The sequence below is a fragment of the Paracoccus sp. 228 genome, assembly GCF_000967825.1.
In the GTDB taxonomy this organism is placed as follows: domain Bacteria; phylum Pseudomonadota; class Alphaproteobacteria; order Rhodobacterales; family Rhodobacteraceae; genus Paracoccus; species Paracoccus marcusii.
This window is the reverse complement of sequence record NZ_JYGY01000006.1, coordinates 171266-227017: the sequence shown is the minus strand read 5'-3', so window position 1 is coordinate 227017 and position 55752 is coordinate 171266. Positions and strand designations below refer to the sequence as shown.

General features: G+C 68.9%; 55 protein-coding genes, 1 pseudogene and 1 riboswitch (2 of these 57 only partly in view). Of the genes and pseudogenes, 23 read left to right on the top strand and 33 right to left on the bottom strand.

The annotated features are described in order from the left end of the window. Positions 1-491, bottom strand: partial view of a superoxide dismutase gene (locus tag SY26_RS17795; RefSeq protein WP_046001624.1) — the 5' portion only. Its footprint begins 196 nt before the window's first position; 491 of the gene's 687 nt are visible here — the first part of the coding sequence; its start codon is at positions 489-491; the stop codon falls past the left edge of the window. Positions 492-661: 170 nt separating this feature from the next. On the opposite strand from SY26_RS17795, the gene SY26_RS17790 reads away from it, so the two are divergent. Further along, complete coding sequence (locus SY26_RS17790) at positions 662-2026, top strand: amidase (protein ID WP_046001623.1); 1365 nt, start codon at positions 662-664, stop codon at positions 2024-2026. A 4-nt stretch (positions 2027-2030) separates the two neighbouring features. Here the strand turns inward: SY26_RS17790 and SY26_RS17785 are convergent, their stop codons facing one another. Continuing rightward, positions 2031-3557, bottom strand: a complete 1527-nt coding sequence (locus SY26_RS17785; RefSeq protein WP_046001622.1) for an argininosuccinate lyase — start codon at positions 3555-3557, stop codon at positions 2031-2033. A 282-nt stretch (positions 3558-3839) separates the two neighbouring features. On the opposite strand from SY26_RS17785, the gene SY26_RS17780 reads away from it, so the two are divergent. From SY26_RS17780 to SY26_RS17760, 5 genes are read left to right on the top strand one after another with little or no spacing between them, the layout of a single operon-like run. Next, the gene (locus SY26_RS17780; protein ID WP_045983479.1) at positions 3840-5045 is read left to right on the top strand and encodes an ABC transporter substrate-binding protein; all 1206 of its coding nucleotides are present in this window, start codon (positions 3840-3842) and stop codon (positions 5043-5045) included. A gap of 15 nt (positions 5046-5060) precedes the next feature. Beyond that, positions 5061-5837 carry an ABC transporter ATP-binding protein gene (locus tag SY26_RS17775; RefSeq protein ID WP_045983480.1) on the top strand — a complete coding sequence of 259 codons (777 nt, stop codon included), beginning with the start codon at positions 5061-5063 and terminating at the stop codon, positions 5835-5837. Then, positions 5834-6535, top strand: a complete 702-nt coding sequence (locus tag SY26_RS17770; RefSeq protein WP_045983481.1) for an ABC transporter ATP-binding protein — start codon at positions 5834-5836, stop codon at positions 6533-6535. Before SY26_RS17775 ends, SY26_RS17770 begins: the two co-directional genes overlap by 4 nt. A gap of 1 nt (position 6536) precedes the next feature. Beyond that, on the top strand, positions 6537-7424 hold the full coding sequence (locus SY26_RS17765; protein WP_045983482.1) for a branched-chain amino acid ABC transporter permease: 888 nt from the start codon (positions 6537-6539) through the stop codon (positions 7422-7424). Between the two features lies 1 nt (position 7425). Then, positions 7426-8421: a branched-chain amino acid ABC transporter permease gene (locus SY26_RS17760; protein WP_046001621.1), complete on the top strand. Its 996-nt coding sequence runs from the start codon at positions 7426-7428 to the stop codon at positions 8419-8421. 32 nt (positions 8422-8453) lie between these two features. Here the strand turns inward: SY26_RS17760 and SY26_RS17755 are convergent, their stop codons facing one another. Continuing rightward, a complete protein-coding gene (locus SY26_RS17755; protein WP_046001620.1) occupies positions 8454-9209 on the bottom strand; it encodes an IclR family transcriptional regulator in 756 nt (251 codons plus the stop codon). A gap of 226 nt (positions 9210-9435) precedes the next feature. Further along, a complete protein-coding gene (locus SY26_RS17750; RefSeq protein WP_046001619.1) occupies positions 9436-10329 on the bottom strand; it encodes a LysR family transcriptional regulator in 894 nt (297 codons plus the stop codon). A 225-nt stretch (positions 10330-10554) separates the two neighbouring features. Between SY26_RS17750 and SY26_RS17745 the strand changes: the two genes are divergently transcribed. Next, complete coding sequence (locus SY26_RS17745) at positions 10555-10983, top strand: heme-binding protein (protein WP_046001618.1); 429 nt, start codon at positions 10555-10557, stop codon at positions 10981-10983. 43 nt (positions 10984-11026) lie between these two features. Here SY26_RS17745 and bhcD read toward each other — a convergent pair whose 3' ends face one another. The 4 genes from bhcD to bhcA are packed head-to-tail and all read right to left on the bottom strand — an operon-like array spanning position 11027 to position 15325. After that, on the bottom strand, positions 11027-11992 hold the full coding sequence (gene bhcD / locus SY26_RS17740) for an iminosuccinate reductase BhcD (protein WP_046001675.1): 966 nt from the start codon (positions 11990-11992) through the stop codon (positions 11027-11029). Positions 11993-12009: 17 nt separating this feature from the next. After that, positions 12010-13173, bottom strand: coding sequence for a 3-hydroxy-D-aspartate aldolase BhcC (gene bhcC / locus SY26_RS17735; protein ID WP_046001617.1), 1164 nt, complete (start codon positions 13171-13173; stop codon positions 12010-12012). Beyond that, on the bottom strand, positions 13170-14135 hold the full coding sequence (gene bhcB / locus SY26_RS17730) for a beta-hydroxyaspartate dehydratase BhcB (protein ID WP_046001616.1): 966 nt from the start codon (positions 14133-14135) through the stop codon (positions 13170-13172). The genes bhcC and bhcB overlap by 4 nt, the downstream gene beginning before the upstream one ends. Further along, positions 14135-15325, bottom strand: coding sequence for an L-aspartate--glyoxylate aminotransferase BhcA (gene bhcA / locus SY26_RS17725; RefSeq protein WP_046001615.1), 1191 nt, complete (start codon positions 15323-15325; stop codon positions 14135-14137). The genes bhcB and bhcA overlap by 1 nt, the downstream gene beginning before the upstream one ends. A 197-nt stretch (positions 15326-15522) precedes the next feature. Here bhcA and bhcR point away from each other — a divergent pair, with 197 nt between their 5' ends. The 5 genes from bhcR to SY26_RS17700 all read left to right on the top strand — a co-directional run bounded on the left by bhcR (position 15523) and on the right by SY26_RS17700 (position 21145). Then, complete coding sequence (bhcR, locus tag SY26_RS17720) at positions 15523-16344, top strand: HTH-type transcriptional regulator BhcR (protein WP_046001614.1); 822 nt, start codon at positions 15523-15525, stop codon at positions 16342-16344. Between the two features lie 62 nt (positions 16345-16406). After that, positions 16407-16594: riboswitch (cobalamin riboswitch) on the top strand. 132 nt (positions 16595-16726) lie between these two features. Beyond that, the gene (locus SY26_RS17715) at positions 16727-18619 is read left to right on the top strand and encodes a TonB-dependent siderophore receptor (RefSeq protein ID WP_046001613.1); all 1893 of its coding nucleotides are present in this window, start codon (positions 16727-16729) and stop codon (positions 18617-18619) included. Beyond that, positions 18616-19419 carry an ABC transporter substrate-binding protein gene (locus SY26_RS17710; protein WP_232303387.1) on the top strand — a complete coding sequence of 268 codons (804 nt, stop codon included), beginning with the start codon at positions 18616-18618 and terminating at the stop codon, positions 19417-19419. Before SY26_RS17715 ends, SY26_RS17710 begins: the two co-directional genes overlap by 4 nt. After that, entirely contained in the window at positions 19416-20393 is a 978-nt protein-coding gene (locus SY26_RS17705; protein WP_046001612.1) for an iron ABC transporter permease, read from the top strand. The genes SY26_RS17710 and SY26_RS17705 overlap by 4 nt, the downstream gene beginning before the upstream one ends. Next, a complete protein-coding gene (locus SY26_RS17700) occupies positions 20390-21145 on the top strand; it encodes an ABC transporter ATP-binding protein (protein ID WP_046001611.1) in 756 nt (251 codons plus the stop codon). The genes SY26_RS17705 and SY26_RS17700 overlap by 4 nt, the downstream gene beginning before the upstream one ends. Here the strand turns inward: SY26_RS17700 and SY26_RS21955 are convergent. Next, positions 21115-21261, bottom strand: a complete 147-nt coding sequence (locus SY26_RS21955) for a hypothetical protein (RefSeq protein ID WP_217846362.1) — start codon at positions 21259-21261, stop codon at positions 21115-21117. The genes SY26_RS17700 and SY26_RS21955 overlap by 31 nt on opposite strands. Positions 21262-21286: 25 nt before the next feature. Between SY26_RS21955 and SY26_RS17695 the strand changes: the two genes are divergently transcribed. Further along, on the top strand, positions 21287-22486 hold the full coding sequence (locus tag SY26_RS17695; protein ID WP_232303386.1) for a DUF2254 domain-containing protein: 1200 nt from the start codon (positions 21287-21289) through the stop codon (positions 22484-22486). On the opposite strand, the gene tdh is transcribed toward SY26_RS17695, so the two are convergent. From tdh to SY26_RS17675, 4 genes are all read right to left on the bottom strand, one after another. Then, positions 22483-23514: an L-threonine 3-dehydrogenase gene (gene tdh, locus SY26_RS17690; RefSeq protein ID WP_046001609.1), complete on the bottom strand. Its 1032-nt coding sequence runs from the start codon at positions 23512-23514 to the stop codon at positions 22483-22485. The two genes, SY26_RS17695 and tdh, sit on opposite strands and share 4 nt — an antisense overlap. After that, positions 23511-24704, bottom strand: a complete 1194-nt coding sequence (locus tag SY26_RS17685) for a glycine C-acetyltransferase (protein WP_046001608.1) — start codon at positions 24702-24704, stop codon at positions 23511-23513. The genes tdh and SY26_RS17685 overlap by 4 nt, the downstream gene beginning before the upstream one ends. 83 nt (positions 24705-24787) lie before the next feature. After that, on the bottom strand, positions 24788-25348 hold the full coding sequence (locus SY26_RS17680) for a helix-turn-helix domain-containing protein (RefSeq protein WP_046001607.1): 561 nt from the start codon (positions 25346-25348) through the stop codon (positions 24788-24790). A gap of 15 nt (positions 25349-25363) precedes the next feature. Beyond that, positions 25364-25834 (bottom strand): Lrp/AsnC family transcriptional regulator, encoded by a 471-nt coding sequence (locus SY26_RS17675; protein ID WP_045982091.1) that lies wholly within the window; start codon positions 25832-25834, stop codon positions 25364-25366. A gap of 104 nt (positions 25835-25938) precedes the next feature. On the opposite strand from SY26_RS17675, the gene SY26_RS17670 reads away from it, so the two are divergent. The 4 genes and pseudogenes from SY26_RS17670 (at position 25939) to SY26_RS20610 (ending at position 28969) form a co-directional block, all read left to right on the top strand. Next, positions 25939-27402 carry an aminotransferase class V-fold PLP-dependent enzyme gene (locus tag SY26_RS17670; protein ID WP_046001606.1) on the top strand — a complete coding sequence of 488 codons (1464 nt, stop codon included), beginning with the start codon at positions 25939-25941 and terminating at the stop codon, positions 27400-27402. A gap of 62 nt (positions 27403-27464) precedes the next feature. Beyond that, on the top strand, positions 27465-27809 hold the full coding sequence (locus tag SY26_RS17665) for a hypothetical protein (RefSeq protein WP_046001605.1): 345 nt from the start codon (positions 27465-27467) through the stop codon (positions 27807-27809). After that, positions 27802-28140: a hypothetical protein gene (locus SY26_RS17660; RefSeq protein WP_046001604.1), complete on the top strand. Its 339-nt coding sequence runs from the start codon at positions 27802-27804 to the stop codon at positions 28138-28140. The genes SY26_RS17665 and SY26_RS17660 overlap by 8 nt, the downstream gene beginning before the upstream one ends. Before the next feature lie 72 nt (positions 28141-28212). Continuing rightward, positions 28213-28969 (top strand): annotated as a pseudogene (locus SY26_RS20610) (IS5 family transposase). 19 nt (positions 28970-28988) lie between these two features. On the opposite strand, the gene SY26_RS17645 reads toward SY26_RS20610, so the two are convergent. The 20 genes from SY26_RS17645 to chrA form a co-directional block, all read right to left on the bottom strand. After that, positions 28989-29453: a hypothetical protein gene (locus tag SY26_RS17645; protein WP_046001603.1), complete on the bottom strand. Its 465-nt coding sequence runs from the start codon at positions 29451-29453 to the stop codon at positions 28989-28991. Between the two features lie 65 nt (positions 29454-29518). Beyond that, positions 29519-31018, bottom strand: coding sequence for a sorbosone dehydrogenase family protein (locus SY26_RS17640; protein WP_232303385.1), 1500 nt, complete (start codon positions 31016-31018; stop codon positions 29519-29521). Positions 31019-31031: 13 nt separating this feature from the next. Beyond that, positions 31032-31472 (bottom strand): DUF2231 domain-containing protein, encoded by a 441-nt coding sequence (locus SY26_RS17635; protein WP_052715352.1) that lies wholly within the window; start codon positions 31470-31472, stop codon positions 31032-31034. A gap of 121 nt (positions 31473-31593) precedes the next feature. Then, positions 31594-32964 (bottom strand): PepSY domain-containing protein, encoded by a 1371-nt coding sequence (locus tag SY26_RS17630; RefSeq protein WP_046001602.1) that lies wholly within the window; start codon positions 32962-32964, stop codon positions 31594-31596. A 57-nt stretch (positions 32965-33021) separates the two neighbouring features. Continuing rightward, the gene (locus tag SY26_RS17625; RefSeq protein ID WP_046001601.1) at positions 33022-33627 is read right to left on the bottom strand and encodes an SCO family protein; all 606 of its coding nucleotides are present in this window, start codon (positions 33625-33627) and stop codon (positions 33022-33024) included. A gap of 2 nt (positions 33628-33629) precedes the next feature. Further along, positions 33630-34208: a copper chaperone PCu(A)C gene (locus SY26_RS17620; RefSeq protein ID WP_084693908.1), complete on the bottom strand. Its 579-nt coding sequence runs from the start codon at positions 34206-34208 to the stop codon at positions 33630-33632. A 95-nt stretch (positions 34209-34303) separates the two neighbouring features. Next, the gene (locus SY26_RS17615; protein ID WP_052715351.1) at positions 34304-34732 is read right to left on the bottom strand and encodes a DUF2946 family protein; all 429 of its coding nucleotides are present in this window, start codon (positions 34730-34732) and stop codon (positions 34304-34306) included. 81 nt (positions 34733-34813) lie between these two features. Next, complete coding sequence (locus SY26_RS17610; protein ID WP_046001600.1) at positions 34814-35506, bottom strand: response regulator; 693 nt, start codon at positions 35504-35506, stop codon at positions 34814-34816. Further along, positions 35503-38169 carry a sensor histidine kinase KdpD gene (locus SY26_RS17605; RefSeq protein ID WP_046001599.1) on the bottom strand — a complete coding sequence of 889 codons (2667 nt, stop codon included), beginning with the start codon at positions 38167-38169 and terminating at the stop codon, positions 35503-35505. Before SY26_RS17605 ends, SY26_RS17610 begins: the two co-directional genes overlap by 4 nt. Before the next feature lie 3 nt (positions 38170-38172). Continuing rightward, on the bottom strand, positions 38173-38763 hold the full coding sequence (gene kdpC / locus SY26_RS17600) for a potassium-transporting ATPase subunit KdpC (RefSeq protein WP_046001598.1): 591 nt from the start codon (positions 38761-38763) through the stop codon (positions 38173-38175). 10 nt (positions 38764-38773) lie between these two features. After that, complete coding sequence (kdpB, locus tag SY26_RS17595) at positions 38774-40813, bottom strand: potassium-transporting ATPase subunit KdpB (RefSeq protein WP_046001597.1); 2040 nt, start codon at positions 40811-40813, stop codon at positions 38774-38776. 11 nt (positions 40814-40824) lie between these two features. Next, positions 40825-42525: a potassium-transporting ATPase subunit KdpA gene (gene kdpA / locus SY26_RS17590; protein WP_046001596.1), complete on the bottom strand. Its 1701-nt coding sequence runs from the start codon at positions 42523-42525 to the stop codon at positions 40825-40827. A gap of 13 nt (positions 42526-42538) precedes the next feature. Continuing rightward, positions 42539-42625, bottom strand: a complete 87-nt coding sequence (gene kdpF, locus SY26_RS22240) for a K(+)-transporting ATPase subunit F (protein WP_045982103.1) — start codon at positions 42623-42625, stop codon at positions 42539-42541. Positions 42626-42815: 190 nt separating this feature from the next. Further along, positions 42816-45188 carry a DNA ligase D gene (gene ligD, locus SY26_RS17580; RefSeq protein ID WP_046001595.1) on the bottom strand — a complete coding sequence of 791 codons (2373 nt, stop codon included), beginning with the start codon at positions 45186-45188 and terminating at the stop codon, positions 42816-42818. Between the two features lies 1 nt (position 45189). Beyond that, on the bottom strand, positions 45190-46056 hold the full coding sequence (locus SY26_RS17575) for a Ku protein (protein WP_045982105.1): 867 nt from the start codon (positions 46054-46056) through the stop codon (positions 45190-45192). A 290-nt stretch (positions 46057-46346) separates the two neighbouring features. After that, positions 46347-46910 (bottom strand): DUF2076 family protein, encoded by a 564-nt coding sequence (locus tag SY26_RS17570; RefSeq protein ID WP_046001594.1) that lies wholly within the window; start codon positions 46908-46910, stop codon positions 46347-46349. 22 nt (positions 46911-46932) lie between these two features. After that, a complete protein-coding gene (locus SY26_RS17565; RefSeq protein WP_045982107.1) occupies positions 46933-47649 on the bottom strand; it encodes a Bax inhibitor-1/YccA family protein in 717 nt (238 codons plus the stop codon). A 22-nt stretch (positions 47650-47671) separates the two neighbouring features. Beyond that, positions 47672-48442, bottom strand: coding sequence for an anti-sigma factor (locus SY26_RS17560; RefSeq protein WP_046001593.1), 771 nt, complete (start codon positions 48440-48442; stop codon positions 47672-47674). Then, complete coding sequence (locus tag SY26_RS17555; RefSeq protein ID WP_046001667.1) at positions 48429-48959, bottom strand: sigma-70 family RNA polymerase sigma factor; 531 nt, start codon at positions 48957-48959, stop codon at positions 48429-48431. The genes SY26_RS17560 and SY26_RS17555 overlap by 14 nt, the downstream gene beginning before the upstream one ends. Positions 48960-49025: 66 nt before the next feature. Beyond that, on the bottom strand, positions 49026-50393 hold the full coding sequence (gene chrA / locus SY26_RS17550) for a chromate efflux transporter (protein ID WP_052715350.1): 1368 nt from the start codon (positions 50391-50393) through the stop codon (positions 49026-49028). A 167-nt stretch (positions 50394-50560) separates the two neighbouring features. Between chrA and SY26_RS17545 the strand changes: the two genes are divergently transcribed. From SY26_RS17545 to SY26_RS17520, 6 genes are all read left to right on the top strand, one after another. Further along, positions 50561-51991 carry a fused MFS/spermidine synthase gene (locus tag SY26_RS17545; RefSeq protein WP_046001592.1) on the top strand — a complete coding sequence of 477 codons (1431 nt, stop codon included), beginning with the start codon at positions 50561-50563 and terminating at the stop codon, positions 51989-51991. 60 nt (positions 51992-52051) lie between these two features. Next, entirely contained in the window at positions 52052-52732 is a 681-nt protein-coding gene (locus tag SY26_RS17540; RefSeq protein ID WP_046001591.1) for a Crp/Fnr family transcriptional regulator, read from the top strand. Between the two features lie 79 nt (positions 52733-52811). Continuing rightward, complete coding sequence (locus SY26_RS17535) at positions 52812-53024, top strand: DUF2892 domain-containing protein (RefSeq protein ID WP_046001665.1); 213 nt, start codon at positions 52812-52814, stop codon at positions 53022-53024. A gap of 29 nt (positions 53025-53053) precedes the next feature. Further along, positions 53054-53938, top strand: a complete 885-nt coding sequence (locus tag SY26_RS17530) for an MBL fold metallo-hydrolase (protein ID WP_046001590.1) — start codon at positions 53054-53056, stop codon at positions 53936-53938. Positions 53939-53971: 33 nt separating this feature from the next. Continuing rightward, positions 53972-55645 carry a bifunctional protein tyrosine phosphatase family protein/NAD(P)/FAD-dependent oxidoreductase gene (locus SY26_RS17525; protein WP_046001589.1) on the top strand — a complete coding sequence of 558 codons (1674 nt, stop codon included), beginning with the start codon at positions 53972-53974 and terminating at the stop codon, positions 55643-55645. A gap of 16 nt (positions 55646-55661) precedes the next feature. Next, positions 55662-55752, top strand: partial view of a SulP family inorganic anion transporter gene (locus tag SY26_RS17520; RefSeq protein WP_046001588.1) — the start only. 1655 nt of this gene lie beyond the right edge of the window; 91 of the gene's 1746 nt are visible here — the first part of the coding sequence; it begins with the start codon at positions 55662-55664; its stop codon lies off the right edge, out of view.

Genomic DNA, 55752 nt, shown 5'->3' with positions numbered 1-55752 from the left:
GTGATCTCCAGCTCGTCCTGATCGTTCACGATCAGCCAGACCCAGCCCGATCCGAACTGGCCTGCACCGGCCTCTTGAAATGCGGTGCGGAACTCCTCGTCGGAACCGAATGCCGCCTCGATCGCCTCGGTCAGTTCGGGCGACATCTCTCCGGTCTGGTCGGCCGGGGCCATCGATTCCCAGAAGAACGTGTGGTTCCAGTGACCGCCGGCGTTGTTGCGGACGCGGTCGGGATAGGTGCCGGCATTGGCCACCAGATCCTCCAGCGCGGTACCGGCGGGGGCGTCGCCCTCGGCGATGGCGGTGTTGAGGTTGGTCACATAGCTCTGGTGGTGCTTGTCGTGATGCAGGCCCATCGTCTCGGCGCTGATGACCGGGTCCAGCGCGTCCGCGGCATAGGGCAGGTCGGGCAGCGAGAACTCTCCCTCGGCTTGGGCAAGGGCTGCGACGGGCGTGGCGCAGATGGCAAGGATCGCAAGTGTCTGTTTCATCGGGTTCTCCTGTTGGTGTCGGGGCACAACCGCAGCATGCGCCCGATGTTCCGTTCCAACGCCGATGTCATGGATGCACACGGTTCCGTGATCGACACGGGCGGCAGGGGTTGTGGGGCGCGCGGTTTCGCCCCACGGTGACGGCGAGATCAGGAAAAGGGGCACATCGGATGATCACCGGGGATGCGACAAGCCAGCTGAAGGCCCTGCGCGCGGGCAGCATCGATGCGGTCGGGCTGATGGCGCTGACGCTGGACCGGATCGCGGCGACAAACCCGTCCATCAACGCCGTCGTCGCGCTGCGCGACCGCGACACCCTCTTGGCCGAGGCCGCGCAGGCCCCTGCGGGGCCGCTGCAGGGATTGCCGATGGCGGTCAAGGATCTGGCGGACACGGCGGGGATCGCCACGACCTATGGCTCGCCCGCGTTCCGCGACCACGTGCCGGTGGCGGATAGCCCGATGGTCGCGCGCCTGCGCCGGGCCGGGGCGGTGATCATCGGCAAGACGAACACGCCCGAATTCGGGCTGGGGTCGCACAGCTACAACCCGGTCTATGGCGTCACGCGCAACCCCTATGACCTGTCGCGGTCGGCGGGCGGGTCCAGCGGCGGCGCGGGGGCGGCGCTGGCCGCGCGCATGGTGGCGCTGGCGGACGGGTCGGACATGATGGGGTCGCTGCGCAACCCGGCCGGGTGGAACAACGTCTTCGGATTCCGGCCCAGCTATGGCCTGGTCGCGCCGTCGAACCCGGGCGACCTGTTCCTGTCCCAGCTGTCGACCGAAGGCCCGATGGCGCGGTCGATCCGTGACCTCGAGCTGTTGCTGGCGGTCCAGTCCGCCCCCGATCCGATGCACCCGCATTCCAGCGGCCCCTATCGCCCCGCGCCGCCCAAGGGCATGCTGCGCATCGGCTGGCTGGGCGATTGGGGCGGGGCCTATGCGATGGAGCCGGGCGTGCTGGACCTGTGCGGGGCCGCCGTGCAGGTGCTGGCCGATCTGGGCCATGACGTGGTTCCCATGGCGCCACCCTTTTCGGCCGCCGCCCTGTGGGAGGCCTGGACGACGCTGCGCAGCTGGACCATCGCGGGCAGCCTTGGCCCGCTGCTGCACAGCGCCCCGGATCAGGTGAAGCCCGAACTGCGGTGGGAGATCGAGCGCGGCCTGGCCCTGTCCGCCGCCGACCTGCGCCGTGCCAGCACGATCCGGTCGGACTGGTTCCGCCACACGGCGGGGATGGACGTGGACATCCTGGCGCTGCCGTCGGCGCAGCTGTTCGCGTTCGACGCGGACTGGACCTGGCCGCGCCAGATCGCGGGACAACAGATGGACAGCTATCACCGTTGGATGGAGGTGGTCGTGCCGGCATCGCTGACCGGGTTGCCGGCGCTGTGCGTGCCGGCGGGGTTCGGACCGTCCGGCACGCCGATGGGGCTGCAGCTGATCGGCCATCGCGGGCGCGATGCCTGCGTGCTGAACCTGGGCCGCGCCTACGAGGCCGCGACATCCTGGATCGACTACCAGCCCGCGCCCTGAAGGGTCAGTCCCGCGTCAGGCCGTCGAAATCGGCGTCCAGCCGGTCCAGCGCCGCATCGACATGGCCGCGCCGGGCGGCGATCCATCCGGCGTGATCGTCCAGCCGCGCGCGGGCGGTGCCGATCATGCGCGTCATCTCCTGCGGTTGCGGCCCGCCGGAGGTGGCGCGCGCGGCGACGATCGCGGCCGGGTCCAGGGCCTGGCGGAACTCCTCCTGGGTCAGGGGCAGGTCTGCCGGGGCGTCGGTGCCTGCGACGGCATCCGCATAGATGCGCTGCGCCTCGGCATAGGGAAAGTCCAGCGGGCCCATCCCGTTCCGGCGTGCATGTGTCACGATCTCGGAGGCGACGTGATGGCCTTCGCGGAAGGGCAGGCCGTGGTCGCGCATCAGCCGGTCGGCGATCTCCTGCGAGGCGGTCCAGTCGCTGTTCAGCTCCTCCAGCGCGCGATCCTGGTCGATGACCAGCGCCTGAAGGACCGCGTCCAGCCGCGACAGGGTGGCGATGCCCGCATCGACCATCGCGGCATTGTCGGCGACATCCTTGGGGTCGGGCATGCCGGGGGTGATGTTGTGCGTCTGCAGGACCGGCCCCATCGCCAGCGCGATGGCCTGCGACGCATCGCTGCGCGTGTTGTTCAGCAGGCCCGGATTGCGCTTTTGCGGCATGGCCGAGGAGACATAGGTATTCTCTCCGCCCTCCTCCAGCAGGATCCAGGGGCGGGTCTGGGCGTATTGGGTCATGATGTCCTCGACCAGGTTGCCGCTGTGCAGCGCGACCGAGGTGACGATGCCCGCCACCTCGACCGGGTGGTCCATCGACGAGATCTGCGACGCGTCATAGGCGTTCTCGACCAGCGCCGGAAAGCCCAGGTATTCGGCCATCCGCTGGCGGTTCAGCGGCCAGCCGGTACCGTTCAGGACGGTGGTGCCCATCGCGCTGCGGTCGATGCGGGCATAGGCCTCGCGGATGCGCTGCGCGTCGCGGTCCAGGCCGGCGGCGTGGCCCAGCAGGTAATGGCCCAGGCTGTTGGGCTGGGCCGCGACCCCGTTGGTATAGTTCGGCACGATGGTGCCCGCATGGCGTTCTGCCAGGTCGACCATCGTGGTCGTGGTCGCGTGCAGCTGATCGGCCAGCTCCAGCATCTTGTCGCGCAGCATCGCTGCGCGGAAGGTGGCGTGCATGTCCTGGCTGGACCGCCCGGCATGCAGCAGGGTGACCTGCGGACCGCCCGCATCGATCAGCAGCGGCTCGAAGCTGATGACGGTGCGGGGGCGTTCTCCGTCGGGCGCGTCGCCCGCGGCGATCATCTGCGTCAGCGCGTCGGCGATGTCCGGGGCCAGGGCCGGGTCCAACAGCCCCTCCTGGCTGTTGATGACCAGGCTGGCCTTGTTCATCTGGCCCAGCCAGAAGAACTCGTCGCGCGTCGGCGCGTCGGGACCGGCAGGGTCCTGGGCCGCGGCGGCCTGCGCGTGAAACAGCGTGCCCGCCAGCAGGATCGCGGCGATGCGGCGTGTCGGATGACAGGTCATGGTGGTCTCCTCCCCGTGTTCAGGGGGTCAGGATAGGGGCTGTGGACCGCAGGCCAACCCCCGGCCCGCCGCCGCCCGCGCCGCTGGCGGATTGCAGCCTGTGCAAGTTGCCGCAGGGCGGTCCAAGCGTCCTTGCCAAGGCAAACCTATTCTGCAACCTTTCCCAAGCGCGACCTTGGGGAGAGGGTCGCCAGTCATTCACGGAAACGATGAACCGGACCGCCGACCCGGCGGGTGGCCCGTCCACACGCCTGCGGTCCGACACGAGGGAGAGAGAAGACCATGGCTAGACTGTTGACATCGGTGGCGATCTTGGGCGCCACGGCCACCGCCGCGATGGCCCAGGTATCGGATGACGTCGTCAAGATCGGCATCCTGAACGACCAGTCGGGTGTCTATGCCGATTTCGGCGGCACCTATTCCTATCAGGCGGCGCTGATGGCGGTCGAGGATTTCGGCGGCACCGTGCTGGACATGCCGATCGAGGTCGTGACCGCCGATCACCAGAACAAGCCCGACGTCGCATCGAACATCGCGCGGCAGTGGTACGACACCGAACAGGTCGACGCGATCATGGAGCTGACCACCTCGTCCGTGGCGCTGGCCGTGCAGGCGCTGTCGGCCGAGGCCGACAAGATCACCATGACCACCGGTGCCGCCACCACCGAACTGACCGGCGCGCAATGCACCGCGAACGGGTTCCACTGGGCCTATGACACCCACGCGCTGGCCGTGGGCACCGGCGGCGCGCTGGTCGAGCAGGGCGGCGACAGCTGGTTCTTCCTGACCGCCGATTATGCCTTCGGCTATTCGCTGGAGGAGCAGACCGGCGCCTATGTCACCGCCAATGGCGGCGAAGTGCTGGGGTCGGTCCGCCATCCGCTGTCCACCAATGATTTCTCGTCCTTCCTGCTGCAGGCGCAGGCATCGGGGGCCAAGGTCATCGGCCTGGCCAATGCCGGCCTGGACACCCAGAACGCCATCAAGTCCGCGGCCGAGTTCGGCATCGTGCAGGGCGGCCAGCGCCTGGCGGCGCTGCTGTTCACCCTGGCCGAGGTCCACGGCCTGGGCGCCGAGGCCGCACAGGGCCTGACCCTGACGGAATCCTTCTACTGGAACCGGACCGACGAAAGCCGCGAATTCGCGCAGCGCTTCTTCGAGCGCACGCAGGCGATGCCGAACATGGTCCATGCCGGCACCTATTCGGCCGTCCTGCAGTACCTGAAGGCCATCGAGGCCGCAGGCACCGACGAGACCGCCGCCGTGTCCGAACAGCTGCACACGCTGCCGGTCAACGACGTCTTCTCTCAGGGCGGCACGGTGGGCGCGAACGGACGCCTGATCACCGACGTCTATCTGCTGGAGGTCAAGGCACCGGCCGACATCACCACGGACTGGGACTACTTCAACGTCCTGGCGACCATCCCCGGGTCCGAGGCGTTCATCGATCCGGCCGAAAGCGGTTGCGCGCTGGTCGCGGCGAACTAGGGCGCGGACGGACCCATGACAGCAATGCCTGTGCAACAGGACCAGCCGCGGGTGGTGTTATCCGCCCGCGGCCTTGGCAAGGATTTCGCCGGCTTCACCGCCGTCAACGATGTCGATCTGGATGTCGAACACGGCCGCATCCACGCGCTGATCGGCCCGAACGGCGCGGGCAAGACCACCGTCTTCAACCTGCTGACCAAGTTCCTGACGCCCACCCGCGGGTCGATCACCCTGCTGGGCCAGGACATCACCGCCAGAAAGCCCGCCGAGGTGGCCCGGCTTGGCTTGGTGCGGTCGTTCCAGATCTCGGCCGTGTTCCCGCATCTGACGGTGCTGGAGAACCTGCGCGTCGCGCTGCAGCGGCCCAACGGGCTGGCCACCCAGTTCTGGCGGTCGCTGTCGTCGCTGGACCGGCTGAACCCGCGCGCGGACGAGCTGATCGCGCAGCTGGGCCTGACGGAATACCGCGACACCCGCGCGATGGACCTGTCCTATGGCCGCAAGCGCGTGCTGGAGATCGCGACCACGCTGGCCCTGGACCCCAAGGTCCTGCTGCTGGACGAGCCGATGGCCGGGATGGGCCTTGAGGACGTGCGCACCGTCGCCGGCATCATCCGCGACGTGGCCCGCGACCGGGCGGTGCTGATGGTCGAACACAACCTGTCGGTCGTGGCCGACATCTGCGACCGCGTCACCGTGCTGCAGCGCGGAGAGATCCTGGCCAGCGGCGATTACGCCACGGTGTCCACCGATCCCCGCGTGCGCACCGCCTATATGGGAACCGACGCATGAGCGCGCTTCTGAATGTCGCCGGGCTGAACGCCTGGTACGGCGAAAGCCACATCCTGCACGGCGTCGACCTGCACGTGAACGAAGGCGAGATGATCTGCATCCTGGGCCGCAACGGCATGGGCAAGACCACCACGCTGCGGTCGATCATGGGCATCCTGCGCAAGCGCACCGGCAGCATCACCTTTGCCGGCAGCGACATGATGACCATGCCGCTGCACAAGACCGCCCGCGCCGGCCTGGGCTTCGTCCCCGAGGAGCGCGGCATCTTCGCCAGCCTGTCGGTGCAGGAGAACCTGATGTTGCCGCCGGTGGTGGCCAAGGGCGGCATGTCGGTCGACGAGATCTATGCCCTGTTCCCGAACCTGCACGAACGCAGGAACAGCCCCGGCACGAAACTGTCGGGGGGCGAACAGCAGATGCTGGCCATGGCGCGCATCCTGCGCACCGGCGCGCGCTGCCTGCTGCTGGACGAGCCGACCGAGGGGCTGGCCCCGGTGATCATCCAGAACATCGGCACCGTGCTGGGCGAGTTGAAGAAACGCGGCATGACCGTGGTGCTGGTGGAACAGAACTTCCGCTTTGCCAGCAAGGTCGCCGACCGGTTCTATCTGATGGATCACGGCCAGATGACCGCGGAATTCCCGGTGGGCCAGCTGCCCGCCAACATGGACATGCTCAATCGCGAACTGGGGGTCTGACATGACGATGATATTCGGCGTGCCGATGGCTGCCCTGATGGGGCAGCTGCTGATCGGCCTGATCAACGGGTCGTTCTATGCGCTGCTGTCGCTTGGGCTGGCGGTGATCTTCGGCCTGCTGCGGGTGATCAACTTCGCCCATGGCGCGCAATACATGCTGGGCGCGTTCGTGGCCCTGCTGCTGCTGACCTGGACCGGCGTGAACTACTGGATCGCGCTGATCCTGGCACCGCTGATCGTGGGCACCTTCGGCGCGCTGGTCGAACGGACCATGCTGTCGCGGCTCTACAAACTGGACCACCTGTACGGTCTGCTGTTCACCTTCGGCCTGGCCCTGACGATCGAGGGGACGTTCCGGTACTTCTTCGGCTCCAGCGGGCAGCCCTATCCGACGCCGCCGGCACTGGCGGGGGGCGTGAACCTGGGCTTCATGTTCCTGCCGATCTATCGGGGCTGGGTGATCGTGGCGTCGCTGGCGGTCTGCATCGCCGTGTGGCTGCTGATCGAGAAGACCAAGCTGGGATCATACCTGCGCGCCGCCACCGAAAACCCAGTGCTGGTGCAAAGCTTCGGCGTGAACGTGCCGCTGCTGCTGACGCTGACCTATGCGTTGGGCGCGTCGCTGGCGGCATTCGCGGGCGTGCTGGCGGCGCCCATCTATCAGGTGTCGCCGCTGATGGGCACGAACATCATCATCGTCGTGTTCGCCGTTGTCGTGGTCGGCGGCATGGGGTCCATCCTGGGCGCCATCGTCACCGGCTACATGCTGGGCATCGCCGAGGGTCTGACCAAGGTCTTCTACCCCGAGGCATCGAACACCGTGATCTTCGTCATCATGGCGATCGTGCTGATCCTGCGGCCCGCGGGCCTGTTCGGAAAGGACGTGTAAGATGAGCCATTCCGACGCAACCACCCCCCAGGCCTCTGCGACCGTCCCGGCAGCCGGCCGCATCAAGGCGGTCATCCTGCTGGCCATGCTGGGGTTCCTGCTGCTGGTGCCCATGTTCCTGTACCCGATCTTCCTGATGAAGATCCTGTGCTTTGCGCTGTTCGCCGCGGGGTTCAACCTGCTGCTGGGCTATACCGGCCTTCTGTCCTTCGGGCATGCGGCCTTCTTCGGGGGCGGGGCCTATTTCACCGCGCATGCGGTCAAGGTCTGGGGTCTGTCGCCCGAACTGGGGATCCTGGTCGGGGTCGCGGGCGCGGCGGGGCTGGGCCTGATCATGGGGCTGATCGCCATCCGCCGTCAGGGCATCTATTTCGCCATGATCACCCTGGCCCTGTCGCAGATGTTCTTCTTCTTCTGCCTGCAGGCCGCCTTCACGAACGGAGAGGACGGCATCCAGTCCGTCCCGCGCGGCACCTTCCTGGGCGTGCTGGACCTGTCGAACCAGATCAACATGTACTATTTCGTGCTGGGCGTGTTCCTGGCCGGGATGCTGGCGATCTGGCGGATCATCAACTCTCCCTTCGGCATGATCCTGAAAAGCATTCGCGAGAACGAGGCGCGTGCCACGTCGCTTGGCTATACCGTGGCGCGCTACAAGCTGGCGGCGTTCGTCATGTCGGCGGCGATCGCGGGCTTGGCGGGCAGCGTGAAAAGCCTGGTGTTCCAGTTCGCGACCTTGACCGATGTCGGCTGGCAGATGTCCGGAGAGGTGATCCTGATGACGCTGCTGGGCGGCATCGGCACGCTGATCGGGCCGGTCATCGGCGCGGGGCTGGTGGTGACGCTGCAGAACTATCTGGCGACCTCGCCGCTGCCGGTGACGGTCATCACCGGTGTCGTCTTCATGGTCTGCGTGCTGCTGTTCCGGCGCGGCCTGGTGGGCGAGTTCTATGCCTCGCGGATCGGCCGCAGCCTGGGGTTCAAGTCCGACAGCTGAACCAAGGCCCGTCCCGTTCGCGGGGCGGGCTTCTAAAGGTGCAGCTGCTCGCCGGTGACGGCGGTCAGCCGCGCCGCGGCCTCGGCCACCGCCGCGCCGATCGCGCCGACCTGGCGCGTCCCGATCCGATGCGCGGGGGCGTTGATCGACAGCCCGGCCACCGCCCGCCCGGCCATGTCCACGATGGGCGCGGCCACGCAGCGCATTCCCGCCATCCGTCCCTGATCGTCGAACGCAAAGCCCTGCCTGCGGATGCGCGCCAGATCGGGGCAGGCCGTATCGGGCGCAGGCCCCGCATTGATCGCCAGCATCGCCCGCCCGATGCCCGATCCGGTCAGCGATGCGCGCGTTCCGGGCGGAAAGGCCACGCGGATCGGCTGGTCAGATTCGACCTGCGACACGAACAGCACGCCACCGTCACTGAGGATGCCCAGGTTGGCCGTCTCCTGGGTCCGCGCGACCAGGTCCTGCAGGATCGGGCGTGCCCGCGCGATCAGCCCCGACCGGCGCAGGAAGGCCGCCCCAAGGCGAAAGCTGGATGGCCCGACCGACCAGCATTGCGTCGCGGCACAGCGTTCGACCATGCCGCGCAGGGCCAGGGTCTGCAGGATGCGATGCGTGGCGGATGCGGGCAAGCCTGTGCGCTGCGCGACCTCGCTCAGCGTCAGGCCGGGATGCAGCGACAGCAGGTCCAGCATGTCCAGCGCGCGGTCCAACGCCTGGACGGTCAGCGGGCGGTCGGGTCCGTCGGCACAGGGGCGGCCACGGCGGCGGGTCGGGTCGGCCATTGCGGTCTCTCCTTGATCACCCGGTGTCGGGTCACCTCTTTGGGTCGCATGCGATGGAAAATCCGTCCAGAAATATTATTAATGCCCCGCGGCGTACGATGCGCCGGGCCTTCACCCACCGGACGGACAGGCGGTGAAATATGCAGGCGGATCAACGGCAAACCCCGCGGTGGTGCGGTCGTCCCATGCCGATTATCAAGCGTCGTTGTAAAGTCCTTGCCCCGGCCTAGAACAGCGGACGCAGCTCCCGCACCGCGTGGTCGGCGAACATGCGGACCTTGGGGTCCTGCAGACGCCTGTGCGGGGCAAGGCAGCCGAACTGCGCGGGCAGGGGGCGGTTGGCGGGCAGGACCTCGACCAGGCGACCGTCGGCCAGGTCCTGCGTCACCTCGTACAGCGGGCGGTTGGCGATGCCATGTCCGGCCAGCGCCCAATCGCGCAGCACGTCGCCGTCGTCGGTGTCGAAGCGTCCCTGCACCATCATCTTGCGCGGCCCGTCCGACGTCTGCAGCGTCCAGTAATATTCCGGGCTGCGGGGATAGCGCAGCAGCAGGCAGTTGTGACCCGCCAGGTCGTCCGGTCGCCGCGGCGTGCCCGCGGCGTCCAGATAGGCCTGCGACGCGACCAGCACCCGCGGGCATTCAGCGATCTTGCGCCATTTCAATGCAGAATCGGCGGGCTCTCCCAGAAAGAAGGCCAGGTCGATGGTATCCTCGACGATGTTGACGTTGCGGTCGGACAGGCGCAGGCGGATCTCGATCCCCGGATTGTCGGCGCAGAAGGGAGGGATCAGCGGCGCGACCAGCCGCCGTCCCAGACCCAGGGGCGCGGTCAGGCGGATCACGCCCTGCGGCTTGCCCGAAAAGCTGCCGATCAGGGCCTCGGCCTCGTCCAGGGTCTCGATCACGCGTCGGGCGTGGTCATAGAAGGCGCGGCCGATCTCGGTCGTGGTCAGCTTGCGGGTGGTGCGGTTCAGCAGGCGCAGGCCAAAGCGGTTTTCCAGATCCTTGATCCGGTTCGATGCGACCGCGGGCGACAGGCGCAGATCGCGCCCCCCCGCCGTGATCGAGCCCAGTTCGACCACCCGCACGAAGACCCGCAAGCTTTCAAGATAGGACATCGCCGTTGGCCCGCTTTCAATGGAACGTGGAAAGTCTTCTATGTCGCGGATGATTCCGCAACCGAAACCGTCGCGCTAGCGTGATCCGGGCGGCGGCGCCCCGCGCGCGTTGCGCATTGGGGGTGGCCGTCCGCGACCCGCCTGCTAAGCATTGCCCGTCCGCGTCGCCGACCTTCTGGTCGTTCCGCTGCGGCCGGGCACCCGGACAACAGCCAAGGAATTCCGATGCAGACCCTGACCCGACTCGATCTCGACGACGCCCGCATCCTGATGGCCGGTGCCGAGGCCCATGCCCGGACGATCGGCGTCCCGATGTGCATCGCCATCACCGACGAGGCGGGCCAGCTGATCGCCTTTCAGCGGATGGAGGGTGGCAAGGTCACCTCGACCACCATCGCCATCGACAAGGCCTTCACGGCGGCGGCGGCCAAGAAGGCGACCCACGACTATGGCACGGCCAGCCAGCCCGGCGCGCCGGCCTATGGCATCGCCTCGGCCATCGGCGGGCGTCTGATGGTGGTCGGCGGCGGTCTGCCGGTCCTGTGGAACGGAGAGGTCGTGGGCGGCATTGGCGTGTCCTCGGGGACGCCGGCCCAGGACCAGGCGGTGGCACAGGCCGGGATCGACGACTGGATCGCGCGCCAAGCGAAGTGACCGCACCCCCCGCGCGCCCGCTGTCGGGTGCGCGGGGGTGACGCTAGATCTGGACCGCGATGGCGATCCCGCGTTCGACCGCCAGATCGACCGCGGCGGATGCGACTGCCAAGTCCTGCAGTCCCACCCCGGTGCCGTCGAACAGGGTGATCTGGTCATCGGACACCCGGCCCGGTCGGTCGCCGTTGATCACCGCACCGATCTGGATGATGTCGTGCGGCGCGATCAGCCCTTGGGCCACGGCGTGCTGGGCCTCTCCGATGGTAACGGATTGGGCGACCTCGTCGGTAAAGACCGACGCCTTGCCCAGCAATGCGGCCTCGACCTCCTGCTTGCCCTTGGTGTCGGTGCCCATGCAGGCCAGGTGCGTGCCGGGCCGGACCTGGGCGGCCTGCAGGATGGGCGCGAATGACGAGGTGATGGTGATGATCACGTCCGCCTGCGCGCCCAGCTGATCCAGATCGACCGCCTGGAACGGGATGCCGCGTTCATCGGCGACCTTGGCCAGCCGATCCAGGTCGGCGGGGTTCAGGTTCCAGCCGACGACCCTGTCGAAGTCCCGCTGATCCAGCGCGGCGCGCAGCTGGAAGATCGACTGATGCCCCGCCCCGATCATGCCCAGCACCCGCGCGTCCCACCGCGCCAGGTGGCGGATCGACACCGCCGAGGCCGCCGCCGTGCGCAGCGCGGTCAGCAGGTTGCCGCCCACCACGGCCCGGCACCGCCCGGTATCGGCGTCGAACAGGAAGATCGTCGACTGATGGTTCGTCAGGCCCCTGTCGGCGTTCCGCGGCCAGAACCCGCCCGATTTCAGCCCAAGCGCCAGCGATTCCCGGTCGAACCCCGACTTGAACCCGTAAAGCGCGTCGGCATGGCCGATCGCCTCGCGGATGACCGGAAAGTTGTAGGCCGTGTCCCGCGCCATCGCGGCAAAGACCTGTTCGACCGCCGCAAAGCAGTCCTGGGCCGAGATCAGGTCCGCGATCAGGTGTTCGGGGACGATCAGCAGGGGGGATTGCGTCTGCATCAATAGGCCTTTCCGCGGGCAGAGACCGGCCAGACGACCTCGACCTTGCCGCCCCGGACGCCCACGTACCAGTCGTGGACGTTGCAGGTCGGATCGCAATGGCCGGGGATCAGGCGCAGCTTGTCGTTGACGGCCAACACGCCGTCCGGGTCCTCGACCACGCCGTGTTCGTCGGAACACTTGATGTATTTCACGTCCGTGCGGCCGTGGATGACCGGCAGGCCGCTGTCCACCGACTGCGCCTTGAGGCCGGCATCGACCACCGCCAGATGCGGCTTGGCATGGCTCATGACGCTGGTCAGGATGAACAGCGCGTTTTCCCATTCACCTTGGTCGATGCGCGTGCCGTCCCGGTCCAGGATGCGCCCGTAATCGGCATCCATGAAGGCATAGCTGCCGCATTGCAGCTCGTTGAAGACGCCCGAGTTGGATTCGAAGTAATAGGACCCCGTGCCTCCGCCCGACACCAGTTCGGGCGTCAGGCCGATCGCGGTCAGCGCCTCGACCGCCTCGCGGACCTGGGCGATGGCCGCGTCCAGCTTGGCCTTGCGGTCGTCAAAGCTGTCCATGTGCTGCATGGCGCCCTGATAGCCCTGGATGCCGGTGAATTTCAGGCCGGGGGCGGCGTCGATGGCCTGGGCGATCTGCACCACCGCCTCGGTCGTCCTGACCCCGCAGCGGCCGGCGCCGCAATCGATCTCGACAAAGCATTCCAGCGTGGTGCCGTGGCGCTGCGCCGCCGCCGACAGTTCGGCCACGTTGGCGATGTCGTCGACGCAGACGATGATCCGGCTGCCCCGCAAGGGCAGGCGCGCCAAGCGGTCGATCTTGGCCGGGTCGCGGACCTGGTTCGACACCAGCACGTCGCGGATGCCGCCGCGCACGAACACCTCGGCTTCGGACACCTTCTGGCAGCAGACGCCGACCGCGCCGCCCAACCGCTCCTGCAGCTTCAGGACGTCGACCGACTTGTGCATCTTGCCATGCGCCCGGTGGCGCATGCCGTGGGCGCGGGCGTAATCTCCCATCTTGCGGATGTTGCGTTCCAGTGCGTCCAGATCAAGGATCAGGCAGGGGGTCTGGATGTCGGCCTCGTCCATCCCCGGCAGGGCGGGAATGTCGTATCCGACCTCGAGGCCTGCGAATTCTGCATGGGCGTTCATTGGGCATCTCCGTTGGTCCAGGGCAGGCGGTCCAGATCGACATTGCCGCCGGTGATGATGACGCCGATGCGCTGGCCGGCAAAGACGTCGCGGTTCTTCAGGATGGTCGCCAGCGGCACCGCGCTGGAGGGTTCGGCCACGATCTTCAGCCGTTTCCAGATCAGCTGCATCGCGGCCACGATCTCGTCCTCGGACGCGGTCAGGATGTCGGTGACATGGTTGCGGACGAAATGCCAGGTCATGTCCTTGAGCGGCACCTTGAGCCCGTCTGCCACGGTCACGGGCGCGTCGTCTGCGATGATGTGGCCGGCGCGAAAGCTGCGCGCCGCGTCGTCCGCCTGTTCGGGTTCGGCCGCATAGATGCGTGTGGCGGGGGCCAGCGCGGACAGGGTCAGGCAGGTGCCCGACACCATGCCGCCGCCGCCGATGGGGGCGATGACCGCGTCCAGGCCGGGGATCTGCTCCAGCATCTCGGCCGAACAGGTGGCCTGTCCGGCGATCACCCGCGGGTCGTTGTAGGGATGCACGAATTCTGCCCCCGTCTCGGCCACGACCTGGGCAAAGACCGCCTCGCGCGAGCTGGTCGAGGGCTCGCATTCCACGACGCGCGCGCCATAGCCGCGCACCGCGTCCTTCTTCGCCTGCGGGGCGGTGCGGGGCATGACCACCGTGCAGGGGATGCCGCGGCGTCCCGCGGCATAGGACAGGCAGGTGCCGTGATTGCCGCTGGAATGGGTGGCGACGCCGCGCGCGGCCTGGGCATCCGACAGGCCAAAGACCGCGTTACTGGCCCCGCGCGCCTTGAAGGCGCCGGCCTTCTGCAGGTTCTCGCACTTGAAGAACAGCTGCGCGCCGGTCAGCTCGTCCAGCATCCGGCTGGTCAGGACGGGGGTGACGTGGACATGCGGGCGGATGCGGTCGCGGGCCGCCAGCATGTCGTCCAGGGTCGGGATCGCGTCCATCACGCAGCCTGCCTGCAGGCCTGGCCCGCGCTGTGGCGATAATGCGCTTGGGCGGCGGCGACGCCGGAGCCCAGGGTGACGGGCAGGCCCAGATCGACCATCACCATCTCCGCCGTGGCCAGCCCCGACAGGGCCATCACGTCGGTCAGCATCCCCAGATGCCCGATGCGGAAGACCTTGCCCGCGACATCGCCCAGGCCCGTGCCAAAGGCCACGCCATAGGTGTTCAGCGCATGGCTGACGATGCGGTTGGCGTCGAAACCGTCCGGCGTGCGGATCGCGCTGACACTGTCGGAATACAGCGTGGGTCGCGCGGCGCACAGCGTCATGCCCCATGCCGCGACGGCCTGGCGGACGCCTTCGGCGATGCGGTGATGACGGGCAAAGACGTTCTCCAGCCCCTCGTCCAGCAGCATGTCGGTGGCGACCTTCAGCCCGTTCAGCAGGCCGACAGGCGGCGTATAGGGAAAGCCGTTCGCGGCATAGCCCCGCGCCATGTCGCGGATGTCGAAGAAGGTGCGCGGCAGGCCCGCGCCCTCGACCGCGGTCATCGCCTTGGGCGAAAAGCCGACGATCGCCAGGCCGGGGGGCAGCATGAAGCCCTTCTGCGACCCGGTGACGGCGACATCGACGCCCCATTCGTCCATCCGGAAGTCATAGCAGGCGATGGAGCTGACCCCGTCCACGAACAGCATTGCGGGATGCCCCGCCCGGTCCAGCGCGCGGCGGACCGCGGCGATGTCCGACCGGACGCCGGTGGCGGTTTCGTTATGCGTGGCCAGGACCGCCTTGATGCGATGGGCCGTGTCGGCGGTCAGGATCTCCTCGAACCGGTCGGTGGGGATACCTTCGCCCCAGGACTGGTCCACGATCTGGACGTCCAGGCCGTGCCGCTGGCACATGTCGATCCAGCGGTGGCTGAACATGCCGTTGCGCGTGGCCAGAACCGCGTCGCCCGCCGACAGCGTGTTGGTGATCGCCGTCTCCCACCCGCCTGTGCCGGTGGAGGGGAACACGAAGACCTGCGCCTGCGTCGATTTCAGGACCTTTTTGACCCCCTCCAGCGCGGGATGCAGGATCTTTCCAAACATCGGGCTGCGATGGTCGATGGTGGGCATGTCGACGGCCTTGCGAAGCACCTCGGGGATGTTCGTCGGGCCGGGAATGAAGATCGGGTTCTGGGTGCTCACGGTCGGCTCCTCCTTGATGCGACAAGGTGTAGCACGGGTCCGCAAACCGGTAAATTTTTTTGAAATCGTTTTTCGGAAACGTGGTTTAATGCAGGTTTCGCAGCGAAATCATGGGCGCGCGATTTTTTCATTGCCGGAAAATGGCTTTCATGAAATTATTTTTCTGTGGTGTTACAGATGGAAGGGGCGTGATTCCGATGCAACAACCGGTGCGCAAGCGGGGGCGACCAAGAAGCGGCAAGGCCGATCAGCCCGCCGCCAGCATCCAGGCCCTGGACCGCGGGCTGGACGTGCTGGAGGCCCTGGCCGCGCATGAGGGGATCACCCTGACCGGGCTGTCCACGCATCTGGACCAATCGCCCGCCACCATGCACCGCGTCCTGGCCACCCTGGAACACCGTCGCTATGTCGAGAACAATCCCGACCGGCAGGAGTGGTTCATCGGCCCCGAGGCGTTCCGCCTTGGTTCGGTCTTCCTGCGGCGCACCAACATTGTCGAACGCAGCCGTGCGGTGATGCGCGACCTGATGGCCCTGACCGGAGAGACGGCGAACCTGGGCATCGAACGCGACGGCGACGTGCTGTTCGTCAGCCAGGTCGAGACGCATCAGACGATCCGCGCGTTTTTCCCGCCCGGCACCAGGTCTCCGCTGCACGCATCTGGGATCGGCAAGGCGCTGCTGGCGGCGTTCGATCAGACGCGGCTGGCGGTGTTCCTGCGCGACGCGACCTTCACCCGGTTCACTGACAAGACCATCGCCGACGCGGACGCGCTGCAGGCAGACATCGCCCTGATCCGCCATCGCGGCTTTGCCTTTGACGACGAGGAGCGCACCCTGGGGATGCGCTGTGTCGCGGCCTCCATCGTGAACAGCTATGGCGAGGCGGTGGCCGGGGTGTCGGTGTCGGGCCCCACGAACCGCATGACCGATGCCGCCGTCGACCGCATCGGCGGCATGGTCGCCACCGCAGCGGAACGGATTTCGGCCGATCTGGGATCGGGCCGGGGCGGGCGCTGACCGCCTTTTGCCGGGCGTGGGACGGACGGCGGAATCCCGTTGACAGCTCCGGGGCCACTGCGCCACAAGGGCGCCGCTACGGTTCCGGCCTGCATGCCGGATCAAAAGGGAACACCGGTGCCAATCCGGGGCTGCCCCCGCAACTGTAAGCGGAGAGCGATGGCCGATCATGCCACTGGAGCGATCCGGGAAGGCCGGCCAAGGCATCGACCCGCAAGCCAGGAGACCTGCCGCAGCACTCACCCATTTCCGGCGCGGGGCGTGCCAGGAAAGCGGCTGATCCGCAGTGGTGACAGTCACCGTCCTGCCGCGCCCCACCGGGTCCGTGTGCCGGACATTTCTGTTTGCCGCAGGCCGTGCCTGCCTTGAAAGGTCCGTGCCGATGCGCCGTCCGATCTGTCTTCTGGCGACGCTTGTCGCCCTTCCCGTCACCGCCGCCGCGCAAGGTCCGGCACCGGGGGAACCCATCCTGCTGGACGAGATCGTGCTGACCGCCGGCATCACGCCCGTGGCCCAGGACGGCTATGCCCGCGCCCACACCGTCCTGACCGCGACCGAGATCGAGGATCGTGGCATCGCCACCGTCCAGGACGCCCTGCGCGCGTTGCCCGGCGTGTCGGTCAGCGGCAGCGGCGCCAGCATCGCACAGGTCCGCATCCGCGGCGCCGAGGCGAACCACACCCTGATCCTGATCGACGGCATCGAGGCGGCGGGGGGCGAGGACGAATACGTCCTGACCGGGCTGGAGACCACCGACATCGACCGGATCGAGGTGCTGCGCGGACCGCAATCGGTGTTCTATGGATCGAACGCGTCGGCGGGGGTGATCAACATCATCACGCGCGACGCGCCCCATGGCCTGTCCTATGGCGGTTCGGTCGAGGCCGGGAACGGCGGGGCGGCCTCGGTCCATGTCAGCCGTCGCGGGGAACGGGGCGGGCTGCGGCTGTCGCTGTCGGCGCGCGACGATCTGGGCTATGACCAGTCGGGCGATGGCGGCGGCAAGGACGGGATCAACCGCAAGACCGCCGTCCTGTCCGGCGACGTCCTGGCCACCGACGATTTGCGCCTTGGGGTGGCGCTGCGCCAGTCCACCGAAGATTACGGCTTTGACGCCGAGAACTTTGCCGCGACCGATGCCGAAAGCTATCTGGTCGATGCCGACCTGTTCGGCCGCCGCGACGAGTTTCAGGGCGGGGTCTGGGCGGAATATACCGCGTTGGACGGCCGCCTGGTCCAGCGCCTGGACTATCAGCACAGCATCACCCGGCAGAGCCAGGACAACAGCCCGTTCCGGCGCGGCCAGACCGAAAAGCTGAAATACCGCACCAGCCTGGGGTTGGACGGGTCGGCCGCCGATGCCTCGCAGCTGCTGAACCTCTTGGCGGAACATCAGCGCGACAGCAACTCGACCGCGCCGGGGCAGTCCCGGGAGATGTCGTCGGTCGCGCTGGAATACCGCGCGATGCTGGCCAGCGGGCTGGATGTCCAGGCCGGGCTGCGCCACGACGCGAACCGCGTCTTTGCCGATTTCACCAGCTGGAACCTGGGTCTCTCCTGGCAGATGCCCGACCGTCCGTTCCGCCTGCACGCATCCGCCGGGACGGGGCTGGTGAATCCGTCCTATTTCGAGCTGTATGCCGATGCCGGCTTCTTCGGCACCGTCTATCAAGGCAATCCCGACCTGCGCCCGGAAAAGAACAGCGGCTTTGATCTGGGGGTCGAGGCGCAGCTGCCGGACGGTCGCGGGACCATCGACGTCACCTATTTCAACGAGACGCTGGAGGACGAGATCACCGACTATCTGGTCGGCATCGAGGATGGCGTGGCGTTCTATTCCTATCGCAACCAGTCCGGCGAAAGCCCCCGCCAAGGGGTCGAGGTCGCGGCCCGCATTCTGGCGACCGACAGTCTGACCCTGGGGGCCAGCTATACCTATCTTGACGCGGAAAATCCCGATGGCAGCGTCAAGACCCGCCGCCCCCGGCACGAGGCTGGCCTGAACGCGACACTGTCGGTCCTGGACGGGCGCGGATCGGTCACGGGCGATCTGCGCCATGTGGCAGGCACCTTCGACACCCAGTTCTGGGGCGCGGTCGAGACGCGCGAACTGCCGTCCTATACCGTGGTCAACCTTGCCGCGGGCTATGACCTGACGCCGAACGTGCGGGCGACGGCGCGGGTGGTGAACCTGTTCGACCGCGATTATTCGGATGTCTGGGGCTTTGCGAACCAGGGGCGGACCGGCACCATCGGCCTGCAGGCGCACTGGTGATCCGCGGGCTGATCGGGCTGGCGCTGATGGCCGCCCCCGCATGGGCCGATGCGCCCGCGCGGGTGGTGTCGATCAACCTGTGCACCGATCAGCTGGCGATGCTGGTGGCGGCGCCGGGACAGCTGGCCTCGGTCAGCTATCTGGCGCAGGACCCGGTCTCTTCGGCCATGGCGCGCGAGGCCGAGGCCTATCCCACCAACCGCGGCCAGGCCGAGGACATCCTGGCCCTGCAGCCCGATCTGGTGCTGGCGGGCACCTATTCCTCCCCGGCGACGCTGGACATGCTGGACAGGCTGGGTCTGCGCGTGGCGACCTTCGACATGGGGACGGACCTGGACAGCATCCGCACCAACCTGCGCCTGATGGGCGACGTGCTGGGCCGACGGGACCGCGCCGACCGGATCGTGGCGCAGTTCGACCGCGACCTGGCGGCACTGCAGGCGGACCCCCGCCCCGACCGCCGGGCGGCGCTGTATGGGGCGAACGGCTACAGCTCGGGTCAGGACAGCCTGGCCGGGGCAATCCTGACGGCGGCGGGCCTGACGAACGTGGCGACGGAACTGGGCCTGTCGCAGGGAGGCTTCGTGCCGCTGGAGGATCTGGTGATGGCCGATCCCGACCTGATCGTGACCGGCCAGCGCCAGCCCCGTGCCTCGCGCGCCGAGGAGGTGATGGACCATCCCGTCCTGCGCGCCATCACGCCGGGGCGGCAGGTCGTCACTGCGCCCGACCGGGATTGGGCCTGTGGCACGCCGCATGTCCTGCGCGCCGTGGCACAGCTGCGCCAGGTCGCGCCATGAGGCTGACGGTCGCGCTTGGCGCGCTTGTGGGGGTGCTGTTCGTGACATCGCTGCTGATCGGGACCAGCTGGCAGCCGCCCGGGCCCGCGCTGGCGGCGCTGTTCGGGCGGGGCGATCCGCTGCTGGTCCTGATCATGCAGGAACTGCGCCTGCCGCGCGCCATCCTGGGCGCGGCGGTGGGCGCATCGCTTGGGCTGGCGGGGGCCGCGATGCAGGGCTTTCTGCGCAATCCCCTGGCGGAACCGGGATTGATCGGCACCTCGGGCACGGCGGCGCTTGGGGCGGTGCTGGCGATCCAGACCGGGCTGGCCGCGGCCTTCCCCTTGGGCCTGCCGCTGGCGGCGCTGGCGGGGGCGGCGCTGTCGGTCGGGCTGGTCATGGGGCTGGCGGGCCCGCGCGGCGGCGCGCTGGCGCTGATCCTGGCGGGGATCGCCATATCGGCCCTGGCCGGGGCCGCGACGTCGCTGGTCCTGAACCTGTCGCCCAACCCCTTTGCCGCCAACGAGATCGTCTTCTGGATGATGGGGTCGCTGGTCGACCGCTCCATGCTGCATGTCCGCATCGCTGTGCCGGTGATGATCGCGGGCGCGGTGATCCTGTGGCCCGCCGCCCGTGCCCTGCGCGCCCTCAGCCTGGGAGAGGACGCCGCCGCCAGCATGGGCATCAGCCTGCGCGCGCTGCGGCTGCGGCTGGTGCTGGGCACGGCGGCGCTGGTCGGCGGGGCCACGGCGGTGGCGGGCACCGTAGGCTTCGTCGGGCTGGTCGTGCCGCATCTGCTGCGCCGCGCGGTGGGCGGCGATCCGGGGCGGCTGCTGGGGGCATCGGCACTTGGCGGGGCGGCGATGGTGCTGGCGGCCGACATCGCGGTGCGGGTGATCCTTCCGGGGCGCGACCTCAAGCTGGGCGTCCTGACCGCCCTGATCGGCGCGCCCTTCTTCCTGCAGCTGATCCTGCGGCTGAGGGCGCGGGCATGACCCTGATGCGGCTGTCCGGCCTGTCCCTGTCGCGCGGCGCGGTGCCGGTGCTGGACCGGATCGACCTCGACGTGGGGCCGGGCGAGTTCGTGGGCCTGCTGGGCCCGAACGGCGCGGGCAAGACGACGCTGCTGCGCGCGGCCCTGGGCCTGTTGCCGGCGACAGGGCGGTCATCGCTGGCGGCGCTGGCCCCTGATGCACGGGCGCGCCAGGCGGCCTATCTGCCGCAGGGCCGCGACATCGCCTGGCCGATGCCGGTGGAGGCGGTCGTGGCCCTGGGCCGCATCGCCCATCCCGATGCCGCCGCACCGCGCGACCACCCTGCGGTCCACGACGCGCTGCGGGCCCTGGGCCTGACGGCCCTTCGCCACCGCGATGCCACCACCCTGTCGGGCGGCGAACAGGCCCGCGTGCTGATCGCTCGCGCGCTGGCGCAGGACACCCCCCTGCTGATCGCGGACGAGCCCATCGCCGGGCTGGACCCCGCCGCCGCCATCGGCGTCATGGACCTGTTCGCGGGACTTGCGCGGCAGGGGCGGGGGGTGGTCGCGTCGCTGCACGACCTGGGGCTGGCCGCGCGGCACTGCACGCGGCTGGTGGTGCTGGACGGGGGCCGCATCGTGGCCGACGGACCGCCCGCCGCCGTGCTGACCACCGACCTGCTGGCGCGGGTCTTCGGCATCGCCGCGCATCTGGCGGACGGTCCGGACGGTCCGATCTTTCAGCCGCTGCGGGTCACCCCGCGCGCATAGGCGCGAAAGCGGCCGCGGCATCTGGACCCCGCACCCCGTTCCGGGTCATGGTCCGCGGCAGGGTACAGGGTCAGCGGGCAAGGGGTGCGGATGTCGTCCAGGTTAAGGTGGTTCATCGTCAGGATCTCCCAGAAGATCTGGGTGGTCGCGGCGCTTTACACGGTAATGGGCATCGGCACGGCCTTCGTCGCGCCGCTGATCGGGCCCATGCTGCCCGACGGATTGGGCGACAAGCTGGGCTCGGGCGCGGTCGAGGCGGTGCTGTCGGTCCTGGCCAGCTCGATGCTGTCGGTGGTCACCTTCTCGCTTGGGATCATGGTGTCGGCCTTCACGGCGGCATCCGGGTCGGTCACGCCGCGCGCGACGCAGCTGCTGAAATCGGACCGTACCACACAGCGCGTCCTGTCGACCTTCCTGGGGTCGTTCCTGTTCAGCCTGATCGGCATCATCGCGCTGAACGCGGGCTTTTATTCCGACAATGACCGGCTGGTGCTGTTCGTGGCCACGATCCTGGTCGTGGTCATCATCGTCATCGCGATCCTGCGCTGGATCGCGCACCTGACCGTCTTCGGCCTGATGGACGATTCCATCCGCAAGGTCGAGGAGGCCGCCCGCAGCGCGCTGGACCACCGGCTGGACACGCCCTTCCTTGGCGGTCACGAGGGGTCGGGCCCGCCGCCCGGCGCCCGTGCCCTCCATCACGACCAGATCGGCTATCTGGTCCATGTCGACATGCCGGCGCTGCAGGCGATGGCCGACGACGCGGGCGTGGACATCCACCTGGCCGCCCTGCCGGGCAGGTTCCTGCATCCCGGCCTGCCGGCCCTGTGGATCGCGCGCCAGACCGCGTCCGACCAGGAACCCGATGACGAGGCCCTGTGCAAGGCGCTGACCGTCGCGGAAAGCCGCACCTATGACCAGGACCCGCGGTTCGGCCTGACCGTCCTGACAGAGATCGCCGAACGCGCCCTGTCGCCCGCCGTCAACGACCCGGGCACCGCGATCGACATCCTGGGCCGGTCGGTCCGCCTGCTGTCCGCCTGCGCCGACGCGCGCGAGGTCGCGCTGGACTTTCCGCGGGTCTGGGTGCCCGCCCTGGCGGTCGAGGATCTGCTGGACGACGTCTTCCCGCCCATCGCGCGCGACGGTTCGGCCATCTTCGCGGTGCAGATGCGGCTGCAGAAATCGCTGCTGGCGCTGGCGCAGATCGCCCCGGACCGGTTCGCGGCCTCTGCCCGGCGCCACTCGGCCGAGGCGATGGCGCGATGCCGCGACCAGATGCTGCCGTCGGAACGCGAACGCCTGAACGCGGTCGTCGAGGCCATCCAGACGGTGGGCTAGACCTGGTCCCAGTCCAGCACGATCTTGCCGCTCTGGCCGGCCTTCATGGTGCGGAAGCCTTGTTCGAATTCGGCCATCGGCAGGTCGTGGGTGATGACGGCGCTGACGTCCAAGCCGTTTTCCAGCATGGCCAGCATCTTGTACCAGGTCTCGAAGATCTCGCGGCCATAGATGCCCTTGATGACCAGCGACTTGAACACGATGCGGTTCCAGTCGACCAGCGTGGGCGCGGCGGGAATGCCCAGCATGGCGATGCGCCCGCCCATCACCATCGCGCCGACCATCTGGTCGAAGGCCGCGGCATTTCCCGACATTTCCAAGCCCACGTCGAACCCCTGGCGCATGCCAAGGCGGGCGCAGACCGACGGCAGGTCCTCGGAGGCGACGTTGACCGGGACCACGTCGGCCACCCGCGCCGCCAGGTCCAGCCGCGTCCGGTTCACGTCGGTGATGACCACGTGACGCGCCCCGACATGGCGCGCGACTGCGGCGGCCATGATGCCGATGGGCCCCGCGCCGGTGACCAGCACGTCCTCTCCGATCAGCGGAAAGCTGAGCGCGGTGTGCACGGCATTGCCAAGCGGGTCCAGGATCGCGCCGATCCGGTCGGACACGCCGTCGGGCAGCGGCACCACGTTGAAGGCGGGCAGCGCCAGGTATTCGGCAAAGGCGCCGGGGACATTGACGCCGATGCCACGGGTCTCGGGGTCCAGGTGGAACTGGCCCGACCGGCTCTGGCGGCTGGTATGGCCGATCAGGTGGCCCTCTCCGGAACAGCGCTGGCCCAGGGTCAGGCCGGTGACGTCGCGGCCCAGTTCGACGATCTCTCCGGCGAATTCGTGGCCGATGATCATGGGCGCGGGGACGGTGCGGGCGGCCCATTCATCCCAGTTCCAGATATGCACGTCCGTCCCGCAGATGCCTGTCTTGCGCACCCGGATCAGGACATCCGACGGGCCGATCTGGGGCATTGGGCGGTCCTGCAGGGCCAGCCCCTCTCCGGGGCCGGTCTTGACCAGCGCCTTCATCGGATCGCCCCGGTTTCGCGACCCGCCTCGACAAAGGCCTGCAGCGCGGTGTCCAGGTCGGCCATGTCGATGGCGGCGTTCATCTGGGTGCGGATGCGGGCCTGACCGCGCGGCACGACCGGAAAGAAGAACCCCGCCACATAGACGCCGCGCCTTTCCAGCGCGGCTGCCATGGCCTGCGCCAAGGGCGCCTCGGACAGCATGACGGGCACGATGGGGTGCTGGCCGGGCAGCAGCGCGAACCCCGCGTCGGTCAGGCCCTTGCGCCAATGCGCGGTCTTGCGCGCAAGATCCGCGCGCAGGTCGTCGGCATCCTCGACCAGATCGATCGCGGCCAGCCCCGCGGCGACGATCGACGGCGGCAGCGCGTTCGAGAACAGATAGGGCCGCGCCCGCTGGCGCAGCAGGTCGATGACCGGCTGCGGCCCGGCGATGTATCCGCCAAGTGCGCCGCCAAGCGCCTTGCCAAGCGTCCCTGTCAGCAGGTCGACCCGCGCGCCCAGGTGCTGCGGCGTGCCCGCCCCCTTCGGCCCCATGATGCCCACCGCGTGACAGTCGTCGACCATCACCAGCGCGCCATAGCGGTCGGCCAGATCGCGGATCGCGGGCAGGGGCGCCAGGTGACCGTCCATCGAGAACACGCCGTCCGTGGCGATCATGATGAAACGCGCACCGCCGTCCCGCGCCTCGCGCAGGCGGGATTCCAGCTGGTCCATGTCGCCGTTCGCATAGCGATAGCGGCGTGCCTTGCACAGACGGATGCCGTCGATGATCGACGCATGGTTCAGCGCGTCCGAAATGACCGCATCCTCGGGGCCCAGCAGCGGTTCGAACAGCGCGCCGTTGGCGTCGAAACAGGACGCGAACAGGATCGCGTCGTCATGGCCCAGCCACCCGGCGAGGCGCTGTTCCAACTGGCGGTGCAGGTCCTGCGTCCCGCAGATGAACCGCACGGATGCCATGCCAAAACCGTGGCTGTCCATCGCCGCGACCGCCGCCGCGCGCAGGGCGGGATGATTGGCCAGCCCCAGATAGTTGTTGGCGCAAAGATTGATCGTGGGCGCCCCCGCCACCGCGACGCGGCTGCCCTGGGGCCCGGTGATCAGGCGTTCGCGCTTGGTCAACCCTTCCTGGCCGATCTGGTCCAACTGCTGGCTGACGCTGTCCAGAAACGCGCTTGCATCCGTCATGTGGTCAGTACCTCCGTTTTAACGGAGGCTAGGGCCTTTGCCTGCGCCGGGCAAGATAAAAGAAATTCGTCCGTGATGACGGATCAACTGTCCCGCACGATCATCAGCACGCGGGCGGCGGCATCGCCCGCCGTGAGGCTGTGCGGGCGGTCGGCGGCATAGTTCGCGGCATCGTTCTGCGCCAGGGCCGCCCGTTCGTCGCCCGAGGTGATGGTGACCGCGCCCTCCAGCACCACGACATCCTCGCGGCAGCCGGTGCGATGGGGCGCGGACTCCAGCGCGGCGCCGGGGCCAAGGCGGATCTCATAGATCTCGTGCTCTCCGACGGTCTGCGGCGCGCTGAGGATGCGGATCACCACGTCGCGTCCCCGGTCGGCGATGACCGGCGCGGCGGCGGCCTGCACCACGCGGATGTCGCTTTCGGCCCGCGCCTCCCACAGGCCGGCGAAATCGACCTGCAGGGCCTGGGTCAGGTTCCACAGGGTCGCGACGGTCGGGCTGGATTCGGCGCGTTCGATCTGGCTGACCATCGACCGGCTGACGCCCGACAGCCGCGCCACCGCGTCCAGGCTGAGGCCCTTGGCGCGGCGCGCCTCCTTAAGGCGGGCGGCGAGGCGCTGGACGATGTCGGTGTTCTGGTTCATGGGGCCTTCGGTCCGTCAGGCAAGCGCGATGGGTCGCTGTTCCTCGATCGCCTCCATCGCGAAATGCGACGTGACGGTGTGCAGTTCAATGCCCGAGATCAGGCGTTGATAGAACAGGTCATAGCGTCCCATGTCCTGCGTCACCACCTTGAGCATATAGTCGTATTCGCCGCCGATCCGGAAAAAGTCGATCACCTCGGGAATGGCCGACACGTGCTTGCGGAACATCGCCAGCCAGTCGGCGGAGTGGTGGCGGGTCTTGATCATCACGAAGACGACCAGCCCCATGCCCAGCCTGTCGCGGTCCAGCGTCACGGTCCGGTTGCGGATCACGCCCGCCTTGTCCAGCGCCTGCATCCGTCGCCAGCAGGCGTTCTGCGACAGCCCGACCCGTTCCGCCACCACGCGCTGCGAGATCGCGCTGTCGCGTTGCAACTCCTCAAGGATGCGCCTGTCGATGCGGTCCACGCCGTTCCCCCGGTTCATGGGTCATATGACCCAATATCGCCTTCGGAATGCAAGAAACAAGGAATGAAATCGCGCTGTCGCGGGAATAGTCATTGCGAAACGCAGGCCGGATCGGAGTTTTCATGGCACAGTTGGACGAGTTTCGGGCGATATTGACGACCGGCGACGCCGTCGCGGGCCTGCGGGCGGGGCTGATCGGCGATGACGTGGTGATCGACGGGCCGTTCGGTCCGGTGCCGATGATCTATGCCGATTACGTGGCCTCGGGCCGCGCGCTGCGCCAGGTCGAGGAGTTCGTGTTGACCCGCGTGCTGCCCTATTACGCCAACACCCACACGCAGGCGTCCTTTGTCGGCGCCTACTGTTCGGGGCTGAGGGAGGCGGCGCGGGCCTGCGTGGCGGGGATGGTCGGCGCGGGGCCGGGATACAGCACGATCTTTGCCGGGTCGGGGTCGACCGCAGGCCTGAACCGGCTTGTGGGTCTTCTGGACATCGCGGGCATCACGGTGCGCGGTGGCCGGGCGGTGGTGGTCATCGGCCCCTATGAGCATCATTCCAACATCCTGCCCTGGCGCGAAAGCGGTGCCGTGGTCATCGAGATCCCCGAGGCTGCGACCGGCGGGCCCGACCTGCCCGCGCTGGAGGCGGTGCTGGCCGATCAGGCGGGGGCCGATCTGCTGGTGGGCAGCTTTTCGGCGGCTTCGAACGTGACCGGGATCCTGACCGACACGGATGCGGTGACCCGCATCCTGCGCGCACATGGCGCGGTGGCGATCTGGGATTACGGCGCTGCCGCGCCCTATGTCCCGATGTCGATGCAGGCGGGAACGGATGCGGCCAAGGACGCCATCGTGTTCTCTCCGCACAAGTTTCCGGGGGGGCCGGGGGCATCGGGGGTGCTGGTCGTCCGCGACGCGATCGCGCGCCGGGCGACGCCGACGCTGCCGGGCGGCGGCACGGTCAGCTTCGTGTCGCCCTGGGGGCATGCCTATGCGTCCTCGCTGTCGGCGCGCGAGGAGGGGGGCACGCCCAATGTCATCGGCGACATCCGCGTGGCCTTGGCCATGATCGCGAAGGAGGCCTTGGGTCAGGATGTCATCACCACCCGCGGGCGCATCCTGCGCGAGAGGGCGCTGGCCGCGTGGCGCGGCAACCCGGCCATCCAGGTGATGGCCCCGGATGCGCCGGCCGACAGCCTGCCGATCCTGTCCTTCCGCATCCGCGACGGGCGGGGCGGGCTGGTCCATCACCAGCTGTTCACGCGCATGCTGTCCGACATCCATGGGGTGCAGGCCCGCGGCGGCTGCGCCTGCGCGGGCAGCTATGCCCACCGGCTGCTGGGGATCGACCGGGTGCAGTCGGAGGCCCTCTCCGCCCGCATCGCGCAGGGAGAGGACATCCAGAAGCCGGGCTGGGTGCGGCTGAACTTCTCGGTGCTGCTGGACGATGCCAAGGCCGACCGGATCATCGCGGCGGTCGATGATCTGGCGCGGAACGCCGCGCGGTGGGCCGGGCTGTATCAGGTCGACCCCGCAACCTCGCGGTTCACCCTGCGGCCCGACGCGGCACTGGCCCGCATCGCATAGGCGGGGTGCAACCAGGCCGCATCTGTGTTTCGATGGCAATGCATCGCAACCGAAGGCCCGCCATGATCCCGCGCGACATCGTCAGACCCCTGTGCCTTGGCATCGCGGGCATCGTCCTGTGGGGTGGCTTTGCCGCGGTCCAGGGGGTGGCGGAACCTTGGGATGCCGGCCTCTACTGGACGCTGGCCTATCCGGCGCTGCTGCTGGCATCGGGGCTTGCGGGGGCGTGGCTTGTGCGGCGTGCGTGGCTGGCAGGGCTGATGCTGACGATGGCGCAGCTGCCCGCGATGCTGCTGTGGTCGCGGGGCGACGGGATGGTCCCCTTCGCGCTGGCCCTGCTGACAGCACTGGCTGTGCCGGCCATGCTGGCCGCGGGGCTGGGCGGCAGGATGGCGCGTCATGGCTGATCGCGGTTCCGTCCTGCAGACGCCGGACGGGCGTTACATCGTCGTGCGGGGGCGGTTGTGGCGGGCATCCGATCCGGGCCTGGACCCGGACACGCGCGCCCGTCATGTCGCAGCCCTGATGGATGCGCGGCGGGCGGTCAAGGCGGCCAAGGCGTCGGAGGATGCGACGGCACTGGCCAAGGCACGCCGCGCCGTGGATGCGGCCAAGGTTCTGCTGGGCGAACGCGGCCCGGTCTGGTGGACGGATGGGGCCCCCGATCTGGGACGACACATGGTCCAGAACACCCCCTATGCCGCCTGGTTCAAGGGTCTGGGCGACAAGACGCCCTAGGGTCATGACCCATTAGTCGGGTTGCGACCCCCTTGCCGGCGTGTTTCACGCTCCCGAACTGATGGGGGCATGATGAGCAATCTTTTTTGGCTGAGTGACGAGCAGATGGCGCGGCTGCGGCCGTTCTTTCCAAAGAGCCATGGCGACCCACGGGTCGATGATCGGCGGGTCTTGAGCGGGATAATCTTCATCAATCGTAATGGCTTGCGTTGGTCCGATGCGCCGCCAGAGTATGGTCCACCGAAGACCCTCTACAACCGATGGAAGCGCTGGAGCAACATGGGTGTTTTCGCCCGGATGATGGAGGGACTGGCTTCCGAAGCCGCCGACCGGAAGACAGTGATGATTGACGCCACCTATCTCAAGGCGCACCGCACAGCTTCAAGCCTGCGGTTGAAAAAGGGGGGCGTGGCAGGCTGATTGGGCGGACGAAGGGTGTCATGAACACCAGTTGCATGCCGTCACGGACGCGAACGTCCGCCCGATCAAGTTCTTCATGACAGCYGGTCAGGTCAGCGACTACACCGGCGCGGCGGCCCTGCTGAGCAATCTGCCCGAGGCCGGATGGCTATTGGCCGATCGGGGCCATGACGCCGACTGGTATCGTGAAGCATTGCAGGACAAGGGCATCACGCCCTGCATTCCTGGCCGGAAGTCCCGAGGCAAGCCCGTCACATACGACAAACGCCGCTACCAGCGGCGCAATCGTATCGAGATCATGTTCGGCAGGCTCAAGGACTGGCGCCGCGTTGCGACCCGCTACGAAAGGTGCCCGAAGGTCTTTCTGTCCGCCATCGCTCTCGCCGCAACTGTCATCTCCTGGCTTTGAAAATTAACGAGACTGGAGCCTAGTCGTCCGGCCCGAAACCGTTCGGAACCCGGCGACCGGGGACATAGGTCAGACCGGCATCCTCGATCAGGTCCTTGGCCATGGAATCGGCGTTCAGCGGGGCATTCCGGACATGCTGCCAGATCGCGCGGACGGCGGGCAGCATCTGCGGTTCGGACAGGGCACAGGCGGTGTGCATCCAGATCGCCAGCCCGTCGCTGCTGTCATATTCGCGCGCCTTGCGCAGGGCCGCGATCCGCGTGACGGCCCCCGACACGAACCGTTTGCGTGCGGCGGGGGTCCAGTCTGAGAGGCTGTTCAGATCCTGGCCGTCGGCCAGATGGAAGGCCTGCCAGAACCATGCGGCGGCTGCCTTGCTCTCGACGAAATGCGGCTTGGCGTCTGCCAGCCTGTCGGCCAAAGCCTGCGCCTCGTCGATGAGGGCGGTCTTGGCCTTGTCGGCCTTCCAGCTGCTGAACGACATGGCGCCCCCTTTTCAACATGACGATGCCGCCATGATCGCATGGCGGCATCGGATCGCAAGGATGATCAGTTCGCAGGTGCCGCCGGCACGGGCGCGGGCGCCGGGGAGGCCGGCGCGGGCGTCTCGGGCGCGGCCTCCGGTTCTGCGGGCGTCGGCGCCGGCGTTTCGATCCGGTCCGTGTCGATCGGTTCGGGGATCACCGTGCCATCGGCCGCAGCCACGCGCCAGACCGTGTTGCCGGCATCATCCGCGACCAGCAACGCGCCGGTCCCGTCGATGCCCAGGCCCACTGGGCGCCCATGCACCTTGCCGTCGACCAGGAAACCAGTCACGACATCCTGCATCATCCCGTCCGGACGGCCGTCGGCGAAGGGGACATAGGACACCTTGTAGCCGTTGAACTCATCCCGGTTCCAGCTGCCGCGCTGACCGACGAAGGCACCGTTCGCGAAGGCGTCGGGCATCGCTGCGCCATTGGTGAAGACCAGACCCAGGGCCGCCACGTGGCTGGACAGCGCATAATCGGGCGCGATCGCCGTCTCGACCAGATCGGGCCGTGCCGGGCGCACACGGGCGTCCACGTGATCGCCGTAATAGCTGTAGGGCCAGCCATAGAACGCGTCTTCCTGGACCGAGGTCATGTAGTCGGGCACCAGGTTCGGCCCCAGTTCGTCACGTTCGTTGATGACCGCCCACAGCGCGCCGCTGTCGGGGTTGAAGGTCAGGCCGTTCGGGTTGCGCAGCCCCGAGGCATAGATCTTGGACGCCCCCGTTTCGCGATCGATCTGCCAGATGGCGGCACGGCCCTTTTCGGCCTCCATCCCGTTCTCGGCGGCGTTCGAGTTCGAGCCGACCGACGCGTACAGCATGGTTCCGTCCGGGCTGAGCGCCAGATCCTTGGTCCAGTGGTGGTTCAGCGGGCCGCCCGGCAACGGCGTGACCGTCGTGGGTTCGGCATCGATCACCGTGTCGCCCAGGGCATAGGGATAGGAGATCACCGCATCGGCGGCGGCGACATACAGCGTGTCGTCGATCCAGGCCAGGCCGAAGGGCGAGTGCAGGCCGGTCAGCAGGTCGTGGCGTTCGTCCACCGTGCCGTCGCGGTCGGTGTCGCGCAGCAGCGTGATCAGGTTGCTTTCCGCCGGGGGGGCGTCACCGCCGCCCGCCGCAAAGGCCATGATCCAGCCGCGGACGAAATCCTTGGGGCGGTATTTCGGCTTACCCTCCGGCGCGCGCGACTGGACCACCAGCACGTCACCGTTGGGCAGCGTATGGACGGTGCGCGGATTGACCAGGTCGGTGGCATAGGCGCTGATCGTCAGCCCCTCGGGGACGGCCGGGGTCTGGCCGTCGGCCCAGCCTACGACCTCGGCCACGTTCACGCTTGGCAGCGGATTGACGAATTGCGGTTCGGGCAGGACCGGATCGGGACCGATCTGGCTGGTGATGTCGAACCCTTCGGAATCCTGCGCGGCGGCGGCCATCGGCAGGGCTAGGCCAAGCGTCAGGACGGCGGAACCGGACAGCATCAGCCTGCGACGCAGGGTGGAGGTATAGATGGTCATGATGGCGTCCTTTTCAGGCGGTGCGCAGGGACAGGGGGGCGGTGGCGCGACGGTTCAGCACCGCCGCCAGCAGCATCAGCACGCAGGTCACGACGGACAGCGTGATGCCCCAGGGCATGATGGCGGTCCAGCCGTCGCCCGCATGCAGCAGGCTGTTTAAGAAGGCGGCCAGCATCACCAGCACATAGATCCCGACCGCGCCCCAGGACGGACCGGGGCGGCGCGTCAGCAGACCGATCAGCCACAGCACGCAGCCGACCCCGGCCACGATCAGGCCGAAGAACAGCAGCCAGGACGAAAAGTCCTTCCACATCAGGACGGTGGTCTGCAGATAGGCGTAATCTGTCACCACCGGCAGGGCCAGCAGGCCCGCGGACATATGGGTCAGGACGGACAGTCCGGGAACGGGGCGCCGCGCGCCGATGGGGTGCGGGGAATAGGCGGTTGCGGCCATGGGATCGCTTTCGTGAAATGCATTATGATCAATAGAACCGCCAAATGCCCGCGATGTTCCGCCCGGATGTGCCATGAAAGTGCCGAGACCGCGCCGAGACCGGGCGCGGCCCCGCGCAGGGTCAGGCGGCGGCGCGCGACCCCGTGCAGCGCAGGCGTCGGATCGCGGTGTCCAGCGCCAGCATGACCAGCAGCGATGCGCCGGTCAGCGGGAACAGGATGCCACCCACCGCCAGGATGGCCAGCAGGCCGCGGAACACCCGGCGGTCGGCGGGCATCGGTGGCACGCCCATCGACCGCGACGGGCGACGCTTCCACCACATCACCCCGCCGGACACCGCCAGCAGGACGATGCCCCCGCAGACGGCCAGCAGCAGGATCTGGTTCGCCAGGCCGAACTGCTGGCCCATATGGGTGTTGATGCCGAATTCCAGCCAGCGCCCCATGGGGCCGTAATCGGCATAGCTCATGTCGAGCAGCGGCTGAGCGCTGTATTGATCCAGATGCACGACGCGCTGCTGGCTGAGGTCGTCAGGATAGACCGAGCCGCTATAGACCCCCGTTGTCGAGGACGGCAGCGACACCGAAAAGCCCGGATGCAGGCCAAGCCGCTCGAACGCCGCCACGGCGGCGTTCAGCCCGATGGGTACGGCACCCTGGGCCGGGGGCGGGGTTTCGGGAACGCGCGCCTGCTCCAGCGACCACGATGTCTGTGCCGTGTCGGTCAGGCGCTGGTCCGACATCGGCACGTCGACGCGCACGCCCGACGGATAGCCGAAGTTGTGCCCGTTGGCCCATTCGTTAACCTTGCCGCCCCAGACCTGCGACCAGGGCATGCCGGTCACCGCCAGGAACACGATGAAGCCGCCCACCACGATGCCGGTCACCGCATGGGTGTCGCGCCAGAAGACGCGCCTGCGCCGGTCGCCCCGGACCGACAGGACTCCCCCCGCCTGGCCGCGCGGCCACCACAGATAGATGCCGGTGGCGACCAACAGGATCGTCCAACCGCCCACGATCTCGATCACGCCGCGGGCGACGGGCCCGAAATAGCGCAGGCTGTGCAGATAGCGCACCGTCCACATGACCGTGCTGCGGTCGGGGCGCGCGCCCAGGACGTAACCCTCGTAGGGGTTGACATAGACCGCCATGCGGCCCCCGTCGTCGGTGGCGACCGTCACCTCGGCCGAGGCGGCGGCCGTTGGGGGGTCGGTGTACTTGACCGCGCGGCCGGGCACCGCGGTCACGGCCGAGGCGACGATCGCCTCGGGGCTCAGCGTGCCAGTCTGCGCGACCTCGACCCGCTTGATGTCGGCATGGATGATGGCGTCGATCTCGTCGCGGAACAGATAGGCTGCGCCGGTGACGGCCAGCGTGATCAGGAACGGCAGGACGAACAGTCCCGCATAGAAATGCCAGCGCCAGACGGCGCGGTACAGATCGGACGTGGCCGCGCGCGGGCGGGGCGAGGCGTCCAGGGTCGCATCGGACATGGGTTTCCCTATGGGTTTTGTGGGGATGCGGCGGCGCGGACCCGCGCCGCCCAGGGATCAGCTGGCCAGCAGGCGCCGGATGGTGCCCATCGCGCGGTCGTGGTCCTCCTGATAGGACACGAGACCGAAGAAATCGCCGCCATCGTCGAACAGCAGCACCTGGGTCGAGTGGTTGACGGTATAGTCGCCCCCCTCCAGCGGCACCCGCTGCGCAAAGGCGCGAAAGGCGGCGACGGCCTTGTCGATCTCGGCCCGCTCTCCGGTGATGCCGGTGACGCCGGGCACCCAGGACACGTATTCGCCCAGGACCTCGCGCGTGTCGCGTTCGGGGTCCACGGTGATGAACAGCGTGCGCAGCGTCTGGCCGTCCCGGGCCAGCTCGTCCTGCCAGGCGGTGACCTCGCCCAGGGTGGTGGGACACACGTCGGGGCAATGGGTGAAGCCGAAGAAGACGGCGGTCGGCTGACCCTGCAGATCGGCCTGGGTGAACGGCTGGCCATCCGCGGTGACAAGGGTGTAATCGCCCTTGCCCAACTGCTGCATGGCGACCTGGTGGTCGGTCGGCGCGGGCCGCAGGACCGTGGCCCACAGCAGCGCGGCGCCGGCCACCACGACCGCGGTCCAGGCCAGCACCCGCACCAGGCGAAGCGTCTGTCGGGTCATGGTCAATGCCCCGCGTGCGGATCGGCGCCCTGCGGGGCATCGCCCGCCGCGCGTGCGTTGAACGCCTGGATCGACAGCGGCACGGTGATGTCGCCGGCACCCTCGAAGGTCAGGGTGACGTCGATGCTGTCGCCCTGGACCAGGGGGGCCGCCAGCTGAAGGAACATCAGGTGATAGCCGCCGGGCTGCAGCGCCACGGTCTGGCCCGCCGGGATCGGCAGGCCGTCCTCTACCGGGCCCATCGTCATGATGTCGCCCGCCATGGTCATCTGATGGATCTCCATCCGTCCGGCGATGTCAGATGTGGCGGCGACCAGGCGGTCGTCCGCGGCGCCCTCATTGGCGATGGTTAGAAAGCCGCCCGCGACGGGGGCATTGGGCAGGGTGGCGCGGGCATAGGGCGCGGTGACGGTCAGCTCGCCGACCTGCCACGCCGCATCCGGGTCGGGCAGGGACAGGGGCGCCGCATGGGCGGCGGTATGGCCTGCATGGTCCGCACCGTCGCCGGTGCCGTGCGCCCATGCGGCAGGGGCCAGCAGGGTCGCGACCGCAAGCGCGGCCAGAAGGGGAAAGGTCGTCATGGCATGTCTCATCTGTGAACGGTCGTGTTCGCGGCGGCCGGAATGCGGCGGCCGGACGGTCGCGGTACCGGGCGGGCCCGGTCGTCGCGTCGGTCTCAGACGAGGGCGGGTGGTCCGCGGGCGGCGGGGGTCAGAACCTCGGCCCGGCGACGATGGAGGGGGATGTCGGTCCCGAAATCGGCGTCCAGCTCGCGGAACCGCGGCGGCGCCATGTCGACGGCGGGGGAGGCCAGCACCGATTGGCCGTGCAGCGCCCAGTCACAGGGCGGGGTGCCGGGATGGCCACCGCGACCCGGCTGGTCGTCGGGATGGACCTGCCCATCCGGGGTCATGATCGCGTTGACCATGCCGGTGCCGGTGCACAGAACGATCCGCACGCCGCCCGCGGGGGCGGCCTCGATCATCGTGCCCTGGCTGATCGTGGCCAGCATCAGGAACGGCACCAGCAACAGCCAGCGCAGCGCGCGCCCCGGCGTCAGCCGGGCCCGCTGCGGTCTGTCGGTCTGGGAATCGCGACGGATCAACGCTGTCTCCTGGAATGCGCGGCATCGATAGCGCAGCCCGAAACCAAAGGGAAGATGCGCCAAGGCCGCAGGCCCGACGCGTCACGACCCCGATGCAAAGCGATATCCCACCCCGGATTCGGTGAAGATGTAGGACGGGTTGCCCGCATCGTCGCCGATCTTGGCGCGCAGCTGCCGGATGAAGACGCGCAGATAGTGGCTGTCCTCCAGATGGGCCTTTCCCCAGACATGTTCCAGCGCCATGCCCTGCGTCACCAGCCGCCCGGCATTCGACGCCAAAAGCCACAGCAGGTCGAACTCCTTGCGGGTCAGGTGGATCTCGGTGCCGCCCTTCAGGACCGTCCGGGCGGCGGCGTCGATGGTCAGGTCGGCCACCTGCAGCGCCGCCCCCTGCGGGGCAGCACCCGACCGGTCGCGCAGAAGGCCGCGCAGGCGGGCCAGCAGTTCCCCGATGCCAAAGGGCTTGGTCACGTAGTCCTGTGCGCCGGCGTCCAGCAGGGCGACCTTGTCGGCCTCGGACGCGCGGACCGACAGGACCAGGACCGGGACCTGGCTCCATTCGCGCAGTCGGGCCAGGACCGCGCGCCCGTCCATGTCGGGCAGGCCCAGGTCCAGGATCACCGCCTCGGGGGTGGTCAGGGCGCAGGCCTCGATGCCGTCGCGGCCGGTGGCGGCCTCGGTCACGTGATGGCCCTGCGCCTCCAGCGCGACCCGCAGGAAACGGCGGATCGGGGCCTCGTCGTCGATGATCAGGATGCGGGCGGGCAGGGTCATGCGGGCGTATCCAGCGGTAGGGTCAGGGTGATGCGGGTGCCGCGCCCGTCCGCGCGGGCGGGGTGGGCGGCGATGGTGCCGCCATGGGCTTCGACGATGCCGCGCGCGATGGCAAGACCCAGGCCCGTGCCCGCGCGCTGACCGTCGCCCTCGGCCACGCGATAGAACATGTCGAAGACCCGGCCGCGCGCGTCGGGCGGGATGCCGGGGCCGTCGTCGCCGACCGACAGTTCGGCCCTTGCCCCGTCGACCCGCGCGGTCACGTCGATGCGGCTGCCCTCGGGGGCGTATTTCGCGGCGTTGTCCAGAAGGTTCATCACCACCTGCTCGATCAGCAGCGGATCGACCAGCACCTGCGGCAGATCGTCGGGGACCGCGACCTCGACCCGGTGATCGCGCAGCGCGCCGCGCAGGCGGTGGCGCGCGCTGCCCGCGATTTCGCGCAGGTCGGCGGGCACGCGCTTGGGCACCAGCGCGCCGTGGCCAAGCCGCGTCATGTCCAGAAGGTTCTGGATGTAGCGGTCCAGCCGTTCGCCCTCGTCGCGGATGGTGGCGGCCATGCTGGCGCGTGCGGGGGCGGCCAGGTCCAGCGCCGGATCGGCCAGCGACGATGCCGCGCCGATGATCGACACCAAAGGCGTGCGCAGGTCATGGCTGACCGAGGACAGCAGGGCCGCGCGCAGGCGTTCGGCCTCGGACGTGACCAGCGCCTGTTCCAGGTCTGCCTGCAGCGCGATGCGTTCCAGCGCGATGCCGGTCTGATCGGTCATCGCGTCCAGCAGGCGGCGGTCCATCGGCGCCAGGCTGCGCCCGTCGGGATAGGCGATGCCCAGGATGGCCAGCCGCCGCCCCTCGGTGCCGACGGGCAGGAACAGCCAGTCGCTGGCGGGCAGGGTGCCCGAGCCGCGCCCGGCCTCCTCGCCGCGGGTCCAGGCATAGTCTGCGGCGGATGCGTCGCGCAGGGCCAGCGTGTCGCGGGGCGGTTCGGCCACCTCGATCACCGGGCGGCCCAGGGGGCCGGGGCGCATCACCACGGTGTCGCATCCCAGGGCCGCGCCGACATGGATCGCGGCGGCGCGCAGGACCTCGACCGCGGATCCGGCGCCGGCGACCTGGCGCGCGAAATCGTACAGCAGGTTCGTCCGCATCGCGATGTCGCGCTGTGCCAAAGCCCGGTCGCGGAGCCGCGCGGCCAGGTTGCCGGTCAGCCCCGAGGCGATCAGGAACAGCAGCAGCGTCATGATCTGGTCCTGGCGGATCACCAGGAACGTGTTGCGCGGATCGGTGAAGAAGAAGTTGTAGGTCAGGAAGCTGAGGCAGGACGCATAAAGCGACGGCCACAGGCCCTGGCGCACCGCGACCACGATCACCCCTGTCATGAAGATCAGCGACAGCGAGGTGACGGGAAAGATCCGGTCGGCCGACAGGGCCAGCAGGCTGGCCGCGATCACCGTCAGCGTGGCCTTGGCATAGGCGCGCGGGTCGCGGTCCACGGACCAGTGGCGCACCGCCGGCGGGGTGGGTGTCCGTTGCGGATCCGAGACGACCGTCACCTCGAAATCGCGGCCGGCCTCGGTCACGGCGCGGGCGACGTTCTGGCGGCCGATGCGCCGCCACCAGGGACGGGGCCGGGGGCGGCCCAGCAGGATGCGGCTGACGTTGCGGCGGCGGGCATAGTCCAGGATCTCGTCGGCGACGGGGCCCGCGGCGGACAGGGTCGCCACCTCGCCGCCAAGGCGTTCGGCCAGGCGCAGGGCCTGGGCCAGCGCGTCCCGGTCGGGATCGGACAGGGCCTCGGACCGGGCCGAGGTCACGGTGACCGCCACCCATTCGACCCGCGCGCGGTCGGCCATGCGTTTCGCGGTCCGCACCAGCGTGCGTGCGACCGGGCTTTCGGTCAGCGCGACCAGGATGCGTTCCTGCGCGGGCCACGGCCCGCCGATGGCATTGGCGCGCATGTGCTCGCGCAGCTGCGCGTCCACGCGGTCGGCAGCGGCGCGCATGGCCAGTTCGCGCAGTGCCGTCAGGTTGCCCTTGGAAAAGAAGTTCTGCACTGCCCGCGCGATCTGGTCCTGGACATAGACCTTGCCCGCCCGCAGCCGCTCGATCAGCTCCTCTGTGGGCAGGTCGATCAGCTCGACCTCGTCGGCGCGGGCCAGGACGGCGTCGGGCACCGTCTCGCGCACGCGCACGCCCGAAATCCGCGCGACCCGGTCGTTCAGCGTCTCAAGGTGCTGGACGTTCAGCGTGGTCAGGACATCGATGCCCGCGGCCAGCACCTCCTCGACGTCCTGCCAGCGCTTGTCGTGGCGCGATCCCGGGATGTTGGAATGGGCCAGTTCGTCGATCAGGGCCAGCTGGGGGCGGCGCTCCAGCAGCGCGTCCAGGTCCATCTCGTGCAGGATGCGCTCGCGATAGAACTGCGCCCGCTTGGGCAGCAGGTCCAACCCCTGCAGCAGCGCCTCGGTCTCGGCCCGGCCATGGGTCTCGACGACGGCGGCGACCACGTCCACGCCCTCGGCCGCGCGTCGCCGCGCGGCCTCCAGCATGGCATAGGTCTTGCCCACGCCGGGGGCCGCGCCCAGAAAGATCTTCAGCCGCCCGCGCCCCTCGCGTTCGGCCTGGGCCAGCAGGGCGTCGGGTTCGGGGCGCAGCTCGGTCATGGATCAGCCTTCGGTTCGGGGTCCAGTGGGGGCCGCGGGGAAGGCCGCGTCAAGGGCCAGATTGACGGCCAGCACGTTCACGCGCGGTTCCCCGAAGAGGCCCAGCCAGCGCGGCTCGACCTGCGCCTCGATCAGCGCCGCGACCCGGGCCTGGGGCACACCTCGCGCCGCGGCGATGCGCGCGGCCTGCGCCCGCGCGTTCTCGGGCGAGACATGCGGGTCCAGTCCGCTGCCCGAGGCGGTGACGGCATCCACCGGCACGCTGGCCGCCCCGGTCGATGCGACGAAATTCGCCGCGCGGGTCGCCTGATCGGCGATCAGCGCCGCGCTGGTCGGCCCCAGGTTCGAGGCCCCCGCCGCCGCCGCGTCGTAATCGACCGCGGACGGGCGCGGATGCAGGTATCCCGGCGCGGCAAAGGCCTGCCCCACCAGGGCCGAGCCGATGACCTGCCCGTCGCGGACGATCAGGCTGGCATTGGCCTGTTCCGGCATCAGCGTCTGGCCCAGCCCGGTCAGGGCCAGCGGGTAGGCCACCCCCGTCAGGATGGTCATCAGGCCCAGGGTCGCCAAAGCGGGTCGGATATGGTCGATCATGGCTGTCTCCTTACGCCAGGCCCAGGGCGGTCACGGCCATGTCGATGGCCTTGATGCCCAGGAAGGGGACGATTAGGCCGCCCAGGCCATAGATCGTCAGGTTGCGCCGCAGCAGGGCCGCCGCACTGGCGGGCGCGTATTTCACCCCCCGCAGCGCCAGCGGGATCAGCGCCAGGATCACCAGCGCGTTGAAGATCACCGCCGACAGGATCGCGCTCTGCGCGCTTTCCAGGCCCATCACGTTCAGGACGGCGAGGCCCGGATACGCGGCGATGAACAGAGCGAGCAGGATGGCGAAGTATTTCGCCACGTCGTTGGCGATACTGAAGGTGGTCAGCGCGCCGCGGCTGATCAGCAGCTGCTTGCCCACCAGCACGACCTCGATCAGCTTGGTCGGGTCGCTGTCCAGGTCGATCAGGTTCGCGGCCTCCTTGGCGGCCGAGGTGCCGGAATTCATCGCCACCCCCACATCGGCCTGGGCCAGCGCGGGCGCGTCGTTCGAGCCGTCGCCGCACATGGCGACCAGCTGGCCCTTGGCCTGTTCGGCGCGGATCAGCTCCAGCTTGTTCTCGGGCGTGGCCTCGGCCAGGAAATCGTCCACGCCGGCCTCGGCCGCGATGGCGGCGGCGGTCAGGGGGTTGTCGCCGGTGATCATCACCGTGCGGATGCCCATGGCGCGCAATTCCCCGAACCGTTCGCGCACGCCGGGCTTGATGATGTCCTTCAGATGCACCGCACCCATGATGCGCGCACCCTGCGACACCAGCAGCGGCGTGCCGCCCGACCGCGCGATCTGGTCCACCGACGCGGCCAGCGCGGTGTCCATCGCCGCCCCGGTATGGCGCAGGATCGCATCGACCGACCCCTTGCGCAGCTGTGTGCCGTCGGTCAGGTCGGCGCCCGACAGCCGGGTCTGGGCGGAAAACGCGATGGCCTCGGCCGTGTCGGCCAGGGGCGCGTCCGCGCCGGGCTGGCGGCGGGCCAGATCGACCAGGGACTTGCCCTCGGGGGTGTCGTCGGCGCGGCTGGCGGCAAAGGCGGCGCGGGCCAGATCGGGCGGCGAGACGCCCTGCGCCGGGATCAGCGCGTCGGCCATGCGGTTGCCGAAGGTGATCGTGCCGGTCTTGTCCAAGAGCAGCACGTCCACGTCGCCCGCGGCCTCGACCGCGCGGCCGGATTTCGCGACCACGTTGGCGCGGGCCAGACGGTCCATGCCCGCGATGCCGATGGCCGACAGAAGCCCGCCGATGGTCGTGGGGATCAGCGTCACGAACAGCGCGGCCAGGAACACCACCGGGATCGAGATGCCCGAATAGCGGGCGAAAGGCTCCAGCGTGACCACCACGAAGAGGAAGATCAGGGTCAGGCCAGCCAGCAGGATGTTCAGCGCGATCTCGTTCGGGGTCTTGCCGCGTTCGGCCCCCTCGACCAATGCGATCATGCGGTCGAGGAAGCTGCGCCCGGGTTCCGCGGTGACGCGCAGCACCAGCCAGTCCGACACGATGCGCGTGCCGCCGGTGACCGAGCTGAAATCGCCGCCGGATTCGCGGATCACCGGGGCGCTTTCGCCGGTGATCGCGCTTTCGTCGACCGATGCCACGCCGCGCATCACCTCGGCATCGGCTGGAATGATGTCGCCCGCCATGACCAGCAGGATCTGGCCCTGCTTCAGGCTGGCCGACGGGACCATCGTGGCGACGTCATGTGCGCTATCGGGGGCGGGCAGCACGCGGACCATCGTGTCAGACTTGGTGGCGCGCAGGCTGTCGGCGCGGGCGCGGCCGCGCCCCTCGGCCAGGGCCTCGGCAAAGTTGGCGATCAGCACGGCCGCCCACAGCCAGAACGCGATCTGGACCGCGACGCCGCCGCCGGATACGCCCAGGGCAAGGTCGCGCAGGCCCAGCACGCTGACCATCAGCGCCGCCACGGCGGTGGCGAAGATGACCGGGTTCTTGAGCAGCAGGCGCGGGGCCAGCTTGGCCAGCGCCTGTCGCGCCGCCGCGGGGGCCAGCGCCCCCATCGACGGCACGGGAAGCGAATGTTTCGACATTGATGAACGCCTCAGAAGGTTTGCCCGCCCAGCATGGAGACATGCTCGGCGATGGGGCCCAGGACCAGGGCCGGAAAGAAGGTCAGCGCGCCCAGGATCAGCACGGTGATGACCAGCAGCAGGACGAACAGCGGGCCGTGGGTGGGGAACGTCCCCGCCGTGGCCGGGACCGGCGACTTCAGGGCCAGCGATCCGGCGACCGCCAGCATCGGCACGATGATCGCATAGCGTCCCAGGATCATCGCGATGCCCTGCAGGGTGGTGTGGAACGGCGCCGCCGCCCCGAAGCCGCCAAAGGCCGAGCCGTTGTTGCCGGTGGCCGAGCTGTAGGCATAAAGGACCTCGGACAGGCCGTGCGGCCCGGCGTCCTGCACCGCGGCCAGGCCCGCGGGGATGACCACGGACAGCGCGCCGAAGACCAGGATGCCCAAGGGCATCGACAGGAAGGCCAGGACCGACAGCGTGACCTCGCGCCCCTCGATCTTCTTACCCAGGTATTCCGGCGTGCGCCCGACCATCAGCCCGGCCAGGAATACCGCCAGCACGACATAGAGTAGCATGCCGTAAAGGCCCGACCCCACGCCGCCGAAGATCACCTCTCCGACCTGCATGTTCAGCATCATCACCAGGCCGGACAGGGGCATGAAGCTGTCATGCATCGCGTTGACCGACCCGTTCGACGCAGCGGTCGTGGCCTCGGCCCACAGCACCGACAGGGTGGCGCCAAAGCGGACCTCCTTGCCCTCCATGTTGGGGCCGGTGATGCCGGTGGCTTGGGTCAAAGCGGGGTTGCCCGCCTGTTCGGGGGCGTTCATCAGCAGAAGGCCAGCCACGAACAGCACGCCCATCGCGGCGAAGATCGCCCAGCCCTGCCGCCGGTCGCCCACCATGCGCCCGAAGAGGAAGCAGAAGGCGACCGGGATCAGCAGCAGATAGACGGACTGGATCATGTTCGACAGGATCGTCGGGTTCTCCAGCGGATGGGCCGAATTGACGCCGAAGAAGCCGCCGCCGTTGGTACCCAGCTGCTTGATGGCGATCTGGGCCGCGGCGGGACCTTGGGCGATGACTTGGCCTGCGCCCTCCAGCGTGGTCGCGCGGACATAGGCCGACAGCGATTGGGGCACGCCCTGCCAGATCAGCACCACCGCCGCCAAGATCGACAGCGGCAGCAGGATATAAAGGACCGCCCGCGTCGCATCGACCCAGAAATTGCCCAAACGGCCGTCGCCCCTGGCGGCAAAGCCGCGCACGATCGCAACCGCGACCGCCATGCCCGTGGCGGCCGAGACGAAGTTCTGCACCGTCAGCCCGACCATCTGGGACAGGTAGGACAGCTGGACCTCTCCGGAATAGGCCTGCCAGTTGGTGTTGGTGACAAAGCTGATCGCGGTGTTGAAGGCCAGGTCCGGCGCCATCGGGCCGATGCCCTGGGGGTTCCACGGCAGCATGCCCTGCAGCCGCAGGATCGCATAGAGAAGCAGGAACCCCGCCAGGTTGAAGACCAGCACGGCCATGGCATAGCCCGACCAGGTCTGGCCGCGCCCGGCGGTGACGCCCGCGGCCGACAGGAAGGCCCGTTCGACCGGGGCGATCAGCGGGCTGGACCAGACGCGCCGACCGGTAAAGACGCGGTGCATGTGACCGGCCAGCAGCCAGGCGAGGCCGACCGTGACGGCGCCGTAGAGCGCGAAGACAAGAAAAGGGGACATGGACGCGCCCCCATCAGAACCGGTCGGGACGCATCAGCGCCACGACCAGATAGGCGAACAGGCCCGCCGCGACGGCAAGGCCAAGGACCAGGTCGACCATCGGCGCCCCGTCACGAACGGGCCAGCGCGCGCGTTCCGGCCATCATGGCCAGAAACCCGCCTGCGCCAAGCAGAAGATAGATGATGTCGGACATGAACATCCCCTTGATGAGTGATGTCCGATCATCCCGCAGGCGCGCGTCAGGATGCTATGCGTGATCCTGGCCGGGGGCGTAAGGGCCGCGTAAGGATCATGCCGTCAGCGCCGCGTCCAGCGCCGCGATCACGGCCGCCGACAGGGTCTGGGCGGGCGGCGGGTCGGTGTCGGCCCAGCCCCGCTCCAGCGCCTGCGCGGTCGAGAACGCCCCAGCCTTGCGGATGCGCCCCAGTTCGTCCCAGCTGACCGGGCAGGCCACCGGCGCGCCGGGGCGGGCGCGCACGGAGAAGGGCGCGATGGCCGTCGCGCCGCGTTCGTTCCTCAGCCAGTCGACGAAGATGCGGCCCTTGCGCTTTGCCTTGGACATCTCGGCGGTGAATCGGTCGGGATGGGCCTGTGCCGTCAGCATCGCCACACCGCGGCTGAACAGCTTGACCGTGTCCCAGCCCGCGGTGCGGCGCAGCGGCACGATCACATGGACGCCCTTGCCCCCCGACAGCATCGCCCAGGACCGCAGGCCAAGCCCCGACAGCCGGTCGCGCAGCTCCAGCGCGGCGCGGCGGGTCGCGGCAAAGCCCAGGCCCTCGTCGGGGTCCAGGTCAAAGACCATGCGGTCGGGCCGGTCCAGCCGGTCGCGACGGGCGCCCCAGATGTGGAACTCGACCGTGCCCATCTGCACCGCGCCCAGGATGCCCTCGACGTCGGTGACATAGGCATAGGGGCTGCGTGCGCCGTCCTTGTCGGCGATCTGCTGGATCTTCAGCGCGGCGGGAAAGCCCTTGCCGGGGTGCTTCTGAAAGAACCGATCGCCGGCCATGCCTTCGGGCAGGCGCAGCAGGGACAGGGGCCGCCCGGCCAGTTCGGGCAGCATCAGCGGTGCGGCCGCGCGATAATACTCGGCCAGCCCCGCCTTGGTCAGGCGCGGCTTGTCAAAGATCACGCGGTCGCCGCTGCTGATCGCGACGGTCGGGGCGGGCGTTCGCATCGGCGGACCCTCATCGTGCAGGCCCAGATACACCGCATGGCGCAGGCGACCCTGGGCGGTGGTTTCGGCGTAATCGATCCGGGCGGTCAGGTCCGGGTCGATCCAGGTCATGCCCGCGACCTCCCGGCGGGGGGCCTCGACGGGGGCGTCCCTGCGCACCAGCGGTTCCATGCGCCGGGCAAGGTCGGCCATCGTGTCCTGGTCGAACCCGGTTCCGACCTTGCCCATATAGGCCAGTCCCCCGTCCCGGTCGCAGGCCAGCGCCAACGAGGCGAAGGGCCTGCCGCGGCTGGTGCTGGCCTGCCAGCCGACGATGCGGAAGGTGCCCTGCCTGCGGCACTTGATCTTCAGCCAGTCGCGGCTGCGCCCGCCGCGATAGGGGGCATCGGTCCGCTTGGCGATCACCCCCTCGCCGCCATTGCCGCAGATCAGCGCCAGCGCCTCGTCCGCCGGGCCGTGGATGACGGGCGACAGCGCCACCGCGCCCATCGGCGGCAGGGGGCGCAGCAGGCCCTCCAGCACAGCGCGGCGTTCGGTCAGGGGCTGGTTCGTCAGGTCGCGCCCGTCCAGCTGCAGCAGATCGAAGGCCACGTATCCGAACGGCCCGCCCGCCGCGATCGCGTCCTGCAGCGTGCCGAACCCCTGCAGCCCGGCGCCGGCCACGATCTCTCCGTCGATCAGGGCCGAGGCACAGGGGATGTCGCGCAGGGCGGGGATCAGGTCGGCGAAACGGTCTGTCCAGTCATGGCCCGCCCGCGTGAAGACGCGCGGACCACCTGCGCCAAGCGCCACCTGCGCGCGATAGCCGTCCAGCTTCAGCTCGTGCCAATGCGTGGCGTGATCGGCCAGATCGTCCGTCAGCGTCGCCAGCTGCACGGGCCGGTGCCCGGGACGGGTGCCGGAATGGTCGGGCAGGCAGGCGGCCTTGTCCGCGCGGATCGCCGCAAAGCTGCGCCCGGACGCCACGCTGGTGCGATAGCGCGCCACCGGGTCGCGCTGGCCCGCGGCCTCGTCGTCGATCTTGACCAGCAGCCAGTTGTCGCGCTTGTCCCGGCGCGCCATGCGGATCAGGTTCCAGTCGCCGGTCATCCGCCGACCGTGCAGCCGGAACTTCAGGTGCCCCTTGGCCAGCCCGCGCGCCGCGGGTTCCAGCGGTTGCCACCAGCCCAGATCCCACAGCATCACGGTGCCCGCGCCGTAATGGCCCTTCGGGATCGTACCCTCGAAGGTCAGATAGGACAGGGGGTGGTCCTCGGTCCGCACGGCCAGCCGCTTGTTGACCGGGTCCAGCGACGGCCCCCGCGTCACCGCCCAGGACAGCAGCACCCCGTCCCATTCCAGCCGCAGGTCCCAGTGCAGCCGCGTGGCGTCGTGGTTCTGCATCGAATAGCGCAGCCCAAGCGCCGAAGGGGTGCCGTCCGCCTGCGGTTCGGGGGTCGCCCCGAAATCGCGCTTGTCCAGATAGGCGCCCAGATCGGCCATGTCAGGCGGATTTCGACTTGGGCTTGGCACGCGGCTTGGACGCGGGCTTTGCGGCGGGCTTGGCCTTGGCCTTGCCGCCGTCCTTCTTCAGGCTCTCCTTCAGCGCGGACATCAGGTCCACGACGTTGCCACCCGACGGGCGGTCGTCGTCCTCGGCCGCCTTGGCGCGGGGGGTCTTGCGGTTCTTGCGCTTCGTCTCGATCAGCGCACGCAGCGCCTGGTCGTAATGGTCGCGGAACGCATCGGCATCGAACGCCGAGGACTTGCGCCGGATCAGCTGGGTCGCGACCTCCAGCAGGTCGGCGTCGCTGGCAGCGTCCTCGATCGCGGCGAACAGCGGCTCCGCCTCGCGGATCTCGTCCTCATAGCGCAGCGTCTCCAGCAGCAGCCCGTCGCCGCAGGGTCGGATCGCGCACAGGTATTCGCGGCCGCGCATGGTCAACTGGCCCAGGGCGGTCTTCTTCTCGGCCCGCAGGGCGTCGCGGACCACGCGATAGGCGTCCTCGGCCAGATCGTCGGTCGGCACCACGTAATAGGGCTTGTTGTAGTACAGGGGCGGTATCTCGGACTGGTCGACGAACTGCACCAGTTCCAGCGTCTTCTTGGTGTCCAGCTTGATCGCGTCGATCTCGTCGGGTTCCAGCAGCAGATAGTTGCCGTCGCCCGTCTCGTATCCCTTCAGGATGTCGTCACTCTTGACCGGCCCGATGCCGGCCACGGTCTTCTCATAGCGCACAGGCTTGCCAGAGGGGCCGTGGATCTGGCGGAAGGACACGCGCGCCCCGGTCTTGGTCGCGGCATGCAGCTCGACCGGGATGGCCACCAGGGACAGGCGCAGCTGCCCCTTCCAGACCGCACGTGACGCCATGACATCCTCCTGCTTTCCGGGGAAACGCCGAAACGGACCGATAAGTTCAGTCGTATCATGGAAGGACGTCGGCACGCATTGCCCGGCTGTCACTGCTGCCAGCGATCATGGCATTGCAGGTTCCGGCGTCGCCGGCAGCGATGGCGCGGGCTTCGGATCGCAGGGCGAAGACGATCGTGCTGATGGCGTCGTGGCGCAGCACCGACGGTGCGGAACGCCAATGCGGCGAGGGCGCATCGCCATGCCGTCTGCCGAAAGGCGGCGCCCGGGGGTTCCGGGCGCCGTGGTGATCATTCCTCGAAACCGCCGTCGTCAAAGCCCGGGTCGTCGAAGCCGGCGTCCTCCTCCATCGCGGGCTCCTGCTCCATCTCCGAGGCGTCGGCAGGGCCCGCGAACATGCCGCCGATGGCATTGCCCAGCAGCACGCCGCCGGCGACACCCATCGCGGTCTGCGCCGCGCCGGCCATGAAGCCGCCGCCCGACGGGCGACCGCTGCTCCACGGACCCGACCCCTGCGGCTGCTGGCCATAGGCGGGCTGGCCGTAGGGCTGGGGCGCGGGGCGATGGGCCATCGGGCGGGGCTGGGGTTGGCTGCCGCCGAACAGCTTGCCGAACAGCCCGCCCGAGGCCGGCGCGGGCTGCGCCTGCACCTGCTGCATCTGCTGTTCGGCAGTGGCCAGCGCCTGTTCCTGCATGATCACGGTCTGGGCCAGGTAATAGGCGGCACCGGGGTTGCGGGCCATCAGGTCGGCGATCAGGGCCTCGGCCTGGGGGTCGCGATGGGGCTGGGCCTGGGCGGCCTGGCCAAGCTTGCCGAACAGCCCCTCGATGGCGTGGCGGTCATTCTGGTCCATGGATGCGGTCCTTGTCTGGGGCCTATTCCTCGCGCTGGCCGGTCAGGCTCAGCAGCAGCTGGAACAGGTTGATGAAGTTCAGGTACAGTGACAACGCGCCCATGACCGCCAGTTTCTGGTGCGTCTCGGCATCGTGATGTTCGCTGTAGGCCAGCTTGATCGACTGCGTGTCCCAGGCCGTCAGGCCGACGAAGACCAGGATGCCGATGATCGAGATCGCGAACTGCAGCGCGGACGAGCCTAGGAAGATGTTGATGATGCTGGCGATGATGACGCCGATCAGGCCCATGATCAGGAAGCTGCCGAACTTCGACAGGTCGCGCTTGGTCGTGTAGCCATAGAGGCTCATGCCCGCGAACATGGCGGCGGCGCCGAAGAAGGCGCGCGCGATCGACGTGCCCGTGAAGACCAGGAAGATCGAGGCCAACGACAGTCCCATCACCGCGCAGAAGGCCCAGAACAGCGTCTGCGCCGTGGCGGCCGAGACGGTCTCGATCCGGAAGGACAGGAACATCACGAAGGCCAGCGGCGCCAGCATCACCACCCACCGCAGGGGCGAGCTGAAGATCGGCACGTAGATCGCCGGGACCGAGGCCACAGCGACCGCGACCAGCCCGGTCACCAGCAGGCCTAGGCCCATGTAGTTGTAGATGCGCAGCATGTGCGCGCGCAGGCCGTCGTCCAGGACGGCGGCGGGGGCGAAACCGGCGCTGCGGCCGGTCTGGCGGATGGGTTGCATGAAAACCTCCGGTTGGTTGATGTCAGTAGAGCGTGTCCGACAGCGCGACCGATGTCGCGAGCAGCGGGTCGGCATGGTCGTCGCCCGCGACCAGCACATGCGCGATCTCTCCGATCTGGAACCAGGCGATGCCGTGGTCGGGCGTCTGGTGCAGGCGGGGCAGGGTCACGTCGAAGCTGCCGGCGCGGACCGCGAAATGGCTGATCGTGCCCAGGTCGGGCGTGTCGAACAGGATCTCGATCCCCGGACCCTGGGGCGAGGGAAAGACCTGCGCGTCGCGCACCGTCCAGTCGTCGGGAAACCGGGGCAGCACGATGCCGGTGGCGGCGCGCATCTCGACCGGGTCCAGGCGGCTGATGCCGGGCTGCGAGGTCATGTCCAGACGCAGCAGGCTGACCTGATGCGCCGACAGGGCCGCCGTGACCGATGCGGGGGCGGGCGATGCCGCGACGCCTTCGCGCACCGACAGCGGCCCCAGGCCGGCATGGGCCAGCCAGCCCAGCCCCACCAGCAGCGCGGCCGGCACGATGCGCAGGACCCGGCGCAGCTGCGCATCGCGCCGGCGCGCCGTCGCAAGCCGCCGCGCGGCGCCCAGCAGCGGACGCGGCGCGGACGGCGCGGCCAGCGCCCGGCGCAGGTCGCGGCGCAGCGACAGGTCGCGCATCACGCGGGCGGCGGCGTCGGGATGGCGCGACAGATGCGCCTCGACCTGGGCGCGTTGGGCCTGGGTCAGCTGGTCGTCGACATAGGCGTCCAGGTCGGCGGGGCCGATCTGCGGATCATCCTTCAGCATCGCGTCCTCCGATGATCTTGAGGGCCGGTCGGGCGGGGGCCGCGTCCTCGAACGCGCGCAGCCGGGCGCGGGCGCGCGACACCCGCGACATGACCGTGCCGGGCGGGATGCCCAGCAGCTGGCCTGCCTCGGCATAGGACAGCCCTTCGACCGCGATCAGGGCCAGCGCCTCGCGCTGGTCGTCGGGCAGGTCCAGGAAGGCCTGGCGCAGCTGCGACAGGCGCAGGGCGTCGTCCTGGGGCGCGTCCTGGGCCAGGGGGGTCAGCTGGGCGAACTGCGCCTCGCGGCGGGACTGGGCCTGGTCGTGGCGGCGGCGGTCCAGGAACCGGTTGCGCAAAATCGCGCGCAGCCACGGTCCCGGCGCCTTGCCGGGGGCCAGCTGGCGGCGCTGTTCGTGGCCGCGCAGCAGGGCGTCCTGGACCAGGTCGTCGGCCTCGGCCCTGTCGCGGGTCAGCGCGAAGGCATAGCGGCGCAGCGGCGCCAGCAGATCCAGGATGGGGTCGCGTGTCCGGGTCATGATACAGTCATAGACGCAACCGGCCGCGGTTCTCTTCCCGGCTGCGTCGAAAAAATCCGCCGCGCCTCAGACGATCCCCGCCAGGTGCAGCGCCAGCCCGGCCAGGGCACAGCCCGCCAGCACCGGCACCGTCCCCGCGCGCAGGCGGAAGACCGCGATCATCGCGGCCAGGATCAGCACCATCGCCGCCGGGTCCAGCGTGCGCCAGACCGGCAGGTCCAGGTCCAGCCCCATCGCGGCCACCGGGCGCAGCCGGTCGAACAGCACATGCAGCCCGAACCACAGCGCCAGGTTCAGGATCACCCCCACCACCGCCGCGGTCACCGCCGTCAGCGCCGCCGTCAGCGCGTGGTTGTCGCGCAGGCGTTCGATGAAGGGCGCGCCCAGAAAGATCCACAGGAAGCAGGGCAGGAACGTGACCCAGGTGGTCAGCAGCCCCCCCAGGGTCCCGGCCAGCAGCGGCGGCAGGCCGCCCGCCTCGCGCAGCGCGCCCATGAAGCCCACGAACTGGGTCACCATGATCAGCGGCCCCGGCGTGGTCTCTGCCATGCCCAACCCGTCCAGCATCTCTCCGGGTGCCAGCCAGCCATAGGTCTCGACCGCCTGCTGGGCGACATAGGCCAGGACGGCATAGGCGCCGCCGAAGGTCACCACCGCCATCACGCTGAAGAACCCGGCGATCTGTGCAAAGACGTCCTTGGGCCCAAGCGCCAGGAACAGCGCGGCCACCGGCAGCAGCCACAGGCCCAGGAACACCGCCGATATGCGCGCGGCCCACCCGGCGCTGACCCGCGTGTGATCGGGCGTGCCGTCGCCCAGCAGCGTGTCGGCATCCGCGACCGGCGCACCGCCCGCGGCACCGTGCCCGCCGCCGCCCCGGAACGCCGCCAGCCCGGCTTGCGCGCCGAGGAACCCGGCCAGGGCCGCACCCAGGACGATCACCGGAAACGGCACGCCAAAGGCGAAGATCGCGACGAAGGACGCCGCCGCGATGCCGATCATCACGCCGTTTCTCAGCGCGCGCGACCCGATGCGGATCACCGCCTGGACCACGATGGCCAGCACCGCGGCCTTGAGGCCGAAGAACAGACCCTCCAACGCGCCGGTATCGCCCCAGATCGCATAGATCCATGACAGGGCCATGATCGCCACCATGCCCGGCACCACGAACAGAAGCCCGGCGATGATCCCGCCCAGGGTGCGGTGCATCAGCCAGCCGATATAGACGGCCAGTTGCATCGCCTCGGGACCGGGCAGCAGCATGCAGTAGTTCAGCGCGTGCAGGAACCGCCGTTCACCCAGCCACCGGTTCTCCTCGACCAGGATGCGGTGCATCAGGGCGATCTGGCCCGCGGGGCCGCCAAAGCTCAGCAGGCCGATCCGCGCCCAGATGCGCGCAGCCTGGGCCAGGGTCGGATAGGCGCGGTCGGGCATCACGGGTCCTTTGCAAGCCATGTCCCGCGCGGTTAGCCCGCGCCACGGGCGCCGGTCAAGATAACGCGGCCGCATGGCGGCGGCGTGACAGGGGCACCCATTCCCTTGCGCCGCGTTCCGTGGCAGGGCAACCCGGCCCGACACGATGCCCCCGGAAGGAGACCCCGATGCGGTTCTGGACCACGATCACCCTGATCCTCGTGCTGTCGGCCATCGGCCTGACATACGAGATCGCCGCAGGCCGCGTGCTGGCGCCGTTCTTCGGCACCTCGCTGGTGACCTGGACGTCGGTGATCGCCACGATCCTGACCGGGTTCTCGCTTGGCAGCGCGCTTGGCGGGCTGGTGGCCGAACGCGACCCCGCGGTGGCCGTGCGCAGCGTCAGGCTGGCGCTGGTGGCGACGGCGGCGCTGATGGCGGCCTCGCCCGCGGTCCTGGGGCTGATCTATGCCCTGGGTGCGCGCGACACCGGGGGGATGCTTCTGGCGGTGATCCTGGCCTTCTTTCCCGCATCCGTGCTGGTCAGCTTTCCGTCGCCCTTCCTGGCCAAGATGGCCGTCGACGTCCGTCCCGGCCGCGAGGGGTCGTCCCTGGGCATGGTCCTGGCGGCCGGATCGCTTGGGGCGATCGCGGGCGCGGTGCTGGCGGGGTTCGTGACGCTGCCGCTGGTGGGATCGGTGGCGACCTTTGCCGGATGCGGCGCGGGGGCGCTGATCTGCGCCGCGCTGGTGCGGGCGGGCGGCAAGGGGGGCGCGGGCGGCCTGTCGCGGCCCGATGCCGTGATTGCGGTCGCGGCAGGCGCGGTGGCGGTCGCGGCGATCACCGCCAGCGGGCCGCTTTGCCGTTACGAATCGGGGATGTCCTGCATCGACGTACAGCGTCATGGCGGCGCGGTGCGCCTTTATTCGGACCGCACCCAGCAGGCCGCCGAACGCGTCGCGGCCGATGGGGGCGACCGCCTGACGCTGGCCTATACGGACTGGATCTGGTCGCGGATGGACCGCGACCTGGGCGCGGCGCCGTCGGTTCTGTTCATCGGCGGGGGCGGCTATTCGCTGCCCGCGATGCTGCTGGAATCGCGCGCCGATGCCCGCGCCGTCGCGGTCGAGATCGATCCCCTGATCACCCGCGTGGTCCGCGACAGCCTGCCTTGGGCCGGCGCGATGATCGACCGCGAGGAGGGCGCGCGTCTTGGCATCGTCCATGCCGATGGCCGGGTGTTTCTGAACCGGACCGAACAGCGGTTCGACGCGGTGGTGATGGATGCGTTCTCGTCGGGGTCGGTTCCTGCGCACCTGGCCACGCGGGAAACCTATGCCCGTCTGCGCGACATCGTCGACGGCCCGGTCTACGTGAACCTGATCGACGCACCCGACGGCCCGCTGGCGCGGGGCATCCACGCGATCCTGAGCGAGCTTTATCCCCATGTCCAGGCAGTCCAGGGTCCGGTCAGCGACCGTGGGTTGGCCAACATCATGCTGGCGGCAGCGGACGCGCCGCTTGGCCCTGTGGACGCCTATCCGGCGGAATACGGTCCGGTCCGGCTGGCGGCAGGACGCGCCTTCACCGATGATCGTGGCTGGATCGGCCACCGTTAGGACCACCCTGTCATCGCCGCGCCGTCCGACCTATGGTCGGGGAATGCGAAGGGGGGCACCATGGCACAAGACTGGATTTCGCAGTTTCCCGGACTGGCCAGATTGGGACCGGACCTGCGCGCGACGCTGTTGACGCAGAGCCTGATCCTGACGGTTCCGGCCGGCACCGTCGTCTTTGGCCCCGGAAAGCCGCCCGAGCATCTGCTGCTGCTGCTGGACGGCCGGGTCAGGGTTCAGCAGACGTCGGAAGAGGGCCGCGAGATCGTCCTCTATCGCGTAGCGGCCGGGGAAAGCTGCGTGATGACCACGGCCTGCCTGCTGGCGCACGAGGACTACTCTGCCGAGGGGATCGCAGAGACCGACGTCCGCGCGGCGGCGATCCCGCGGGCGCTGTTCGACGATCTGGCATCGCGGTCGGTCGAATTCCGGACCTTCATCTTCACCGCCTATGCGCGGCGCATGTCCGACCTGTTCATGGTGATCGAGGAGATCGCCTTTCAACGACTGGATATCCGGCTGGCGCAGAAGCTGATCGAACTGGCCCGTGACACGGGGCAGATCAGGGCCACCCATCAGCAACTGGCGGCGGAACTGGGCACCGCGCGCGAGGTGATCTCTCGGCAGCTGGGCGAGTTTCAGCGGCGCGGCTGGATCGGGCAGGCGCGAGGGGTGGTCGACCTGCTGGACGCGGCCGCGATCGGACGGCTGGCGGCGCAGGACGGCGATGGGTCGCGCCCCTGATGGGGACTTGGTGATCTTGTCACCGACCGGCGTGGCGAAATCCTGTATCACGGTCGAAAGCCAACAAGGGGATCCCGACATGACACGCAACATCGGACCCGCCGACCGAACCCTTCGCCTGGTGCTGGGGGCGGCCCTGATCCTTGTGGCCCTGGCCAGCGGTTGGCCCGCCTTTCAAGGCGGTCTTCCGCGCGCCATGGCGGTCATCGCGGGCGTCGTGCTGATGATCACCGCCGCTGTCAGGGTCTGCCCGCTTTACACGCTGCTGGGGATGCGGACCTGCCGCCGTTGATACCGCCCGTTTCCGACTTGAGGACCATCATGACCGACTATCCGATCGACATGTCCGTCGCGCCCGTCGTGACCCCGTTCTTTGATCCGGCCACCCATACCATCAGCTATGTCGTGCGCGATCCGGGCTCCACCGCCTGTGCGGTGGTCGATTCGGTGATGGACATCGACTATGCCGCGGGGCGGATCACCCATGATCATGCCGATGCGATCATCGCGCATATCCGCGAGCATGGCCTGACCCTGGAGTGGATCATCGAAACCCATGTCCATGCCGACCACCTGTCCGCCGCGCCCTATATCCAGGCGGCCCTGGGCGGGCGGATCGGGATCGGCGACGGGATCATGGTCGTGCAGGACACCTTCGGCAAGATCTTCAACGAGGGTACGGAATTCCAGCGCGACGGCAGCCAGTTCGACGCGCTGTTCAAGGATGGCGACGTCTATCATGTGGGCACGATGCCGGTCGTGGCCCTGCATACGCCCGGCCACACGCCGGCCTGCATGACGCATGTGATGGGCGATGCGGCATTCGTGGGCGACACGCTGTTCATGCCCGATGGCGGATCCGCGCGGGCCGATTTTCCGGGCGGCGATGCGGGCGTCCTTTATGACAGCATCCAGAAGGTGCTGTCGCTGCCCGACGCGACCCGGCTGTTCATGTGCCACGATTACGGCCCCAACGGCCGCGAGATCCGGTGGGAGACCACCGTGGCCGAGGAACGCGCCCACAACATCCATGTCGGTGGCGGCAAGACGCGCGCGGAATTCGTGGCCTTTCGCACCGCACGCGACGCCACGCTGGCGGTGCCGCAGCTGATCATTCCCTCGCTGCAGGTCAACATGCGCGCAGGCGTCATGCCCACCGACAAGGATGGGCGTCCCATGCTCAAGGTGCCGGTCAACGGCCTCTGACCCCGCCATCTCCAGACGTTCAGGGAGGAACAGATGGACCCCAGGACCCTTTCGCCGCAATTCGCGGTGTCGCCCCAGATCACCCCGCAGGACATTCCTGCGCTGAAGGCCCACGGCTATCGCGCGATCATCGCCAACCGTCCGGACGGCGAAGGCGCCGATCAGCCGACCTTTGCCGAGATCGAGGCCGCGGCCCATGCTGCCGGAATGCAGGCACGCTACATTCCGATCAGCGGGGGCATGGTCGGCGACGACGACGTCGAGGCCTTTCGATCCGCCCTGCGCGCCATGCCGGGGCCGGTGCTGGCCTATTGCCGGTCGGGGACGCGGTCGGCCACGCTGTGGTCGCTGGCGCAGGCCGACGACATGCCGCTGCCGCAGATCCTGGCGGCCACCAGCACCGCCGGATACGACCTGTCCGGCGTGGTCCGACGCATCGCCAACGGCGGACGCACACCCGTGGCGCGGCCCGATGCGACCCATGACGTGGTGATCGTGGGGGCGGGGGCGGCAGGGATTTCGATCGCGGCCAGCCTGCTGTCCCGAAAGCCGGGGTTGGACATCGCCATCATCGACCCGGCCGACGTGCATTACTATCAGCCCGGGTGGACCCTGGTGGGCGCGGGTGTGTTCACGGCCGACCAGACGGCGAAGGATCTGGCCTCGCTGATCCCGTCCGGCGTCACGCTGATCAAGGGCGCGGTCGCCGCGTTCGAGCCCGCGTCGAACGCCGTCATCCTGGAAGGGTGCCGGGTCGTGGGCTATGAAAGGCTGGTCGTCTGTCCGGGGTTGAAGCTGGACTGGGCGCGCATCCCCGGTCTGGTCGAGACGCTTGGCCAGAACGGGGTCACGTCCAACTACCGCTATGATCTGGCGCCCTATACGTGGAAACTGGTCCAGGCGATGAAGCGGGGCCGCGCGATCTTCACGCAGCCGCCGATGCCGATCAAATGCGCCGGCGCGCCGCAGAAGGCGATGTACCTGTCAGGCGACGCCTGGCATCGGGCCGGGGTGCTCAAGGATATCGACATCCAGTTCATGAATGCGGGGGGCGTGCTGTTCGGGGTCAAGGACTATGTCCCCGCGCTGATGAACTATGTGCGAAAATACGACGCGACGCTGAACTTCTTTCACAACCTGGTCCGGATCGACGGCCCGGCGCGCACCGCGTGGTTCGACGTCGCGGCACCCGACACGCCTGTCCGCCGGGTCGAGGTCGCATTCGACATGATCCATGTCACGCCCCCTCAGACCGCGCCGGATTTCATTCGCGTGTCGCCGCTGGCGGATGCGGCGGGGTGGGTGGACGTCGACCAGGCCACGCTGCGTCACAAAACGCATGACAACATCTGGTCGCTTGGCGACGTGATGAATGCGCCGAACGCCAAGACGGCGGCCGCGGCGCGGATCCAGGCACCGGTGGTGGCGGAAAACATCGCGGCCGATATCGACGGTCGTCCGGCCTGCGCGCAATACAACGGCTACGGCTCCTGCCCGCTGACGGTCGAGCGCGGCAAGATCGTGTTGGCCGAGTTCGGCTATGGCGGCAAGCTGCTGCCGAGCTTTCCCAAGGCCCTGATCGACGGCACGCGCCCAAGCCGCGCTGCATGGCTGCTCAAGGAACGCATCCTTCCGCCGGTCTACTGGCGCGGCATGCTGCGCGGCCATGAATGGATGGCCAAACCCAACAAAACCTCCGCCCCCTAAGAACGGACCCTTGCCGGTGAAGCCCTTCCGCGCCTATTTCCCGATCCTGTCCTGGGCCCGCAGCTATGACCGGCGGACCCTGTCGGACGACCTGCTGGCCGCCGTGA

Bases quoted from the DNA above. Each gene is read 5' to 3' on its own strand.
- SY26_RS17565 (WP_045982107.1), bottom strand. From the start codon at position 47,649: ATGCAACCCATCCGCCAGACCGGCCGCAGCGCCGGTTTCGCCCCCGCC.
- kdpA (WP_046001596.1), bottom strand. From the start codon at position 42,525: ATGTCCCCTTTTCTTGTCTTCGCGCTCTACGGCGCCGTCACGGTCGGC.
- SY26_RS17770 (WP_045983481.1), top strand. From the start codon at position 5,834: ATGAGCGCGCTTCTGAATGTCGCCGGGCTGAACGCCTGGTACGGCGAA.
- SY26_RS17555 (WP_046001667.1), bottom strand. From the start codon at position 48,959: ATGACCCGGACACGCGACCCCATCCTGGATCTGCTGGCGCCGCTGCGC.
- SY26_RS17610 (WP_046001600.1), bottom strand. From the start codon at position 35,506: ATGACCCTGCCCGCCCGCATCCTGATCATCGACGACGAGGCCCCGATC.
- SY26_RS17560 (WP_046001593.1), bottom strand. From the start codon at position 48,442: ATGCTGAAGGATGATCCGCAGATCGGCCCCGCCGACCTGGACGCCTAT.
- SY26_RS17745 (WP_046001618.1), top strand. From the start codon at position 10,555: ATGCAGACCCTGACCCGACTCGATCTCGACGACGCCCGCATCCTGATG.
- tdh (WP_046001609.1), bottom strand. From the start codon at position 23,514: ATGAAGGCGCTGGTCAAGACCGGCCCCGGAGAGGGGCTGGCCCTGCAG.
- SY26_RS17660 (WP_046001604.1), top strand. From the start codon at position 27,802: ATGGCTGATCGCGGTTCCGTCCTGCAGACGCCGGACGGGCGTTACATC.
- chrA (WP_052715350.1), bottom strand. From the start codon at position 50,393: ATGCCCGACCGCGCCTATCCGACCCTGGCCCAGGCTGCGCGCATCTGG.
- SY26_RS17780 (WP_045983479.1), top strand. From the start codon at position 3,840: ATGGCTAGACTGTTGACATCGGTGGCGATCTTGGGCGCCACGGCCACC.
- SY26_RS17620 (WP_084693908.1), bottom strand. From the start codon at position 34,208: ATGACGACCTTTCCCCTTCTGGCCGCGCTTGCGGTCGCGACCCTGCTG.
- SY26_RS17625 (WP_046001601.1), bottom strand. From the start codon at position 33,627: ATGACCCGACAGACGCTTCGCCTGGTGCGGGTGCTGGCCTGGACCGCG.
- SY26_RS17675 (WP_045982091.1), bottom strand. From the start codon at position 25,834: ATGAACCGGGGGAACGGCGTGGACCGCATCGACAGGCGCATCCTTGAG.
- kdpC (WP_046001598.1), bottom strand. From the start codon at position 38,763: ATGATCGACCATATCCGACCCGCTTTGGCGACCCTGGGCCTGATGACC.
- bhcR (WP_046001614.1), top strand. From the start codon at position 15,523: ATGCAACAACCGGTGCGCAAGCGGGGGCGACCAAGAAGCGGCAAGGCC.
- kdpF (WP_045982103.1), bottom strand. From the start codon at position 42,625: ATGGTCGACCTGGTCCTTGGCCTTGCCGTCGCGGCGGGCCTGTTCGCC.
- SY26_RS17640 (WP_232303385.1), bottom strand. From the start codon at position 31,018: ATGACCATCTATACCTCCACCCTGCGTCGCAGGCTGATGCTGTCCGGT.
- SY26_RS17670 (WP_046001606.1), top strand. From the start codon at position 25,939: ATGGCACAGTTGGACGAGTTTCGGGCGATATTGACGACCGGCGACGCC.
- SY26_RS17765 (WP_045983482.1), top strand. From the start codon at position 6,537: ATGACGATGATATTCGGCGTGCCGATGGCTGCCCTGATGGGGCAGCTG.
- SY26_RS17750 (WP_046001619.1), bottom strand. From the start codon at position 10,329: ATGTCCTATCTTGAAAGCTTGCGGGTCTTCGTGCGGGTGGTCGAACTG.
- SY26_RS17645 (WP_046001603.1), bottom strand. From the start codon at position 29,453: ATGTCGTTCAGCAGCTGGAAGGCCGACAAGGCCAAGACCGCCCTCATC.
- bhcC (WP_046001617.1), bottom strand. From the start codon at position 13,173: ATGAACGCCCATGCAGAATTCGCAGGCCTCGAGGTCGGATACGACATT.
- SY26_RS17685 (WP_046001608.1), bottom strand. From the start codon at position 24,704: ATGACGGATGCAAGCGCGTTTCTGGACAGCGTCAGCCAGCAGTTGGAC.
- SY26_RS17575 (WP_045982105.1), bottom strand. From the start codon at position 46,056: ATGGCGTCACGTGCGGTCTGGAAGGGGCAGCTGCGCCTGTCCCTGGTG.
- kdpB (WP_046001597.1), bottom strand. From the start codon at position 40,813: ATGTCGAAACATTCGCTTCCCGTGCCGTCGATGGGGGCGCTGGCCCCC.
- SY26_RS17700 (WP_046001611.1), top strand. From the start codon at position 20,390: ATGACCCTGATGCGGCTGTCCGGCCTGTCCCTGTCGCGCGGCGCGGTG.
- SY26_RS17665 (WP_046001605.1), top strand. From the start codon at position 27,465: ATGATCCCGCGCGACATCGTCAGACCCCTGTGCCTTGGCATCGCGGGC.
- SY26_RS17535 (WP_046001665.1), top strand. From the start codon at position 52,812: ATGACACGCAACATCGGACCCGCCGACCGAACCCTTCGCCTGGTGCTG.
- SY26_RS17630 (WP_046001602.1), bottom strand. From the start codon at position 32,964: ATGTCCGATGCGACCCTGGACGCCTCGCCCCGCCCGCGCGCGGCCACG.
- SY26_RS17545 (WP_046001592.1), top strand. From the start codon at position 50,561: ATGCGGTTCTGGACCACGATCACCCTGATCCTCGTGCTGTCGGCCATC.
- ligD (WP_046001595.1), bottom strand. From the start codon at position 45,188: ATGGCCGATCTGGGCGCCTATCTGGACAAGCGCGATTTCGGGGCGACC.
- SY26_RS17790 (WP_046001623.1), top strand. From the start codon at position 662: ATGATCACCGGGGATGCGACAAGCCAGCTGAAGGCCCTGCGCGCGGGC.
- SY26_RS17775 (WP_045983480.1), top strand. From the start codon at position 5,061: ATGACAGCAATGCCTGTGCAACAGGACCAGCCGCGGGTGGTGTTATCC.
- SY26_RS17760 (WP_046001621.1), top strand. From the start codon at position 7,426: ATGAGCCATTCCGACGCAACCACCCCCCAGGCCTCTGCGACCGTCCCG.
- SY26_RS17755 (WP_046001620.1), bottom strand. From the start codon at position 9,209: ATGGCCGACCCGACCCGCCGCCGTGGCCGCCCCTGTGCCGACGGACCC.
- SY26_RS17705 (WP_046001612.1), top strand. From the start codon at position 19,416: ATGAGGCTGACGGTCGCGCTTGGCGCGCTTGTGGGGGTGCTGTTCGTG.
- SY26_RS17570 (WP_046001594.1), bottom strand. From the start codon at position 46,910: ATGGACCAGAATGACCGCCACGCCATCGAGGGGCTGTTCGGCAAGCTT.
- bhcB (WP_046001616.1), bottom strand. From the start codon at position 14,135: ATGGACGCGATCCCGACCCTGGACGACATGCTGGCGGCCCGCGACCGC.
- SY26_RS17525 (WP_046001589.1), top strand. From the start codon at position 53,972: ATGGACCCCAGGACCCTTTCGCCGCAATTCGCGGTGTCGCCCCAGATC.
- SY26_RS17715 (WP_046001613.1), top strand. From the start codon at position 16,727: ATGCGCCGTCCGATCTGTCTTCTGGCGACGCTTGTCGCCCTTCCCGTC.
- SY26_RS17530 (WP_046001590.1), top strand. From the start codon at position 53,054: ATGACCGACTATCCGATCGACATGTCCGTCGCGCCCGTCGTGACCCCG.
- SY26_RS17680 (WP_046001607.1), bottom strand. From the start codon at position 25,348: ATGAACCAGAACACCGACATCGTCCAGCGCCTCGCCGCCCGCCTTAAG.
- SY26_RS17785 (WP_046001622.1), bottom strand. From the start codon at position 3,557: ATGACCTGTCATCCGACACGCCGCATCGCCGCGATCCTGCTGGCGGGC.
- SY26_RS17635 (WP_052715352.1), bottom strand. From the start codon at position 31,472: ATGGCCGCAACCGCCTATTCCCCGCACCCCATCGGCGCGCGGCGCCCC.
- SY26_RS21955 (WP_217846362.1), bottom strand. From the start codon at position 21,261: ATGAACCACCTTAACCTGGACGACATCCGCACCCCTTGCCCGCTGACC.
- SY26_RS17605 (WP_046001599.1), bottom strand. From the start codon at position 38,169: ATGACCGAGCTGCGCCCCGAACCCGACGCCCTGCTGGCCCAGGCCGAA.
- SY26_RS17540 (WP_046001591.1), top strand. From the start codon at position 52,052: ATGGCACAAGACTGGATTTCGCAGTTTCCCGGACTGGCCAGATTGGGA.